Source organism: Kerstersia gyiorum (genome assembly GCF_048595715.1).
In the GTDB taxonomy this organism is placed as follows: domain Bacteria; phylum Pseudomonadota; class Gammaproteobacteria; order Burkholderiales; family Burkholderiaceae_B; genus Kerstersia; species Kerstersia gyiorum.
In genome coordinates this window covers 2411478-2466770 of the sequence record NZ_CP169556.1, presented here as the reverse complement: position 1 = coordinate 2466770, position 55293 = coordinate 2411478, and the positions used below count along the sequence as shown (strand labels likewise).

Annotated in this window: 51 protein-coding genes and 1 CRISPR repeat array (2 of these 52 running past the window's edge); of the genes, 20 read left to right on the top strand and 31 right to left on the bottom strand. The window is 60.0% G+C overall.

The genetic code is table 11. The annotated features are described in order from the left end of the window. Nucleotides 1-309 carry the final stretch of an MFS transporter gene (locus ACEW7X_RS10875; protein WP_238591441.1) on the top strand. Its footprint begins 858 nt before the window's first position, so only the last 309 of its 1167 coding nucleotides appear in the window; its start codon lies beyond the left edge, outside the window; its stop codon occupies nt 307-309. Between the two features lie 85 nt (nt 310-394). On the opposite strand, the gene ACEW7X_RS10870 is transcribed toward ACEW7X_RS10875, so the two are convergent. Both ACEW7X_RS10870 and ubiM read right to left on the bottom strand, forming a co-directional pair. Further along, a complete protein-coding gene (locus tag ACEW7X_RS10870) occupies nt 395-1315 on the bottom strand; it encodes an NUDIX hydrolase (RefSeq protein WP_068374672.1) in 921 nt (306 codons plus the stop codon). A gap of 19 nt (nt 1316-1334) precedes the next feature. Further along, a complete protein-coding gene (gene ubiM, locus ACEW7X_RS10865; protein WP_127774662.1) occupies nt 1335-2510 on the bottom strand; it encodes a 5-demethoxyubiquinol-8 5-hydroxylase UbiM in 1176 nt (391 codons plus the stop codon). 265 nt (nt 2511-2775) lie between these two features. Here ubiM and ACEW7X_RS10860 point away from each other — a divergent pair, with 265 nt between their 5' ends. Together ACEW7X_RS10860 and ACEW7X_RS10855 are read left to right on the top strand one after the other, a co-directional pair. Further along, nucleotides 2776-3858 carry an AI-2E family transporter gene (locus ACEW7X_RS10860; RefSeq protein ID WP_068374678.1) on the top strand — a complete coding sequence of 361 codons (1083 nt, stop codon included), beginning with the start codon at nt 2776-2778 and terminating at the stop codon, nt 3856-3858. 290 nt (nt 3859-4148) lie between these two features. Continuing rightward, nucleotides 4149-4355, top strand: a complete 207-nt coding sequence (locus ACEW7X_RS10855; protein WP_068374683.1) for a cold-shock protein — start codon at nt 4149-4151, stop codon at nt 4353-4355. 201 nt (nt 4356-4556) lie between these two features. Here ACEW7X_RS10855 and ACEW7X_RS10850 read toward each other — a convergent pair whose 3' ends face one another. After that, nucleotides 4557-5447: a LysR family transcriptional regulator ArgP gene (locus ACEW7X_RS10850; RefSeq protein ID WP_068374686.1), complete on the bottom strand. Its 891-nt coding sequence runs from the start codon at nt 5445-5447 to the stop codon at nt 4557-4559. Nucleotides 5448-5575: 128 nt separating this feature from the next. Here ACEW7X_RS10850 and ACEW7X_RS10845 point away from each other — a divergent pair, with 128 nt between their 5' ends. Next, nucleotides 5576-6193 (top strand): LysE/ArgO family amino acid transporter, encoded by a 618-nt coding sequence (locus ACEW7X_RS10845; RefSeq protein ID WP_068374690.1) that lies wholly within the window; start codon nt 5576-5578, stop codon nt 6191-6193. Nucleotides 6194-6239: 46 nt separating this feature from the next. Here ACEW7X_RS10845 and ACEW7X_RS10840 read toward each other — a convergent pair whose 3' ends face one another. Further along, nucleotides 6240-6788, bottom strand: a complete 549-nt coding sequence (locus tag ACEW7X_RS10840) for a dihydrofolate reductase family protein (RefSeq protein WP_068374697.1) — start codon at nt 6786-6788, stop codon at nt 6240-6242. Beyond that, complete coding sequence (locus tag ACEW7X_RS10835; protein ID WP_068374700.1) at nt 6785-7462, bottom strand: TetR/AcrR family transcriptional regulator; 678 nt, start codon at nt 7460-7462, stop codon at nt 6785-6787. The genes ACEW7X_RS10840 and ACEW7X_RS10835 overlap by 4 nt, the downstream gene beginning before the upstream one ends. Before the next feature lie 147 nt (nt 7463-7609). On the opposite strand from ACEW7X_RS10835, the gene ACEW7X_RS10830 reads away from it, so the two are divergent. Next, a complete protein-coding gene (locus ACEW7X_RS10830) occupies nt 7610-8335 on the top strand; it encodes a siderophore-interacting protein (RefSeq protein ID WP_130487849.1) in 726 nt (241 codons plus the stop codon). A gap of 65 nt (nt 8336-8400) precedes the next feature. Here the strand turns inward: ACEW7X_RS10830 and ACEW7X_RS10825 are convergent, their stop codons facing one another. From ACEW7X_RS10825 to csx16, 18 genes are all read right to left on the bottom strand, one after another. Then, nucleotides 8401-9474, bottom strand: coding sequence for an NAD(P)H-dependent flavin oxidoreductase (locus tag ACEW7X_RS10825; RefSeq protein ID WP_068374706.1), 1074 nt, complete (start codon nt 9472-9474; stop codon nt 8401-8403). 188 nt (nt 9475-9662) lie between these two features. Then, on the bottom strand, nt 9663-10565 hold the full coding sequence (locus tag ACEW7X_RS10820; protein WP_068374709.1) for a recombination-associated protein RdgC: 903 nt from the start codon (nt 10563-10565) through the stop codon (nt 9663-9665). Between the two features lie 102 nt (nt 10566-10667). Then, nucleotides 10668-11687, bottom strand: a complete 1020-nt coding sequence (locus ACEW7X_RS10815; protein ID WP_420177197.1) for a zinc-binding alcohol dehydrogenase family protein — start codon at nt 11685-11687, stop codon at nt 10668-10670. A 42-nt stretch (nt 11688-11729) separates the two neighbouring features. After that, nucleotides 11730-14926: a CRISPR direct-repeat array (repeat unit 37 nt; unit sequence GTCTTAATCCCTTTGAAATCAGGGCATCAGTTCGAAC). A gap of 135 nt (nt 14927-15061) precedes the next feature. Further along, the gene (cas2, locus tag ACEW7X_RS10810; RefSeq protein ID WP_420177196.1) at nt 15062-15391 is read right to left on the bottom strand and encodes a CRISPR-associated endonuclease Cas2; all 330 of its coding nucleotides are present in this window, start codon (nt 15389-15391) and stop codon (nt 15062-15064) included. Continuing rightward, nucleotides 15382-16182 carry a CRISPR-associated endonuclease Cas1 gene (locus tag ACEW7X_RS10805; RefSeq protein ID WP_420177195.1) on the bottom strand — a complete coding sequence of 267 codons (801 nt, stop codon included), beginning with the start codon at nt 16180-16182 and terminating at the stop codon, nt 15382-15384. The genes cas2 and ACEW7X_RS10805 overlap by 10 nt, the downstream gene beginning before the upstream one ends. Before the next feature lies 1 nt (nt 16183). Next, a complete protein-coding gene (gene cas1 / locus ACEW7X_RS10800) occupies nt 16184-17167 on the bottom strand; it encodes a CRISPR-associated endonuclease Cas1 (protein ID WP_420177194.1) in 984 nt (327 codons plus the stop codon). Between the two features lie 2 nt (nt 17168-17169). Next, a complete protein-coding gene (locus tag ACEW7X_RS10795) occupies nt 17170-17454 on the bottom strand; it encodes a hypothetical protein (protein ID WP_420177193.1) in 285 nt (94 codons plus the stop codon). 27 nt (nt 17455-17481) lie between these two features. Next, nucleotides 17482-17868, bottom strand: coding sequence for a hypothetical protein (locus ACEW7X_RS10790; RefSeq protein WP_420177192.1), 387 nt, complete (start codon nt 17866-17868; stop codon nt 17482-17484). Further along, on the bottom strand, nt 17865-18983 hold the full coding sequence (gene csm6, locus ACEW7X_RS10785) for a CRISPR-associated ring nuclease Csm6 (protein WP_420177191.1): 1119 nt from the start codon (nt 18981-18983) through the stop codon (nt 17865-17867). Before csm6 ends, ACEW7X_RS10790 begins: the two co-directional genes overlap by 4 nt. Before the next feature lie 4 nt (nt 18984-18987). Next, the gene (locus ACEW7X_RS10780) at nt 18988-20112 is read right to left on the bottom strand and encodes a Card1-like endonuclease domain-containing protein (RefSeq protein ID WP_420177190.1); all 1125 of its coding nucleotides are present in this window, start codon (nt 20110-20112) and stop codon (nt 18988-18990) included. Next, complete coding sequence (gene cas6 / locus ACEW7X_RS10775) at nt 20109-21059, bottom strand: CRISPR system precrRNA processing endoribonuclease RAMP protein Cas6 (protein WP_420177189.1); 951 nt, start codon at nt 21057-21059, stop codon at nt 20109-20111. The genes ACEW7X_RS10780 and cas6 overlap by 4 nt, the downstream gene beginning before the upstream one ends. After that, complete coding sequence (gene cmr6, locus ACEW7X_RS10770) at nt 21056-22333, bottom strand: type III-B CRISPR module RAMP protein Cmr6 (protein WP_420177188.1); 1278 nt, start codon at nt 22331-22333, stop codon at nt 21056-21058. Before cmr6 ends, cas6 begins: the two co-directional genes overlap by 4 nt. A 1-nt stretch (nt 22334) precedes the next feature. Further along, nucleotides 22335-22712, bottom strand: coding sequence for a type III-B CRISPR module-associated protein Cmr5 (locus ACEW7X_RS10765; protein ID WP_420177187.1), 378 nt, complete (start codon nt 22710-22712; stop codon nt 22335-22337). Between the two features lie 3 nt (nt 22713-22715). Continuing rightward, nucleotides 22716-23621, bottom strand: a complete 906-nt coding sequence (gene cmr4 / locus ACEW7X_RS10760) for a type III-B CRISPR module RAMP protein Cmr4 (RefSeq protein WP_420177186.1) — start codon at nt 23619-23621, stop codon at nt 22716-22718. A 24-nt stretch (nt 23622-23645) separates the two neighbouring features. Then, a complete protein-coding gene (locus ACEW7X_RS10755; RefSeq protein ID WP_420177185.1) occupies nt 23646-24794 on the bottom strand; it encodes a type III-B CRISPR module-associated Cmr3 family protein in 1149 nt (382 codons plus the stop codon). Between the two features lie 2 nt (nt 24795-24796). Beyond that, the gene (gene cas10, locus ACEW7X_RS10750) at nt 24797-27892 is read right to left on the bottom strand and encodes a type III-B CRISPR-associated protein Cas10/Cmr2 (protein WP_420177184.1); all 3096 of its coding nucleotides are present in this window, start codon (nt 27890-27892) and stop codon (nt 24797-24799) included. An 8-nt stretch (nt 27893-27900) separates the two neighbouring features. Next, nucleotides 27901-28938: an RAMP superfamily CRISPR-associated protein gene (locus tag ACEW7X_RS10745; RefSeq protein ID WP_420177183.1), complete on the bottom strand. Its 1038-nt coding sequence runs from the start codon at nt 28936-28938 to the stop codon at nt 27901-27903. A gap of 84 nt (nt 28939-29022) precedes the next feature. Further along, nucleotides 29023-29310 carry a CRISPR-associated protein Csx16 gene (csx16, locus tag ACEW7X_RS10740; RefSeq protein ID WP_420177182.1) on the bottom strand — a complete coding sequence of 96 codons (288 nt, stop codon included), beginning with the start codon at nt 29308-29310 and terminating at the stop codon, nt 29023-29025. 242 nt (nt 29311-29552) lie between these two features. Here csx16 and ACEW7X_RS10735 point away from each other — a divergent pair, with 242 nt between their 5' ends. After that, nucleotides 29553-29765: a type II toxin-antitoxin system RelE/ParE family toxin gene (locus ACEW7X_RS10735; RefSeq protein ID WP_420177181.1), complete on the top strand. Its 213-nt coding sequence runs from the start codon at nt 29553-29555 to the stop codon at nt 29763-29765. A 146-nt stretch (nt 29766-29911) separates the two neighbouring features. On the opposite strand, the gene ACEW7X_RS10730 is transcribed toward ACEW7X_RS10735, so the two are convergent. Continuing rightward, nucleotides 29912-30655, bottom strand: a complete 744-nt coding sequence (locus ACEW7X_RS10730; RefSeq protein ID WP_068374746.1) for a transporter substrate-binding domain-containing protein — start codon at nt 30653-30655, stop codon at nt 29912-29914. A gap of 108 nt (nt 30656-30763) precedes the next feature. After that, nucleotides 30764-31510 (bottom strand): IclR family transcriptional regulator, encoded by a 747-nt coding sequence (locus ACEW7X_RS10725; protein WP_068374755.1) that lies wholly within the window; start codon nt 31508-31510, stop codon nt 30764-30766. Nucleotides 31511-32385: 875 nt separating this feature from the next. Here ACEW7X_RS10725 and recA point away from each other — a divergent pair. Both recA and recX read left to right on the top strand, forming a co-directional pair. Further along, nucleotides 32386-33459, top strand: coding sequence for a recombinase RecA (gene recA, locus ACEW7X_RS10720; protein ID WP_068374759.1), 1074 nt, complete (start codon nt 32386-32388; stop codon nt 33457-33459). Between the two features lie 5 nt (nt 33460-33464). Further along, on the top strand, nt 33465-34331 hold the full coding sequence (gene recX / locus ACEW7X_RS10715) for a recombination regulator RecX (protein WP_240733233.1): 867 nt from the start codon (nt 33465-33467) through the stop codon (nt 34329-34331). Nucleotides 34332-34409: 78 nt separating this feature from the next. Here recX and ACEW7X_RS10710 read toward each other — a convergent pair whose 3' ends face one another. Next, entirely contained in the window at nt 34410-35324 is a 915-nt protein-coding gene (locus ACEW7X_RS10710; RefSeq protein WP_068374763.1) for a LysR family transcriptional regulator, read from the bottom strand. Nucleotides 35325-35735: 411 nt separating this feature from the next. Between ACEW7X_RS10710 and metE the strand changes: the two genes are divergently transcribed. Then, a complete protein-coding gene (metE, locus tag ACEW7X_RS10705) occupies nt 35736-38033 on the top strand; it encodes a 5-methyltetrahydropteroyltriglutamate--homocysteine S-methyltransferase (RefSeq protein ID WP_134838612.1) in 2298 nt (765 codons plus the stop codon). A 397-nt stretch (nt 38034-38430) separates the two neighbouring features. Here the strand turns inward: metE and ACEW7X_RS10700 are convergent, their stop codons facing one another. Beyond that, the gene (locus ACEW7X_RS10700) at nt 38431-39303 is read right to left on the bottom strand and encodes an EamA family transporter (protein WP_068374800.1); all 873 of its coding nucleotides are present in this window, start codon (nt 39301-39303) and stop codon (nt 38431-38433) included. A 62-nt stretch (nt 39304-39365) separates the two neighbouring features. On the opposite strand from ACEW7X_RS10700, the gene ACEW7X_RS10695 reads away from it, so the two are divergent. Further along, the gene (locus ACEW7X_RS10695) at nt 39366-39908 is read left to right on the top strand and encodes a MarR family winged helix-turn-helix transcriptional regulator (RefSeq protein ID WP_068374806.1); all 543 of its coding nucleotides are present in this window, start codon (nt 39366-39368) and stop codon (nt 39906-39908) included. 28 nt (nt 39909-39936) lie between these two features. On the opposite strand, the gene ACEW7X_RS10690 is transcribed toward ACEW7X_RS10695, so the two are convergent. Then, nucleotides 39937-41076, bottom strand: a complete 1140-nt coding sequence (locus ACEW7X_RS10690) for a hypothetical protein (protein WP_068374807.1) — start codon at nt 41074-41076, stop codon at nt 39937-39939. Nucleotides 41077-41494: 418 nt separating this feature from the next. Between ACEW7X_RS10690 and ACEW7X_RS10685 the strand changes: the two genes are divergently transcribed. Further along, nucleotides 41495-42877, top strand: coding sequence for a replicative DNA helicase (locus tag ACEW7X_RS10685; protein ID WP_068374865.1), 1383 nt, complete (start codon nt 41495-41497; stop codon nt 42875-42877). Between the two features lie 155 nt (nt 42878-43032). Here the strand turns inward: ACEW7X_RS10685 and pdxA are convergent, their stop codons facing one another. Further along, nucleotides 43033-44037, bottom strand: coding sequence for a 4-hydroxythreonine-4-phosphate dehydrogenase PdxA (gene pdxA, locus ACEW7X_RS10680; RefSeq protein ID WP_068370990.1), 1005 nt, complete (start codon nt 44035-44037; stop codon nt 43033-43035). A gap of 243 nt (nt 44038-44280) precedes the next feature. Here pdxA and ACEW7X_RS10675 point away from each other — a divergent pair, with 243 nt between their 5' ends. Continuing rightward, nucleotides 44281-44691 carry a YbaN family protein gene (locus ACEW7X_RS10675; protein ID WP_068370539.1) on the top strand — a complete coding sequence of 137 codons (411 nt, stop codon included), beginning with the start codon at nt 44281-44283 and terminating at the stop codon, nt 44689-44691. Nucleotides 44692-44956: 265 nt separating this feature from the next. After that, nucleotides 44957-47557 carry an ATP-dependent chaperone ClpB gene (gene clpB, locus ACEW7X_RS10670; RefSeq protein ID WP_068370540.1) on the top strand — a complete coding sequence of 867 codons (2601 nt, stop codon included), beginning with the start codon at nt 44957-44959 and terminating at the stop codon, nt 47555-47557. A gap of 226 nt (nt 47558-47783) precedes the next feature. On the opposite strand, the gene ACEW7X_RS10665 is transcribed toward clpB, so the two are convergent. Further along, nucleotides 47784-48206 carry a helix-turn-helix domain-containing protein gene (locus ACEW7X_RS10665; RefSeq protein ID WP_130487361.1) on the bottom strand — a complete coding sequence of 141 codons (423 nt, stop codon included), beginning with the start codon at nt 48204-48206 and terminating at the stop codon, nt 47784-47786. Nucleotides 48207-48329: 123 nt separating this feature from the next. Between ACEW7X_RS10665 and ACEW7X_RS10660 the strand changes: the two genes are divergently transcribed. From ACEW7X_RS10660 to ACEW7X_RS10640, 5 genes are all read left to right on the top strand, one after another. Then, complete coding sequence (locus ACEW7X_RS10660; protein ID WP_240733232.1) at nt 48330-48845, top strand: DUF2938 domain-containing protein; 516 nt, start codon at nt 48330-48332, stop codon at nt 48843-48845. Nucleotides 48846-49027: 182 nt separating this feature from the next. After that, a complete protein-coding gene (locus tag ACEW7X_RS10655; protein ID WP_134838610.1) occupies nt 49028-50665 on the top strand; it encodes an ABC-F family ATP-binding cassette domain-containing protein in 1638 nt (545 codons plus the stop codon). A gap of 93 nt (nt 50666-50758) precedes the next feature. After that, entirely contained in the window at nt 50759-50890 is a 132-nt protein-coding gene (locus tag ACEW7X_RS10650) for a hypothetical protein (RefSeq protein WP_264623026.1), read from the top strand. A 154-nt stretch (nt 50891-51044) separates the two neighbouring features. Further along, a complete protein-coding gene (locus tag ACEW7X_RS10645) occupies nt 51045-51812 on the top strand; it encodes a GrpB family protein (RefSeq protein WP_238591363.1) in 768 nt (255 codons plus the stop codon). Continuing rightward, a complete protein-coding gene (locus ACEW7X_RS10640) occupies nt 51809-52288 on the top strand; it encodes a GNAT family N-acetyltransferase (protein ID WP_068370546.1) in 480 nt (159 codons plus the stop codon). Before ACEW7X_RS10645 ends, ACEW7X_RS10640 begins: the two co-directional genes overlap by 4 nt. Here the strand turns inward: ACEW7X_RS10640 and mgrA are convergent. Next, on the bottom strand, nt 52257-53330 hold the full coding sequence (gene mgrA / locus ACEW7X_RS10635) for an L-glyceraldehyde 3-phosphate reductase (protein ID WP_068370547.1): 1074 nt from the start codon (nt 53328-53330) through the stop codon (nt 52257-52259). The two genes, ACEW7X_RS10640 and mgrA, sit on opposite strands and share 32 nt — an antisense overlap. Before the next feature lie 319 nt (nt 53331-53649). Here mgrA and ACEW7X_RS10630 point away from each other — a divergent pair, with 319 nt between their 5' ends. Both ACEW7X_RS10630 and ACEW7X_RS10625 read left to right on the top strand, forming a co-directional pair. After that, nucleotides 53650-54945, top strand: a complete 1296-nt coding sequence (locus ACEW7X_RS10630) for an O-acetylhomoserine aminocarboxypropyltransferase/cysteine synthase family protein (RefSeq protein ID WP_068370549.1) — start codon at nt 53650-53652, stop codon at nt 54943-54945. 60 nt (nt 54946-55005) lie between these two features. Continuing rightward, nucleotides 55006-55293, top strand: the 5' end (the start) of a protein-coding gene (locus tag ACEW7X_RS10625) for a MetQ/NlpA family ABC transporter substrate-binding protein (protein WP_068370551.1). 519 nt of this gene lie beyond the right edge of the window; only the first 288 of its 807 coding nucleotides appear in the window; it begins with the start codon at nt 55006-55008; the stop codon falls past the right edge of the window.

The window sequence follows — 55293 nt, the reverse complement described above, 5'->3', positions numbered from 1 at the left end:
CTGTTGTATCTGCCGTTGTCGCTGGCCTGGTTCTGGATGGTGATCCAGGGGCTGGGGCAGGGTGGCCTGATCGCGCTGGCCATGACATTTATCGTGCTGCGCGCGGCAGATTCCGCCGTGGCCTCGCGGCTGTCTGGCATGGCGCAAGGCGGCGGCTATATTCTTGCGGCGCTGGGGCCCCTGCTGGTCGGGTTGCTGCTGGAGTGGACCGGCAGCTACGCCAGTTCCGGTTGGCTGTTTGGCGGACTGGCGCTGGGGGTTGCCATCACGGGCTGGGGCGCTGGCCAGGGCCGGGTAGTGCGGGCCTGACAGGCGGGCAAGGCAGCCTTGCCGCCGCAGGCGAGGGGGCTGGTGTACGGGTATGACGGTCCGGCCCCCTGGGGGGCTGCCTGGCTCAGGATTTCATCAGAGGCAGGCGGCCGCCCGTGGCCAGTGCACGCTCCATCTGCACGCCGCGGCGGAAGCGGTACAGCTTGGCCGGGCGCCCGCCGGTTTGAGTCGATGCGCCGGTTTCCTCCACCAGGTCCTGCTGGGCAATCAGGCGCCGGAAGTTTTGCTTGTGCAGGCGCCGTCCCGCCAGGGCCTCGACGGCCTGCTGCAATTGCAGCAGGCTGAAGCTTGCAGGCATCAATTCATAGATGACCGGCCGGTACTTCAGCTTGGCGCGCAGGCGTGTCATGGCCGTGGCCAGAATGCGGCGGTGATCGTACAGCATGCTGCGCCCGGGCAGCAGGTCGGTGCCAGCAGTCGGGGATTCCGGCACCAGGCTGGCTTCATAGAGCAGTTCGTAGCGCGGCAGCGTGCGTTCTTCATCCCAGATATCGTTTTCCAGGCCGAAAAGCGCGCAGCAGCGCTGCCACTGGCGTTCGCGCAGGCCGCGTGGCTGGCTGCGCGCCCAGGCGCGCAGGCGGGTGGCGATATCGGCGAGCAGCAAGGCATTGCTGTCGTCGCGGCGGTCTTCCCAGGGGAAGTATTCATACCAGCTGCGCCAGCTTGCATCCAGATCCGCCGGCGCGTCGCCTGCCAGGGTGAGGCCGAGATAGCTGATGGATATCGTGCGCATGTCCGGGGCATCCGCATGGCGGCCGCGATCGGCAAAGGTGTAGAGCTGTTCGAGATAGCCCAGCGGGTGGTGGGTTTGCGCCTCTACCCAGCCGCGCAGGCCGGCCTGCAGCGAACGGTGGGCCATGACGAAGGGGCCGGCGGGGAAGGTAAGCCCGCCCTGAATGGTCAGGACGGAGGGCGCCTGGCTGTCGGCGGCGGCCAGGACGGCCACCAGTTCCACAGCCAGCGTATCGGAAGCCAGGGTCTGCATGACGATGATCGGTGTCGGGTCAGGTCAGGCGCGAGGCGACGAAACGCTTGAAGGGGCTGGCCGAACTGGCGAAGCGCAAAGTGGCTTCGCGCAGCAGGCGGCCTGGCGGCGTGTCGTTGGTGAACATGGTGACGACCAGATTGGTGGACAGGAACAAGGGCAGCGTGTGCAGGCGGTGGGCGCGTTCATAGCGCTTGAGCCAGCTGCTGTCGCCGATATCCGCATTGCGCCTTGCCGCGGTCAATACCTGTCGCGACAGACTGGCCACACTGCGCAGGCCCAGGTTGAAACCATGCGCGGTGACCGGGTGCATGCCCACGGCGGCGTCGCCCACCAGCGCGAAGCGCGGGCCGGCGAAACGGTAGGCATAGACCCCGACCAGCGGATACACGTGGCGGGTGCTGGCCGTGCTCATCTTTCCCAGGCGCTGATCAAAGCGCCGCGTCATCTCGTCGGCGAAGCTGGCGTCATCCAGTGCCTGTAGTGCCTGGATCTGGTGGTGCGGCAAGGTCAGCACGGCCGAGGCGCGCAGGCCGTTGAGCGGCAGCAATGCCAGCGTCTGGCCATAGCCGAACCATTCCCAGGCGACGTGGCCATGGTCGATTTCATGATCCAGGCGGCCGACCATCATGGATTTGCCGAAATCGTGCATATAAGCGCCTATGCCCATGGCACGGCGCATCGAGGAAAAGCGGCTGTCGGCGGCGACCAGCAGGCGGGTGTGCAATTGGCGGCCATCGGACAGGCTGACCCGCGTGCTGTGCTCGCCCGGTTCTACCGTGACGGCACTGGTGCCGTCGAGCACCTCGATAGTCGGACGCTGGGACACTGCCTGCCAAGCCGCGCGCCGGATACAGCAATTGGGTACCAGCCAGCCCAGCTGGTCGCTGCCGCCGGCCTGAGCGGTGATCGCCATGGGGTTGCGCGAGCTGCCGTTGAATACGTGTGCGTCGCGCAGCAGGGAAATGTCGTCTTCGGCAATCAGTTGCCAGACGCCCAGTTCTTCAAGCAACTGGCGCGATTCGTGCGATAGCGCAATCTCGCGGCCATCGAAGGCGGGGTCGGCCAGGCTGGAGGCCGGCTGCTGTTCGACGATAGTCACGGACAGGCCGCCCGCCGACAGGGCGCGCGCCAGGCACAGGCCGGCGGGGCCGGCGCCGACGATGACGACATCCTTTTCCGCAGCGTGGGTCATGAGGTACTCCAGAAAGACAGATAGGCGGCAGTTTAGAGCCTGTTTGCAGGCGGCGCCATGCCGGTGGCAGGCGCACTTGATCCAGCACAAGCGGGGCTGGCGACCGCGCCCTGCATAATACCCAATGCGCGCCGCCTGCGCTGTATTCCCGACAGCAGTCTGTTGCATAAATCTGCCCGAATCAGCGGCTTTTCGCTTAGTATTCACCAGCCGTACCCATGTTTTCCCTGTGCGGTCTTCTTCTTCATTCTTTACAGTGGCGACCATGCGCTCTGCACATTTGCACTATCGGGTCTTCGTCCTGTTGCTGACGGTCGTTTCGTTGGCTTTCTTCTGGCTCATGCTGCCGTTTTTCACGGCCATTTTCTGGGGGACTGTTCTGGCGGTGCTGTTTATGCCCCTGAATCAATACATGATGCGTATTCTGCGCGGCCGGAAGAATCTTGCCGCGTTATTGACGCTGTGCGCGGCGTTGTTGTGTGTGATCCTGCCAGTGGCCTTTATCACTGGGGCCTTGGTCAAGGAAATCATCGCGCTCTATGAGCGCATCAGTTCCGGGCAGCTTAACTTTTCCCTGTACTTCCACCAGATCGTCAATGCCCTGCCGCCTTCCTTGCAGGAGTACGTGGTGCGCCTGACAGGTGAGGAATCGGGCGGGCAGGGCAAGGTGGCTTCCACCATCATGCAGGTCAGTCAGTATGTGGCTTCCCACGCGGTCAGCCTGGGCCAGAATACGCTGCAATTCGTGGTGGGCGCGGGCATCATGATGTACCTGCTGTTCTTCCTGTTGCGTGATGGCACCTGGCTGTCGCAGCGCATCCGCCGCGCAGTGCCGCTGAGCGACATGCACAAGCAGAACCTGGCGCGTAACTTCACGACCGTGGTGCGCGCAACCGTCAAGGGCAACATCGCGGTGGCTGCGGCGCAAGGCTTGCTGGGTGGCCTGAGCTTCTGGTTCCTGGGCATCCAGGGCGCCTTGCTGTGGGGGGTCGTCATGGCGTTTCTGTCCTTGCTGCCGGCCGTCGGCGCCAGCCTGATCTGGGGCCCGGTGGCCATCTATTTCCTGGTAACCGGCGCAACCTGGCAGGGGGTGTTCCTGCTGCTGTACGGCATTCTGGTGATTGGTCTCATGGATAACGTCTTGCGTCCGCTGCTGGTGGGTAAGGACCTGCGCATGCCGGACTACCTGGTGCTGATTTCCACGCTGGGCGGGCTGACACTATTCGGCTTGAACGGGTTCGTGATGGGGCCGCTGATTGCCGCGTTGTTCATTGCAGTCTGGAATCTGTTCGTGGATATTCCGACGGCGCCTTCTGATCGTCACGGCCGTAATGCGCATCTGCGTTGATAAGCGGAAACGCCAGTATTGATGCGCTTTTTGCGTGTATCTGGATGGTCTGAAGAGGGTTCCTGGGGCGATTCCGAATGCCCCGGGAAAGACAATTTAAAAAAATTCCGATTTTCCGATTGACTGCGGCTGAAATTCCGGTCATAGTGGAGACGCAGATGGTCAAGCGACGCGGGTTTCAGTACACCAGTCGCCCAGTGTTGGTATCTAGGTTGTGTTCGACGTCCCTTCCTTGATCGTTTCTGGCAATCCCGGGCGTTGCGCCCGTTTATTCAAGGAAGTTTTTAGTTATGGCAACCGGTACCGTTAAATGGTTCAACCCTGAAAAGGGCTTCGGCTTCATCGTTCCTGATGAAGGCGGCAAGGATCTCTTCGCTCACTACTCCGAAATCCGTATCAACGGTTTCAAGTCGTTGGAAGAAAACCAGCGCGTGAGCTATGAAATCGGCGAAGGCCCCAAGGGCCCGAACGCAAAGAACATCGAACTGCTGGCCTAATACCGGCGAGTTCGTTGCCGCATCACCCTTCACCGGGTGATGCGGCAGGAAAAGACCGCAGCCCCTGGCTGCGGTCTTTTTTTATTCTGCCAGGGTTTCCTGACGCTGCGGCGCAATTGGTGGCCTTGTCCATCAAGGCGGGCGGGTCCGGTGTCAGTGCGCACGGGCCGGATGCCTGATTGCTGCGCAGCATGCCAGCGCTCAGCGCAGTGCGCTGGCCGAGGCCTCGCGCAGCGCCAGGGTGATCTGCTGCAGCGTGATGGAGCGTATGGCTGCATGTTGCCAGTAGAGCGGTACATCCAGCCAGCGTTCCGTGTCCAGCAGGCTGAGGGTGCCGTCACGCAGCGCAGGTGCAATCAGGGATTCGGGCGCCAGGCACCAGCCCAGGCCCCTGGCTGCAGCTTCCACGAAACCTTTGGATGTGGGAATGTAGTGCACCGGTGGCATCAGGCGCGCGCGGGTAATGCGGCGCACGAAGCGCCATTGTAGTGCGTCCTTGCGATTGAAGACGATCATGGGGGCGGCGGCGAAGGCTGCTGCATTCAATCCGGCGCCGAAATAGCGTTCGCGGAATGCGGGCGCGGCAATGGCGCGGTAGCGCATCGTGCCCAGCGGCTGGACATTGCAGCCCTGCAAGGGCTGGGGCTCGGCGGTGACCGCACCCAGCACCGAGCCGTCGCGCAGCAGGTCCAGCGTATGGTCCTGGTCATCGACACGGATATCGAAGACATGCCCATGGCGCTGGTGCAGCAGGGCCAGTGCAGCCACGAACCAGGTTTCCAGCGAATCGTCATTGACGGCGATGGCGATAGGGTGGGCCGTTCCCGCCTGGCCAGCCGGCAGGAAGTCGGCGAGCGCTTCGGCCTGCAGCGCCTGCATGGGACGTACACGCCGCAACAGGCGTTCTCCGGCAGGGGTCGGCCGGCATGGGGATTGGCGCACGATCAGCACCTGGCCGAGCCTGTCTTCCAGCGCCTTGATTCGTTGGGAAATAGCCGAAGGCGTGACCGACAGGCGCCGTGCCGCGGCTTCGAAGCTGCCTTCTTCCAGTACGGCGGCAAAAGCGGCGAGTTGTGGGTGTATCAAATCCAAGGCAGCTGTCCAGGCATCGGTATCGAATTAAGAAATTCTTTATATGGTACAGAAAAAATAGCTAGTCTTAATCTGGGCTGTCGGCCAGCATAGGCGCTTTCCCGTCTTGTTGCGCTAGTTTCATCCTTATGTACCTTGCTGCTGCCACCACTGGTTTTTTCTCCGGCGCCGGGCTGATCATCGCCATCGGAGCACAGAATGCGTTCGTCTTGCGGCAGAGCCTGGAACGGCGGCATGTCGGGCTGGTGATCAGCGTGTGCGCGCTGGGTGACATCCTGTTCATCGTCTGCGGGGTAGCAGGTATCGAAGCGCTGGTCCGCACGTGGCCGGGCCTGCTGCAATTACTGCGTTTCGGTGGCGCAGCCTTCCTGGCGGTCTATGGCCTGATGGCGGCCTGGCGGGCCTGGCGCGGTCAGGCCGCCCTGACGCAGACTGCCGCAGGGGCCGTCAGCCGTCGGCGCGTGGTGCTGGCCTGCCTGGCCTTTACGTTCCTCAACCCCCATGTCTATCTGGACACGATGGTCTTGCTGGGTAGCTTGTCGACCCAGTACGGCGGCCTGACACGCTGGGCCTTCGCCGCCGGCGCCTGCCTGGCCAGTGTGACCTGGTTTTTGAGCCTGGGCTATGGCGCGCGATTGCTGCTGCCGGTGTTCAGGCGTCCGGCTGCCTGGCGGGTGCTGGATGCGCTGGTGGCGGCCTTCATGCTGGTGCTGTGCGTGTTGATGCTGTCGCGGCCCCTGCATTGATCCCGGACGCAGCAAACATAATCGTCGCAGGCGTCCAGGGCGCAGATCAGCGTGGCAGGACGCGATAGTGTGATTGCACGAAGCCGAATGGGTAGGCGTGCGAACTGACGAGCGTCAAAGGCTGGTCTTCGGGCAGGCTGCCGAATAGCGGGCGGCCTTGCCCCAGAAGCAGCGGAATCGTGGTCAGGGTGATGTCAGTTACCAGGCCAGCTTGAAGAAAGGACTGGATCAGCCGGCCGCCGTCGAGGTACAGCCGGCCATAGCCGGCCTGCTGCGCGGCTTCGACGAGAGCGGCAGGCGAGGCCGCAGTGAGGCGTACCTTGTCAGGCAGGGCCTGGCCGGCAGCCAGCGGAGAACGCGTGACAACCCAGACCGGCTTGTCGGCATAGGGCCATTGCGGAAATTCCATGACCTTATCGAAGGTGTTGCGGCCCATCACCAGCAGGTCCACGGAGCGCATGAACGTGGCATAGCCGCAATCCTCTCCTGGCGTCACGGCGCCATTGGCGCGTTCCAGCCAGTCAATGGCGCCATCCTGGCGGGCGATGAAGCCGTCCAGGGACGAAGCGATGAAAACCGAGCAGCAGAGGGTCATTGCGGAGCAACCTCAGGAGGGGGGGGAGCCGTGGCGCGGGGGCCGGCACCAGGGCCAGGGCCGCCAGTGTACAGATAACCGCATAGCGTATCCACAATGGCCTGTTGCACGGCTTGCTCTGGGAACTGCGGCCAGGGGGAGAGCACGGCGGCGTGGATCAGGGCTTCCATGGTTTGCAGCAACACCCAGGCCGCCAGGTCCAGGTTCGTGGGCTGGATTTCGTCGCGGTGGCGCTCCAGTATCTGGCGGAATTGCTTGAAGATGGCTTGGTCCGCCGGGCTTTCCTCGGACGGCACGTCATAAAAGGGAAACTCCTTTTCCAGCACGCGATGCAACTCCGGCTCCACCCGATGCACCGCCAGCCATGCACTGACGATGGCCGCCAGGCGATCGCGCAATTGGTTGGGGTAGGGTGCCTGCATGACCGATGCCATGACATCGTATAGCTGCGCGGCATGGCGTTCGTGCAGGGCCGTGATCAGGGAGTCCTTGTTTGGAAAATACTGGTATACGGAACCGATGCTGACCCCGGCTCGTTCAGCGACGAGATTGGTGGTGGTGCCGGCGTAGCCGCGTTCGGACAGAACGCGAGCGGTTGCTTCAAGAATGGCCTCGACCAGGGCTCGGGAACGGGCCTGGCGCGGCGTCTTTCTTGGCTGTTGGAGCGGTTGCATGGCGGTCCGATAAAGCGAGTATCAAATGCGAGTAATAGCTCATATTATTCCACGTAACGAATCAAGGCTGATGTTCTGGAGGATTTATGTCACAAGATTTTCGTTACACGGCTGCCCGGCTGGCGGCCAGCCGGATGGGAGTACAGCATGGGTGAAAGAGAAAGGGCGGCCATGGCACGCGCCGCTGTTGACGTCGTTGCGGTTGCCGAACTGACGCCGCATATGCGGCGCATTACTTTGGGCGGCAGCGAGATGGCGGCCTTCCTGCAGGCCGATGGCATCGAAGACCCGGCAGCCTGGGTGAAGGTATTTCTGCCGACCGGAGAAGGCCGGGCGTACACCATACGCAGCGTCAACCGGCGTGCTGCGACGCTGGATCTGGATTTTGTCATGCATGGCGACGAAGGCCCCGCCTCTGCCTGGGCGGCAGGAGCACAGGTGGGGGACCGCCTGATGATCGCCGGGCCGCGTTCAGGGCGTTTCGAGCTCCCTGATGATGCCCGCTGGGTGTTGCTGGCCGGGGATGCGACGGCGCTGCCCGCGATACAGGTGATCGCCGAAACCTTGCCAGCCGGCATCAAGGTCAAGGTCTATGCCGAGATAGCCGCCCAGGCCGACCGCCAGCGTATAGACACGCTGGCCAGCATGCGCATCGCCTGGTTGCAGGCGCAGGGTGACGCTGGCAGCGTGCTGCGCCAAAGCCTCATGTTCCGGCCGTTCCCGGCGGGGCCTGGCTATATCTGGGTAGCGGGGGAATCCGCCATGGTGAAGGCCTTGCGCAAGCACTACCTGCAGGAGCGTGAAATGCCGGTACACCGTGTCAGCGCCAGCGGCTACTGGAAGGCGGGGGAAGCGGATCACCGGGATGCTTGAGCCTGGTAGCGGCCCGGCTGACGGACATTGGCACGGGATCGTGCCGGCGCGCAGGTAGCGAAGATTCAGGCACTGGCGGATGCTGCCAATTCGGTCAGCAGCGTTTGCAGCAGCTCGCTGGCAGGCATGGCGCGCGCCCTTGCGAATGACTGGCCGGCCCATTGGGCTGCATAGCCGTGGTCGCCTCGGGAGATAGCCAGGGCACTGAGCTGCTTGGCGGCATCATAGGCTAGCGGGTAGTCGGCCGGCCGTGGGCTGCCTGAAGCGGTGCCATGGCGTATCAGGTCGTTGAGAAGGCCGCGGGCCGGTCGGCCGGACAGTACTGTTGTGAGGCGTGTTTCCAGTCCTGCCGGATGAAGCAGCCTGTCGCGGTAAGCTGCGTTGGCCGAGCTCTCTGGGCAGGGAACAAAGGCCGTACCCAATTGGGCAGCAGCAGCCCCGGCGTTCAGGGCGGCGCAGATGTCCGCACCGGTCATGAGGCCTCCCGCAGCAATGACAGGCAGGCCGATATGGCCATGCAGGCGTTGCAGCAGGGCCAGCGTGCCCAGCGCTTCATCCGGGCCTTCCGGATCAAATATGCCACGATGGCCGCCGGCTTCTATGCCTTGCGCGACCACAGCATCCAGGCCGGCCGCTTCGATGCGGCGCGCTTCGTCCAGGCTGGTGGCGCTGGCCATAAGGAAAATGCCGGCTTCGCGCAGGGCGCGGGCCTGCTCCGGGCGTGGCAGGCCGAAATGGAAGCTGACGACCGCCGGGCGTTCTTCCAGCAGCATGTCCAGAATGCTGTCGTCTGCCAGGAAACTGGGATAGATTTCTTCCAGACGGGCGGGGGGCTGTCCGCCGAAACGGGCGAACAGCGGCGCCAGGTGCTGCAGCCAAGCGGCCTCGCGTGTGGCATCCCTGCGCGCGGGGGCATGGGTGAAGACATTGACGTTGAAGGGGTGCTGCGTCTGGCTGGCGGTGGCCCGTATCATGTCGCGCGCCTGCGCCGTCGTGTTCGAGCCTATGCCAAGGGAACCCAGCCCTCCCGCGTTGGAGACGGCTGCCGCCAGAGCCGGCGTGGCAACGCCGGCCATTGGCGCCTGAATAATGGGATGGGAAATAGCCAGCCGTTGGCAAAACGATGAGGCATGATCCATGGCAGCGTGGTCCTTGCTGGTGTGGGCTCGAGCGGGAAAGGAGTAGGGTCCGGGTGCAGGTACAGTGCCGGTATGGCCCAAGTATCCTCCCAAAGCGGCGGCAAGACAAATGAGCGAGCGGAAAGCAAAAGGCCTGGCGAGCGATGGCTGCCAGGCCTTTTGACGTCAGCGCAAAATTGCGTCCGGGATCAGCTGGATTTCTTTTCGCCGCCCAGGGCGTCCACCAGCGCGGTCACCAACTTGGCCAGTTCCCCGGTCATCAGCGTCATGTCGGCATCGAAGCGTTCATCTTCCGCCATGCCGGCAGCTTCGCTGTTTTCGGCCAGGACGTCCAGCGGTGCAACCCGCTTGATGTCCAGCGCGTCGGTGAGGACGAAGGACACGCGGTCTTCCCAGGTCAGGGCCAGGCGCGTGCATTGTTTGCCGCTGGCAATATGGCGGCGCAGTTCCTCGGGCTCGGGGGCGTGCTTGACATAGCGCACGGCCGCCTTGCCGTCGCCGGCGGCGCGCAGCTCGGTGTCCTGGTCAATGGTGAAGCCGGCAGGGGCTTCGTCGTCGGCCAGCCAGCCGGTCATGGCCGCGCCGGGGGATTGCTCAACGTACAGGGGCTCGGCGGGGAAGGGGCTGAGGGTCTTGGCCAGCAGGCCCAGTGCTTCGTCGGCCTTGGCCGAGGCGGCGGCGTCGATCACCAGCCAGCGGTTCTTGCGGTCGATCCAGATCAGCGTATCGCGGCTGATGCTGAAGGCGCGCGGCAGCAGCTCATCGTAAATGCGCTCCTTCAGTTCCTTCATCTGCTTGCGGCCCGGCTTGTAGCCCTGCTGCGCTTCGAAGTCGGCTGCGCGTTCCTTGGCCACCTGATTGACCACGGTGCTGGGCAGCAGCTTCTTTTCGGTGCGCAGCGAGATCAGGATCTGGTCACCGATGGCATGGGCGAAGCGGCCGTTTTCGCGTACCGGCGTCCAGCCCAAAGTCTGGGGCTGGGAGGTGTTGCCGGGCGTGAAAGCCAGTGTGGCAAGCTGTTCGTCCAGCTCGTCCACGCTGGGATTCCAGCTGGCGTTCAGACGATAGAGTTTCAGGTTCTTGAACCACATGGCGCGCTCGCAAAAGTGGGCATTCTAATACAGCCCTGGCAGACAGGGGGATGGCGGCGTGCTTGCTTGGCTACATCTTGTGTCTGCCGCTTGCGTCCGACTTCAGCGGGCGAAGCCCTGCAGCGTGATCTTGCCCACGGTGTGCCCGTCCTCCAGGCGTGCATGGGCCAGGCGCAGGTTGGCGGCATTGATGCTCCCCAGTGATTCCGTTCGGGTGCTCGCGATTTTCCCCTGGTCGGCCAGGGCGGCCACGGCGCGCAGGATGTCCTGCTGGCGTGCCAGGTCTGCGGTTCCCAGCAGGGAGCGGGTGAACATGAATTCCCAATGCACGGACAGGCTCTTGCGCTTGAGGGGCACGATATCCAGGACATCCGGATCGTCTATCAGGACGATGCGGCCCTGCGCCGCGATCAGCGCCTCGATATCGGCCAGGTAGGCCGCGCTATTCGTGGTGGACAGGACGAATGCCGGGGCGCCCAGGCCCAGGGCGGCGACTTGTGGCGCTAGGGGTTCGCGATGGTCGAGCACGTAATGGGCGCCCATTTTTCGCACCCAGTCGATGGATGCTGGGCGGGACGCGGTGGCGATGACGTTCAGGCCGGTCATGGCGCGGGCCAGCTGGATGGTCATGGAGCCCACGCCACCGGCGCCACCGATGATCAAGATGGCATTGGCCGCGCCGGCGACGGGTTGCTCGACCTGCAGGCGGTCGAACAGCGTCTCCCAGGCGGTCAGCGCCGTCAGGGGCAGTGCGGCAGCCGCTGCGTCATCCAGGGTGGCGGGGGCATGGGCGGCAATGCGGGCGTCGACGGCCTGCAGTTCGGCATAGGCGCCAGGCCGGTTGATGGCGCCGGCATAGAACACACGGTCACCGGGCAGAAAGCCGCTGACCCGGCTGCCGACCGCCTGCACAATGCCGACAGCGTCCCAGCCGAGGATGCGCCAGTCGCCAGGGGCGGGGCGTGCCGATGCCCTGACCTTTGTGTCCGCCGGGTTGACGGCAATGGCTCGGACCTCCACCAGCAGGTCGTACTCGTCATAGACGGGCGTTGGGAGGTTCACATCGACCAGGGATTCAGGGGAAGAGATGGGCAGGGGACGATTGAAACCGACGGCTTGCATCAGGCACTCCTTTTTTGCGGGAAACAGGGCAATGGAGCTATTCTGGCAATCCCTTTGAAATCAGGGCATCAGTTCGAACAGACTAGCAACAAGGGAATCACCCTGATGCAGCGTCTTAATCCCTTTGAAATCAGGGCATCAGTTCGAACAGCGTCTTGTGGAATTCTTCCAAGAATTCTCTGGGTCTTAATCCCTTTGAAATCAGGGCATCAGTTCGAACGGAAAGCAAGGAACGAGTCGATCGACTCAAGCAGTCTTAATCCCTTTGAAATCAGGGCATCAGTTCGAACATGCCAATTTCGATAAAACCATTAGCATCATGTCTTAATCCCTTTGAAATCAGGGCATCAGTTCGAACGTTGTCCGTGAGGAACTGCGCACCTTGTCTCGTGATGTTGTCTTAATCCCTTTGAAATCAGGGCATCAGTTCGAACCTAACCTACGAGCCGATGCGCAGCAGCTTGCACCGTCTTAATCCCTTTGAAATCAGGGCATCAGTTCGAACGGCTGACGCAGGAACTGCGTCAGGCGGCGTTGGTCTTAATCCCTTTGAAATCAGGGCATCAGTTCGAACGCTGGTTGGCCGATGCATTGGTGCCGATGACCTGGTCTTAATCCCTTTGAAATCAGGGCATCAGTTCGAACGCGTCGTATCTGCCAAACTCCGTCAAAAGCTTGCGTCTTAATCCCTTTGAAATCAGGGCATCAGTTCGAACGAAATCTTCGCCCATATTCCAGGGACTTAGTCGTCTTAATCCCTTTGAAATCAGGGCATCAGTTCGAACTATAATGCTTTACTGTATTACTTGCTCCTTAGTCTTAATCCCTTTGAAATCAGGGCATCAGTTCGAACGAAAGTGATACCGAGCCTACCTTGGTCGTGAAAGGTCTTAATCCCTTTGAAATCAGGGCATCAGTTCGAACGTATGCGCCGTGACAGCCTCAGCGTGTGGATCATGTCTTAATCCCTTTGAAATCAGGGCATCAGTTCGAACAAACCTCCATTGATGCCTTTAAGGCTTTAGGTCTTAATCCCTTTGAAATCAGGGCATCAGTTCGAACGATCTGGGCCAGCGCTTCATCCAGCTGCGCCTGGGTCTTAATCCCTTTGAAATCAGGGCATCAGTTCGAACGCATTCTTCGGCATCGTATTGCATGATGCTCTCGAGTCTTAATCCCTTTGAAATCAGGGCATCAGTTCGAACGTCTTGGCAGATGCATTCAAACGCGATCAAGTCTTAATCCCTTTGAAATCAGGGCATCAGTTCGAACCGCTGGCCTTCGCCAAGGTCATTGCCAATGCTGAGTCTTAATCCCTTTGAAATCAGGGCATCAGTTCGAACGATGCCGATATTCAACTGGCTGCGCTGTCTTCGTCTTAATCCCTTTGAAATCAGGGCATCAGTTCGAACGTACAGTGGCCGCTGGGTGCCGCGCTGAAGCGTGTCTTAATCCCTTTGAAATCAGGGCATCAGTTCGAACAAATATCTGGATCGCCTTTACGAAGTCTTGCATGTCTTAATCCCTTTGAAATCAGGGCATCAGTTCGAACGAAAAGGACATTCGCTATTACCTGAACGGCGTTTTGTCTTAATCCCTTTGAAATCAGGGCATCAGTTCGAACCTACAAGTGGGATGAACTGCCGGATCGTCTGGGTCTTAATCCCTTTGAAATCAGGGCATCAGTTCGAACGAAATCAGGCCCAAAGCCCGCAGACGAGATGTCTTAATCCCTTTGAAATCAGGGCATCAGTTCGAACTCCGTCAACCACGTCAACAGCCTGGGGATGGGTGGGTCTTAATCCCTTTGAAATCAGGGCATCAGTTCGAACACTTGAATGCCATCATGCTCATGAACATGGGTGTGTCTTAATCCCTTTGAAATCAGGGCATCAGTTCGAACGGATCAAACCTACGCCGATGGTACTGTCCAGGTCTTAATCCCTTTGAAATCAGGGCATCAGTTCGAACAAAATAAGGAAGTGGATGAAACAGTACGCGGCAGGTCTTAATCCCTTTGAAATCAGGGCATCAGTTCGAACGGCCCAAAGCCCGCAGATGTGGTTGGGGAAAATGTCTTAATCCCTTTGAAATCAGGGCATCAGTTCGAACGTTTGGACCCTGGTGCGTCATTCGCGGCGATTTGTCTTAATCCCTTTGAAATCAGGGCATCAGTTCGAACGAATGGTCGGGCCAACATATAAAAACAAACCGGGTCTTAATCCCTTTGAAATCAGGGCATCAGTTCGAACCCAAAAGGAATGCGGAGTTTGCGGGGCTATATTGTCTTAATCCCTTTGAAATCAGGGCATCAGTTCGAACTACGACCTACTGACGAAATCCGGGCATGTTATGTCTTAATCCCTTTGAAATCAGGGCATCAGTTCGAACCCTGAGTATGCAGACAACTGGCATGACATTCAGGGTCTTAATCCCTTTGAAATCAGGGCATCAGTTCGAACCCCGCCAGCTATCGCAAGCGCATCCGCGCCATGGCGTCTTAATCCCTTTGAAATCAGGGCATCAGTTCGAACCACTGGGGCGAGTTCAATCCCGAGTATTTCATGTCTTAATCCCTTTGAAATCAGGGCATCAGTTCGAACAAGACCGCGACTCGCTTTGTCACTGAGCTGTTGGGTCTTAATCCCTTTGAAATCAGGGCATCAGTTCGAACTCATCAAGCGAGTGTGGGTGCTCAGCGAGGCAGGTCTTAATCCCTTTGAAATCAGGGCATCAGTTCGAACACACCTGAATATTTAACTTCGAGGAAACTATTATGTCTTAATCCCTTTGAAATCAGGGCATCAGTTCGAACTTGTAGACCAGGCTCATTAACATGATATGTGGTCTTAATCCCTTTGAAATCAGGGCATCAGTTCGAACAATCATTAATCAAGGAAATCCATCATGATTAATCTCGTCTTAATCCCTTTGAAATCAGGGCATCAGTTCGAACAAAGAACTGAGCGAAAAGAAGTTCGATGAAATGTCTTAATCCCTTTGAAATCAGGGCATCAGTTCGAACAGAACAACGTGGCCTTCACCATCCCGGAGAAGAAGTCTTAATCCCTTTGAAATCAGGGCATCAGTTCGAACGCAAGCTGCGGCGCTTAAGTCCTTCGTCCAGCTGAGTCTTAATCCCTTTGAAATCAGGGCATCAGTTCGAACTGAGCAATTCGAGAAAAGCATCCGCGCTCAAGTGGTCTTAATCCCTTTGAAATCAGGGCATCAGTTCGAACGGCTCCAGCAGAAAAACACATATATATCAGTAGGTTGAAGAGCGGGTTCCCATGGATTGAAAAATTCCAAGAGCGGATTGTCGCGCTTTATTCTGAGTGCTGCTCCATGTGTTGGTAGCAAGAGGTGGCAGCATATCATGACTTGCTCGCCTGTAATAATTTTTGTAGCGTGCTGCCTGCTTCCGATAGCAGCAAGGTATCGTCAGGCAGGCCTTTTCGACCGATGGTGTCAATATTTAGCTGTTCAGGTAGCTGGTAGCCTCGAACATCATCGGATTTTTTATCTATTTTTGTCTCGATGCTTGCCATTAAGTCAGCCATCTGTGCCGCACTGCCTTGAAAATGAAATACTGAATATTGAACTGGTGTTGCAAATTTTACAAGGAATCGGTGCAATTTGGCCAGGCGCTTTGGATTGGTAATATCGTAAGTGATCAACCAACTTCGTTGTGCAGTCATTGCCATTGGTTGACCTCCCTTGCCATGTGCCGCTTGAGATCGCCCAGATGCAATAGCAGGCGATATTCATGTTGATGTAGCCAGGATTCGAATAGGTATGTGCTTAATTTACTGTGGGTTACGCTGCCGGGAAGGGTTCCGCTGTCGAAATTGAGTTCGGCCCACAGTAAATCTGCAAATTCCACAACCAAATCAAGCTGGCTGGCATTGAAACCCCAATAGCGGCTTTGCAAACCATTCTGTTGAAGTCGGTCGGTGACGGCTGCCTGGCACCAGGCCAGACCATCTTTGTTAAAGGTAATTGGATACTTCCCGTGATAAACAAATTCACGTTTTATTATTTGAAAATCATTTGTATTAATTGTTTGTTCTGCCTTGATTGCGCGTTCAGCGCAAGTCGTCAGTATTTCCAGTCTACGGCGGGCACGCCAGTTGATGAATCTATCAGCCCAATCGGGGAGTTCCAGATAGGTATCGATCAGGGTAGATGCTGACTGAAGAACGTCGAAATGGCTTTGTGTGTGTCCCAGTGTTTCTCCACTGCCGTTCGCCCAGGTGATGGGAATGCTGTTGTGCAGGCAGAGCGCCAATGCCTTGCCTGTCCAGGAAAGATTGGAATTGCAAATGACGCGGCGAATGCGGGCAATGGGAAAGCGTTGTGTGCTGGCGGATTCACGATATAGCGCCAGGTGATCCAGGCCTGCTTTCATATGAGCGGGTGTTGGGCACAGAATATACAAAGGTTTACGGTCTGGGGCGACCCCTTTGGAGATTTGACGATATGCATTGCGTGTCATGTCAAAATTCTTCCTCATCATCATACTGAGCCAACCATGGTTCGCCTGTTTGACGCAGTTGCTGCGCCAGAAGATTGCTGCGCTGGCGCAGCCAACGTCTGGGCAATGAGGCGAATTGTTCCCAGCCGGCGTAAAAGTGGGAACGGCCCGCTTTTCCAAGAAGGCAAGCTCCTTTGTCTGTGCTGAAGTGTTCGGGGCGCAGTTGCGCAGTGCTGAATTGTTCCCAGACCCACTTGTCGACGATGGGACGCAGTGGTTCTATCAGATCGCAGGCCAGAGATTCTCGTCCAAAGGCTGGGCGGTGATAAAAGCCCAACAAGGGATCAAGCCCTGCAGTATGGATGGTGCGCACGGCTTCAAAATGAAGCATGGTATAGGCCAATGAAAGGCAGGCATTGACAGGGTCTCGTGGCGGGCGGCGATTGCGGCCCTTGAAGTCGAGAGCGGGGGCGAACAATGCGGTATAGCCGCTGAAATAGGCTCGCGCTCCGCTTCCTTCCAGACCGCGTAGGCGGCTGGTTGAAATTTGTATGTCCTTGGCCTTGATCAATACGTCGGCGATGCAGTTGCGTGCGTCGAACAATGGCTTGCGGATGTCGGGGCGGCGGTTTTCTGCCTGCATAAGCAAATGATGCTGGCGGCGCAGTTTGGCGATAACAAGCTGCTGCGCCCAACTATCGCAGAAGGCGGGATTCATCACTTGCTGCGCCTGTGCGAGACGAATGGCGGCATCGTTATGAGCAGGGCCAAGCACAATGGCGGTTTGGCGGCTTGCACGCGGGCTCATCAATAGTGTTGTCGCACCTGCCTGCGCCAGTTTGATGAGTACGGCACTATCCAATCGTGTGCGTGCTCCTTGAATGATCACACGTTCAATCAGACGCAGCGGAATTGTCTGGCTGCGATTGCCGTTCTCGTACAGCGCCAGGGCACCATCGGAAATACGGACTTCAAGGTCAGCGCGGTCGAGCAGCAGTGTTGCCATTTTTATCCTATGTAAAAATAGTCTGGGTCAGACGGTTGCGTGGCCATACCCAGGGCGTAGGTGCGGGCACGCGGGTCAAGACGCAGCAGAAAGAAGCGATCTTCTGTGTCATCAAGCAGCTGAACCATGCTGTGCAAAAGTTCTCTACGTTCACTGCGACTCAGAAAAATTTCATGCACTGACTTTTGCCCACCCGTGGTGTAGCCGCGTATCAGTGCCAGGGCTGACGCACCGCGGCTGGCGTGGGAAATGTCGTAAGCAGCAAGGTACAGGTTGCGCAGAGCCATGGCTGGGCGTGTGGCAGCAGTGCCTGTTCAGTCCCAGAGGCTTCGAATGAGACCGACTGCTCCCGAGACAACGGCAATTGGCACCACGATGGGGGAGGCAGCAGTGGCCAGGGTTGTCAGGCCTGCAGCAGATGCGGCAACGGAAATTGCTCCGCCAGCGACCCCGCCGAGAAACGCACCGGAGCCTGTGGCGATAACACTGCGGCCTGTACTGACCTGGTTGGTGCCGGTAATGGTGCGAGAGAGTTTTTCGCCAGCAAGACCTGCAATGACTGCGTTCTGGATGCTCATCTGAGTTTCTTTGTGTTGTGAGTTTCGATAGATGAGATTGTGCGTCTCAGGCAGGCAAAATATCTTGCTGGCAAGCTTGCCGGCTCCGACGGAGCAGGTAGGTAGATTTTTGAATGATTTCAAGATCCAACGATATGGATTTGATCGTTGTTCAGATTCAGGCTACGCACAGTTTCCGGCCGTTTCCCGCTGGTGCTTAGTAGATAAGGCAGGGCTGCCTGATCCAGTTGTTCTTTCAGCGCTCGTTCCAGTTTTGAATTGTTTTCCTGGAAAAAATCTTTTTCCATGCCATCTTTCAGACGGTATGCGGTTCTTTCGTAGGCTTCAGTATCCACTCCCACGACGGTTCGGTAAATGTCCAGGAACTCAGTGGCATTTGCGTTGCGCCAATTTTTTTGGCCATTGCCGGCTATTTGCTGTGTTGCCCACCAGGTTAACCAGGCAAAAAGTGCCGGAGGCAACTTGACGGGTTTTCCTCCACACTCCACGAGACGCCTGGGAAGGTCGATAAAAAGATGTGGCGGTTCCAGGCTTTTCTGAATGGCCGTAACGGTATCGTTGAAGCTGGCATTGCCTTCCAGTAGCGCGCGTGGTTGTCCGTGGCGCAGTCTTACGACAGGAATGCGTGCAAGGGTGATTTTTGCATCTGCAGTGTCTATATTACGGTTGTCGCGTGTCGTCAGACGTTTGGGAATGGCAGGTGGAAAATAAAAGGCAGGATGATTCTCAAAGGGGCTGGAAACAAGAATATGTGAGAGTTCGTCCTGTGGTCGGGCAAACAGCGAAAATGCGTAGCCCAGATAAAAACCCATGGTTTTACGCCCGCCAGCAATCGAAACGTGCAGTGCGGCTTGATCATCGCGGGTCAGTTCTGACATCAATGCCGTAATGGTGTTGGCAGCAGCGGCATTCTCGGCGGGTGTGCGGATGTCAGGGAGCGGGTGGCCATCAGCATCGCAAATGACATGGATCTGATCATCGGTAAAAATTGGATGCCCTAGCTCTGGATAATCCTCAAGCAGGGCATGAAATTGTCCGCCATCTGGATGCAGCAGAGCAGTACGCGCTTCCTGTGCACCGGTAGCGGTGGTAAGCAAATGGATTTCCGTGGGTATGAACGCTTCCTTGCCACAGATATTGGCAACACCCAGCGCATACAAGGTTTCGGTGAGAATCTGCGGTGACATGCCGGTGACTGCCAGCAGAATACGGCGTGGAAAAGAGCTGGGAGTGTTCATGCTTTTACTGTAGCCAGTGGCGCAAAATGCCCTTGAGGTTTTTTAATTGTGAGCCCGATACGACTTGAATATGGCTTTGTTCGGCACGTTTTTTGTCGGCATTATTGAGACCGCCCCGATAGTCTATGAGCATGGCGCGGGTTCTTAATCCACCCAGTTTCAGCAGGGATTCCAGCTTGTAGATTGCCTCGGTGGCTTTGCTGTCCTGCTTGCCGGGCAGGGTCAGGTTGGCCGTTTTGGTTTCAATGATGTGCAGTCGATTGCGATGCAAGAAAGCAGCATCCAGCTCATTGCGGGTCTTGCCATCTGGATGCGTAATCAGCATATTGGTGGCAGAGTCAGTAATGCCGGTTTCGGGCCTAAGGTCGGAGAGCACGCGATGTATATGGAATTCCAGCCAGCCACCATTGGCGAATTTTCGTGCTGTTTCGCTGGAAAATCTGATCTGATTTTTTTGTAATGTCAGCAGATTGGAGTCTTCGAAAAGAGTGATAATATCCATTAGGTATGCAGCGCAGAATCTTTGCTCAGGCATGGTGATGCAAAGATCGTTTTTTGCCTGTTCGGCCAGTGAGTTGAATTGGCCAAGCGCCTTTCCTGCGCTCTGTACATAATCAATGACTCTGTCGGCAAGTTGACGCAGGGCTGCAGTAATGCTGGGGTTCTCCGGTTTTTCTGCTGGTGTGTATCCATTGGCTTCCAGGTAGTCACGCAGCTTGATGCGTGCATTCAATTTTCTGGCCTGATCGCGCTGGCGTAGAAAAATAATATCGTCGGTTTCTATGTTGATATAGAAAATAGGTTTCTTTGAACTGTCGAATACCGACTGCGCTGCCATTGCCATCAGCTTTGTTCCGCCGGTAACGTTGAGCGTTACGTCTGTTGTTTCGTTTTCGGAAAGCCAGTTGAGCAGCGTATCTTCAATGCCGGCATAATCGTAGGCATTGGGGATGTCAAGCTGTTTGACGATCAGCCCGCGTCGTTTCATGACGCGGCTTAAATATTCGGTCTGGGCACGCATGTCTGGGCTGGTGACAAGAATGACGCGCTCGGGCTTGAGTGTGTCATCCAGTGTAGGGATCAGGTTGGGTACGGCTTGGGCTGAAACAAGACAGATTTGAGTTCTCATGAAATGCTTTCCTTTTTTTCAATGCGATATCCGCCCAGCCCAAAACTGGTGTTTTTTCCCACATGCAGCCATTGACCTATATGTAATAGTTCGCTGAATGGCTGTAAATTGCCATGTAAGCTGAGGGTTCCCATCAAACCACCAAATTTCATCTCTTTTTGCTGGCGCTGGGAAAATCTTCCCCAATCGAACCAGCGCAGGTTTTCGGCTTCGAGCTGAATGGTCGTTGCCAGAGCTGCCAATGTGGAAAAATCCTGTTGTGGAGCGCTGCTGCCCAGATGTATGTCCAATAGCAATTGCCAGCGCCGTGCCAGGGTGATCAGCAAGGTGCGCGCATCCAGGGTGTGAGAACGAGCGGGCTTTCCATTTTTTTGCAGGCGCAGCGGGCTGGCGAGGTGTAGCGTGGCTTGCTGCTTCAGTGTTTGGGCTGGCGGTAATGGGGTCGTGTTGGCAATGGGCATGATGCGGCGGTCTTGCATCGTCCATAGCACATTGCCGTTTTCGTGTGTCACGGTTAGCAGCTGACATGGCACACGCTGTTTATTCAGGCCTGTGCGCAAGGCACGTTCCCAGGCAACGACGATGGTGGGTAGAAACCCAAGGGCCTTGCCGATCAGTACCAGGCTGAAGCGAAAGGTGTCCCCCGCTTGCAATGATCGTGCTCCTTCAAATGGCGGCTCGATGACATACGCGTGCGGCATCTGGCTGAATTTTTGCAGACTGTGTGCGGGCAGGGGCGGTGTGGCGAATATCTGGCAATAGGGGCAAACGGCCTGTAGTGCGCAGGGTTGATCCTGCATGTGTGGCAAGGAGGAAAGCGCAAGCAAGGCGTGACCAAAAGCGCCGCGCAGCATGGAACCGGTATAAACGGGTAGCTGCAATGGCGCCTCGGCACGCGCAGTGAGGCGCACACGGGCAATAGGCAGTGGCGATGGGCTGTAGTTCATGCGTTTTCGACGCGCAAAAGGATGCCTTCCGCCACATGGGCGTTGACCTTGACGAATTGGCCGGATTTGATTTTCTGCTGCGTGTCGGTGGGCAGGGTTTGCAGTAATTCCTGGCCTTTTGGGGTGATGGCAATGGCCGTCTGCCCGCTTTTTTCGACACTTAGTGCGCCATTGGCGCGATTGAACTTGATACGAGCCCCCAGCCAGGCGATGGCATTTTCCTGCCGCCGTTGTTCTGCTTCGATTGCTTGCCGTGCCTTTTCGGCTTGTTGCTGCTGTAAGGCAGATTCTTTTTCGCGCTGTTGCTGAGCAGCGGAAAGCATGGCGCCATAGCCGACCGATGTTTTTGCACCAAAACCCAGCCACTCGAATGCGTGTTCGAATGCCGCAGTCAACAAGCTGCGCCAGTGGTTGTCGGCAGCCATGTCGGGGGCAAGGCGTTCCAGGTGAGCAGAGTCACATTGCACATGGAAAATGAATTGCGTGCCAGGCGGCAGGGTAAGAAAACTGAGAGGATTGGGCTGGCCGCTGTCGTGTGGGTTGGCGCTGTCGCCTGTTTTACTGTTGGCAGTCTGCTGATAATAGTGCCCCTGGTGCGGAGTCATGATGTCTACCGCCAGACTGTCACCGCTGATTTGCGGAATGACATCCCAGAAGTGCAAGGCGCCACGCACATGCTGCGTGCCGCCATTTCCGGTTTCCAGGCCAAACAGGGCATCCAGCATAGTCAGTTCGATGGCAGCGCGTCCGTGTTGCGTCAGAAGATGAATTTTTTCGTTTGTCCAACCCTGGCAGTCACCCCATTCGCCGCTGGCCAGTTCGCGTGCTGCCTGGCGCAGTACGCCTTTGATGCCACTGCCGGGCAGGTAGGGCAAGCCATAGGGGTTAAGGAAGGCGAAGCCATTTTCCAGCGGATGCTCATTGCCCAGGCCAGTGGTGAAGGGAGCGGTGGCAGTCGCGTCAAGGGTCAGGACATGCTGCGTGTTTGTTGCCATGCAAGCCTGGCGCCCGGCCAGAGCCTGCATGGCAGCTTTGTCATACTTGGTCAGTTTGCAGGCTTGTTGCAGGGCATGGGTTTTGTTTTCTTTTTTTACTTCGCGTTCCTGGTGATTCTGCCCTCGATCATCATAGGCAATGTCGGCAGTTGTCCAAAGCCGTTCACGGGTACGCTGGTTGATTCCCCACAGGGACAAATACATGTTGAATCGCAGTCCGGGCGAGGCCTGGCTGAAATCCTGCGTCTGCAGATAGTTGGGGATGGCGGCGATGGACATGTCAGCAGTCTCCGGTATTGCGCGCTGCCGCCATCTGGCGCAGCCATTTGAGCCAAGCAAAGGCTTCGGCATTGATGGCCTGGTACTGCGCTGGGCTGGCCTGCATCAGCGCCTGCATGAAAGCAGGGAACCCTTTGCCATGGTTGAATGTGTCTGGAAAGCGCCCAGCCAGCCAATCGCGCAGATGGTCTGCCACCAGCGCCTGTGCCTTGCCCTTTTCATGGCAGAAAGCCAGTACCTGCAACAGGCCGCTGTTCATAATGAGAGCGGGTAACGCCTTGGCGGCGTTGACGTGTTCTTTCTGGTACTGGGCGCAGCAATCCCAGGCATGCTGGGCACGCTGCTGTTCCAGTGTGGGTGTATTTTTTTGGGGATTCATGGCTTAGCCCTCTACCTTGGCGATCAGCAGGCCGCGCCCTGTCGTGGCATCGCCACCGACCTGCAACAGCTTGCCGTGCAGCAGGGGTTGAATACGAGTAAAGACTTCTTCAGCCGTCAGATGGTCTTCCGACTTTCCGGTACGGGTCTGGCTGGTCAAAAATGGCGCAATCAGCAGAGATTCTGGCGGCAGGTTTTCGGTATAGAACAGCCCGCCGTCATCTGCTGTACCCGTTTTTTCATTGATGCGCACATGCGGCTCAACCAGCATGGCATGCTTGGCGAAGTAGCCAAAGTCTGTGTCAGACAGCAGAATCAGGTCATGGGCCAGTTTTTCACGGAAGAACTGGTGCGCTGCGCTGTCGGGCAGGGCCCGTTGAGCAAGGTCGGCTGCGATCTGCGCCAGCGGTTCGGATGCGTGGGCACTGTATTCAAAGGTTTCCAGGTGTAGTTTGTTGTTTTTATCGCCTGAAAGCAGGGACGGGTTTGCAAACAGGCAGTTGCCATCATCCACTTGTACGGCGGGCCATTGCAAACCAGGTGTTCCGGTCAATTGCAATAACCGTTGTGCGCGTGCCAGAGCCTGAGGGCAGGTGACGTGAACATAGCCGCCCTTCAGGCTGCGCACAGGCAGTGCCACCAGTTGCGCATCACCAATGCTGACAGCGCCGGCATGCAGCTGATTGCTGCCGGAGTCCGGCCCCAGCAGGCGGGTGATGTCCGCCTGATTGCCTCCCAGTGCCGTGTAGCTATGCCGGATTGCGCCTTTGATGCCTGATCCGGCAAAGCACGGGTGCTGGGTGTGGCGTTCTCGTTGGATGGGGTTGTCGATGACATCGACGGCTTGGCCGGCACCCATATGAACGGGGCTGACAGCGTAAAGAAAGACAGCGGCGGTTTTCTCGAACATGGGGTTCCTTCTTGGTGTCTATAATCAATACAGGGCAAGGCTGAAGCGGTTGAAGCCTTCGGCATGGCGTTGCGCATCTTCGCAGGGATTGCGCCACAAGCCGTTCGCGGCAAGCTTGCGCAGGGCGTCCGGGCTTGCCTGGAGTTCATCCAGCCAATACACGCTGCCGGCTGGCGCGACACGCTGTGCGGGTTTGGGCTGCCCCTTGCCCTGTGTGCCGGCCAGGTTCCAGCCAGAGACAACTTCATTGCGTGTGACGCTGGCTGCTACCAGGCGGCCTTGAACGTCGCCCAGGTCAAAGCGGTAAGTGCTGCCATCCGCAATGAACCCGTTGGGTAGCCAGCCTTGGGTAAAAATTCCAGGGCTGGTAAGCACCAGTCGGCAGCGACTGCTGGCGGTTATGGCGGCATAGTCGGCGTGTGGCCAGTCGATGGTAGCAGGGCGAATCGTGGCGGCTCGACCGTCACCGCCAAATCGCAGCATGCCATGGTCAGGCAAGGTTGCCCCTGCCACGGCAGCGATGAAGCCGACATTATCTTTCAGGGCAATGGCACGGCTGGTGAACAGTTTGCCATCATCAGCGCTACGCGTGGCGTCAGCCAAGCCTACGCCCACGCGCTCGTCCAGGCTCCATAGGTCGCTGGTTCTGACAAAATCCGTGCCGTCAGGTGTGTGTCCGGCCAGATACTTCTGCCAACCTGACTGGCGCAGCCACCAACCGTTGATGGTCTTGCTGCGTGCAGATTGTGCCAGTACCGGCAATAACGGCAACGGGCTGGACGTGCGCAAGGCGGGATGAAGTTTGGTGGGAACCAGGCGTTGTGCCCGCACCATGCCTTTCGTGGCGTGCAGGGCCAGATCTGAAGGGGGGGGCAGCAGGATTTCGATTTTTCCATCTCGAAGTCGAGCCAGGTTGAACGCGCGTAACATAAAGCTGCCAGGACATTCGGGCGTACCCAATTCAGGGTGAGGCAGCTGTCCTTTGCCAAAAGCGACTGGATCAATACCGGCATCTGTCAGAATGCGTGTGCGAATGGCGCCGGCAGCAACCGATGGCCAGGGGGGGATCAGGGCCTCGCCATAGCTGCCGGGGTCGCCGAATAGTTGATTGCCGCGCAGAAACAAGACGTCCAGCGGTTCCAGAAAGCGGGAAATGGTGTCGGATGGAATCATGCTTAAATCTCGTGACGGACTTCGCGGGCAAGGAACTCTGCCACGCTGATGAAGTTGCGCAGCCAGGTGATGGCTTGGCTATTTGTCTCGGGGGGCCGTTCTTGCTGCAAGGCTTGCTCTGCAAGGCGGTGCGCGAGTCGATCCAGTTCGTGTGTTTGTTGCGCCGACTTCTGGGATTGACGCCTGAATTGGAACGCCAACAATGTTTGCAGCATTTCTTTGTTGATGGGCTGGGGCAGTTCGTTGGCATCCAGCCATTGCAGGGTATGGTAGGCGGCGCGGCGCGATACACCCTCTGCGGCCAGGAAGCTGCGCAGATCTTGCAACAGCGAAATAGGTTCGCCCCATTTGGCTGTCAGGCGCAACGCGCCTCCCGATCGTTTGATGATGGTCAGAGAGAAGGCGTCACGACCTCCGTCGTTCTTGGCGCGTTGTTCGGCGGCATGCAGTTCACGGCGTACGGCGGATAATGGCGCCTGATGATGCGCAATGACGGCACCGCAAGAGGCAGTGGCCTGTCGGCCCATCATCCGCATGAGCCGGCCATTCAGATAGGCAAAGCCGTTCTTGCAAACGAGAGTGTCTTTTTTCAGTGATCCCCAGTCCATGTCATTCTCTGCTGGGGAGATACCCGCGTACACCTGGCGCAGCCGCAGCATGGACGACAGCAGGTCGGCCACGGGCAGCATGGCAAAGACATCATCACCGCCGGCATAGATCAGGCGGCCAAGGTGCTCGTGTTCGATGACATGGCGCACGACCGTCAGCGAAAAATCATTGAGCGCACCAGAAATGGCCAGGTGCCGGTTGGGTGACAGCGCACGGTTTTGTTGGCCATACGCTTGAATGCGCGGCTGCCGGGCAGCATGTTCGTCGAATCCGACATGTATTCTGGGGTGAAAGCTACTACGGTAGCTGATGGCGTAATCCTTGCCCTCGGATGTCTCGCCAGCCAGCCAGGCGCCCAAGCGGTCTCCGTCCATCAGCAGCAGGCTGTAATAGGTTTCCAGGGCATCATCCGATTCACTGTCTTTGCTGCCTGCCAGTGTCTGGCGTACTGCACGACGGATTGCGCTGGCTTCGCTTTCATCAAGGCCGCCTTCATTGGCCCAGTCCAGCAGGGCAGGCAACTGGGCAGCGTCCTTGAGAGCCTCGGTGTTTGTTCGGTAATGGCGCTGCAACAACCTGGGCGGCAATGCCGCGCGTTCCAGGCGTGTCTTGTAGCGATCTTGCCACGCGCTCAGGCCAGGCGTGAACAAACCGCCGTGCGCCAGCCATTGGTCGATCTGATGCGCCAGTGCCATGGTATGGGTGGAGATCACGAATCGGCCGATGTCTTTTTTACCGAGCGCATTGGCGACCTCTTCTGCGAATAGTGTGGGCCAAAGACGTTTGACGGCGGGAAGGGCGCCCAGGTGTTCTCCTGGTTTTGCCCAGGCAGGTTTGGCATCGGCAATTCTGGTCCAGAGGGTTTCTTGATGCTGCCCCTCTTTGAAGTTCTTGTCGTGGCAGCTGCGGCGCTGCCCGGCAGGTAGTTGCAACTGCGCCGCGTCGGTGGTCAGCCACTCGGTTTCACCGGTCAGGCTGCATCGCCAGCCCGTCTGTTCATTTTGTTTAAAGGGACGTAACGCTTTGGCGGCAGCCAGGGCACGTTCGGCCAGGTCGTGCACAGCAGGGTAAAGCGCGCCGGGGTTGGGAGCGAAGAAGGTGGTGTTGTCATGCCAGCTTATGTCCTGGCGCAGCACTTGCCACGCAGGGCTGGCAAGAAAACCGGGTTCGCCGTCACCATCGAAGAACGGACGCATGGTTTCGGACAGCAAGGTGGTGTCAAGGTTGCGCTGTTTTTTTTCGTCCTGGCAGTGAATCAGTGAAAACGGTACGGCAGCCCAATGCACTTCGGGAAAACCTGCCAGTTGTTCGCGCATCTGCCGGTGGCAGTATTGTTCGTTATCTTGCGTCAATCCTGCCACTTGCAAGAGACGGTTGATGATCTCATCGCCTTTTGTCTGCAGCCACTCGCGTACGGCGCTTGCCACGGCGTCTGCCAACGCTGCAGCCTGACTGGCAGGAACGATGGCGACGAAGCGGTTGGGCAGCGCAGCGGCAAACAATGGGTTGCTGTCGGTACTGCCCTGATTCCATTCACATGCCTGGAATAACTCGTTGGGCAGGCCGCAAGTGTCGCGCAGCCACAGATCGACTTGCGGGATGCCGCGCAGGCGGGGAAAAAGAATGGCATCTGGCCCCAGGCGTTCACACACCACACGCATGGCTTCCCACGACAGGCGTGCGAGCAGATGCGAACCGGCCCAGAGGTCTTCCATTTTGCGCGCGGCGGCAATGAAGGGCTGCACCGGGCCAATGGACAGGCTGAGCAGTGCCGCATCGTGGTTGGGGTCGGCAGCGAAAGCACCGGCGAAGGCACTGGTCAGGTCAAGGTGATCCCAGATGGAATGATCAGGGATGCGGGTGTCGGCGGGCAGCAGTTTCCATAATTCACCCAGTTTGCCGTTGTCGGCATCCTCGGATAGCTCAGGAGCAAAGCGCCATAGCGTCAGCAATGCCTTGCGCCAGTTCAGATCCTGGTCAGGATGTTGCCGATGCAGTGATTGCAGCAAATGGGCATGATGATCGAAGCTGCGTTGTTTGATGTCCTTGAAGTCAGTATCGGATAGCTGTTGCAGTTCCAGCCTGTCACCCGTCAGGGGGTGAATCAGGGTGGGGGTATTGGTCCAGCGAACCTGGGCCCAGTTGGCGACCTGGAAGGTTTTTGTCTTGCCGTCCTTGGTGGGAACCGTTGTCTGTTCCATCGGCCACTGCGGACGATCGGCCGCAGCGGCCCACCAGTCGGCGCGTTGTACATGGCGATACATACTGGATGGCATGCTCTTCTTGAAAGCAGTCTGTACCAGCGCAGCGTCGTTATCCGGGTCGAGGGTGTCGGTGCCAATTTCATGCAAGCCCAGCAGACGGGCCAGGGCAAGGCTGGTGCCGTTTTCATGGCCAGCAGGGTCGCGCAGCAGAACCATTGCTTTTTCGACAGGGTCGTGCAAGCGAGCGGCAAGTTTGGTTTGCCAGAGGGTATTGTCGGTAGTCATGATGAATCTCAGGCAGAAATACGATCAAGCTCTTGGGCGGGGTCATCCAGAAACGGATGGACGCGTTGCCAGACGCGGATGATGGTGGAGGCTTCGGGCCTGAAGGCGGGTGGCGGCAGGCAGGGCATATGGAAAATCACCCCTACGCATTGACTGGGGTGGGTAGGGCTGGGCCTTATCTTGAAACGCAGGCTATTGGGCAAGCGGGCGTTGCCACCCCATTCCTTCACGCTGTGGTTGGTAATGGGGTAGCTGAGCCAATGCCGATCTTCTGAATGCAGGGCATTCTTGCCTGTTGTGAGCCGAAACTGCGTTCGCAAGCCAATTTTCAGATGGGCCAGCGATTCCATCAGTGATTTCCAATCATTGAAGGGTTGTGTTTGCCAGATGAGCGCGCCTTGCTGGTCTTGTCCGATGGCGTGAGGCCAGTCCAGCATCAATGCCTGCTGCCAGTCGCGCAACGGTATCGTGCCTTGCAGTGGGGCGGTGCCTTCCAGAGGGGCCAGATGCAGCGAACCCCAGCCGTTGCGGCTGCGTCCGCCAACGGCAGCGAATTGGTCGATGCAGTACAACGCCTGTTCGATCAGCGGGGCAGACTCTTCGGGGCAGGCCAGGGATAAGAGGGCGTGGTCTGTCGGTTGAAGCGCCGCATTGGCCTTGAGTGTAGGCCTGTTGCTGCCTTTGGGTAGCATCACAGGGCCGTAGCCAAGATACAAGTCGGCGCTTATCGGGCGATTCACTTCCGGATGTCGCACGGCGGCGAACTGGGGCCACGGTACCTGCGGATTGCCTTCATTCCAATGGCTCAAACGTAGACGAAGTTTGCTTTTGTTGACGAGATCGTCGTTTGCGCTGCCGAACAGCTCAGCCTCTTGTTGCCGCATTGTCTTGATATCGACGTGGTATTGCCTGTTTGCAGCATAGGCGACTCGCCACCATTGCCGCAGCAGGGCCTTGAGCGGAGGAGTGCGCCATTGCGCCTGTTGGCGAGCATTTCCCAGGAAAGCGGGTGTCTGGAAATCAAGGCGGTAACGAAGTATTTTCATAGTGTGCGGTATGTATCCTGTTGGCTGTGTCATATATTATGAACATATATAATTAATATTTTCTAAATAATTAACGCAACCCGCTTACCTGCGCAAGACCAAAAACTCTTCCAGCTGTGCGGCCTTGCAAAAAAGCGTATCTGCCGATAATTCCTGCCCCCTGTCTTCCTGAGAAAGATGCAGGGTCAGATGAAAATAGCGACCGCCACGGGCGCATACCTCGGCTGCCATGTGAACGGGCAAGGAGCCAATCACGATGTCACCCGGCATAAGATGCTCGGGCTCCAGATGCGTTACATGCCGCTCAAAAGCGATGTTCGATTGTTGCGCCCATGCAAGTGCGCCTGCATGACGCGTGACTAGCCAACGCATTACGCTCCGGCTCTTTTGTGGAAAACAGCGATGGCCACAATGGCAAGGATGGCCAATTTTTCGACCGGGAGCTTGGATGCGGCCTCTGCCAGCGTTTTGATTAGGGTTTCGTTCATGGGATTCCAGTGAGGGAAGCTTGATGACGAAATTATGGCTCGCGGTATGGTTGATATGCTGCTTGGCAAGCTTGCCATTACCGGTACATATCATCATGTAACCGCCAATGCGCCAAGGGAAATGGCATGGTAGAGGCCAGAGGGCGTCCAGCCATTGGTTCCGCATTTGTCTTTCGGTCGAAAGTGGCAAGCACGCGATGGCGGAGCCTGCAAGCGACGCAACGGCTCAAGGGGGGATTGCGCGAATATTGGGCCGTAATCGTGCAAGCTAATTGGCGTGTCATTTTCAAGTTCGAGAATGGTGACGCCCATGTTGTGGATTATCTGGACTACCACTGATGGAGATTGATCATGCGTATGCATAACCCGCCCCATCCGGGCGAAACACTCTCTGAAATGTGGCTCTTGCCGCTGGGGCTGACAGTGACACATGCCGCCGCTGAGCAACTCGTTGAAATCAGCGAAAACGGGAGAAAAGTCCAGGTTCATTGTGCGGGTGCCTCGAACCACTTGTTGACGATGGCCTGGTAGCTGCCGTCAGCCTTGAGTTGCTGCAGCGCGGCGTTCAGCGCCTGGGTGAGTTCCGGCTTGCCTTTGCTCACGGCAATGCCGTATTCCTCGGTGGTGATCTGTTCGTCCAGCACCTTCATGTCGGGCGAGCTCTGGGCAAACAGCTTGGCGGCCGGCTTGCCCGTCACGGCAGCGTCGGCACGGCCGATCTGCACCAGGTTGAACATTTCCTGATTTTTCTCGACCTCCACGCGACGGATGGCCGGGTAGTGTTCCTTAAGGTAATTGACCGACTTAGTACCAACCTGCACCGAAACCCTGCGGCCATCCAGGTCCTGCAAGGCATGCACCGGGCCGTCCTTTTTCGTCAGCACGGCAAGGCCGCCGGCATAGTAGGGGTCGGTGAAGTCCACGACCTTGGCGCGCTCAGGCGTGATGTAAATGGCGGAAATGGCGATATCGGCGCGGCCAGCCTGCAGGGCCGGGATCAGGCCCTTGAAGTCTATGTCTATCCACTCCACTTTCTTGCCCATGGCATTGGCCAGTGCTTCAACCAGTTCGATATCGAAACCGGTGCGCTGGCCATCCTTGACGAATTCCATCGGAGGGAAGGTGGCATCAGTGACTGCGCGCAGGGTTTCCTGCGCGTGTGCTGAGCCTGCGCTCCAGGCCAGACTCAGGGTCAGGGCGGCGGTTAGCAATGTGCGACGTGTCGTCATGGTCAATCCTAAGAGAGTGGGTGCGGAGGAAGGAATGCGTATCGGGGCAATAAAAAAGACAGGGAAAATTTTTAGGGCCAGGGGAAAGGATGCGTGCGGGCAAGGGTGTCAGCGTTGTTGCAGGCGGGCGGAAATGCGCCTGGCGGCGGCTAAGGTCATCTCGATCAGGGCCTGGGGGCGTTTGGAGGCACGTGTGGACGGCGCCATCAAGGTGATCGACGCGACGGCCTGTGTCGGCCGCTGGAAAATGGGTACGCCCACACCCCAGACGCCGGAATCGACCTCGCTATCGGTGACCGCATATCCTTGCGCACGGATGGCATTCAGTTCACTGGCCAGGCGTGTAGTGTCGACACCCGGTTCGCGGGCCAGATAGGCCAGTGCCGCCTGCTGGCGCGCTGTCGACATAAAGGCCAGCAGGGATTTGGCAGATGCGCCGCGCGTCAGCGGCAGGCCGCGTCCTTTCGTGAAGGAGCAGCGCAGCGGGTGCTGGCTTTCGACCATATCCAGGCACACGGCCTGGTCCTTCACCGTGACCAGCAGCCCGACGGTCTCGCCTGATGCCGCAGCCAGGGCTTCCATATCGAGCTGCGCTTCTTGGATCAGGTAGGAAGATTGGTCGAATCCCCAGGCGAGCTGCACGCTCAGCGGTCCAGGCCCGTATTCGCCTTCATGTTCTGCGACAAATCCCCAGCGCTTGAGCAGGGCGATTTGCCGGTAAAGCGTACTTTGAGCCAGACCGGTCTGTTCGGCCAGGGCGGCAATACTGAGGGGGGCGTCGTGCCGTGCTAGCGTGGCCAGGACATACAGCACACGATCAGCGCCCGCCCCGACGGATTGATCTGTTGTCACCATCGAGTTCCAAGCTGGTTGATGGCACAAAGATTATCAATTTGTGGCTTTTTTCTTCGAAATTATTCCCATATTTTGAGAATCAAAAGGGAAAACCCCGAATGTTTTCTTGCAACTGCTTGTTGGGTTCTTCACTTTGCAGGCCTTGGGCAGACAGTTTTTCCGTGCCAGGCAAACGGGGGCATGCAGCGTCGTCCCCGCGATTGGTGGCTCGGCGCTGCGCGAAGGGCTGAAACAAGGAATCAGAGAAATAAAAAAGACCCCCACGCTGCGCCTTCGGCTTGCTGCCCCCCAAGGGGGCATTTTTGTCTTGGGGCGGCCCGGCGACAAAAAAACGGCCTGGTCAAGGACCAGGCCGTTGGGGAACGCTCGGCGTCGTGCGAATTGCTCGCGGGGGCACGGCGCCAGCGATGAAGCGGTACCGGACATGAGGTTCAGGGGGGCTGATCCGTTCATGCGGGGGAACCGGTGTCCGCCATCATGGAAGCCAGTCTAGTCGCTCTGGTCTGACAGAGTCCTGAATAATTCACTGCGCTGATTTCACCGGTTTTCAATCACCTGGGACGGGCGACGGCAGTGTAAGGGGATGGCCGGGATGCCGGCCGGGACTGTCAGGAAAGGTCAGCAACCGGCGTGGACATGGCCGGGGAAGCCTTGATCGGTGTGGCGGATTTGTCATGCTGGTTTTTTGTACAGTATAATCTGATGCCATAATGCCGACGGTACCTGGATGCCGGCGGAGCATGAAAGCCACCCGGCTGCCGGGTGGCCGTGTTACCGGAATGCCCCTGACGGGAGTGTTTCCGGGGCCGGCTCCGCAAGGCAATTCAGCAGCTCCGGGCCGCTTCCGGGCATCTATTCAGCTTAAGGATTCATACATGGACGACAAACTCAGCAAGGCCGCCGCATCGGAAAAGGCCAAGGCGCTGTCCGCCGCGCTGTCGCAGATCGAGAAGCAGTTCGGCAAGGGTTCCGTCATGCGTTATGGCGACAACGAAGTCGAACATGACATCCAGGTGGTGTCCACGGGTTCGCTGGGGCTGGATATCGCCCTGGGCGTCGGTGGCCTGCCGCGTGGCCGTGTGGTGGAAATCTACGGCCCGGAATCGTCCGGCAAGACCACGCTGACCTTGCAGGTCATCGCTGAAATGCAGAAGATCGGCGGCACCTGCGCCTTTATCGACGCGGAACACGCGCTGGACGTGCAATATGCCTCCAAACTGGGCGTAAATCTTGCCGACTTGCTGATTTCTCAGCCGGATACCGGTGAGCAGGCGCTGGAAATCACCGATGCACTGGTGCGTTCGGGCTCGGTCGACCTGATCGTCATCGACTCGGTTGCGGCACTGGTGCCCAAGGCTGAAATCGAAGGCGATATGGGCGACTCCCTGCCGGGCCTGCAAGCCCGCCTGATGAGCCAGGCGCTGCGCAAGCTCACCGCCACCATCAAGCGCACCAATTGCATGGTGATCTTCATCAACCAGATCCGCATGAAGATCGGCGTGATGTTCGGCAATCCCGAAACCACCACTGGCGGCAATGCGTTGAAGTTCTATTCGTCCGTGCGCCTGGACATTCGCCGCATCGGTTCGATCAAGCGTGGCGATGAGGTCGTCGGCAATGAAACCCGCGTCAAGGTCGTCAAGAACAAGGTGTCGCCGCCGTTCAAGCAGGCCGAGTTCGACATCATGTATGGTTCGGGTATTTCGCGCGAAGGTGAAATCATCGACCTCGGCGTGCAAGCCGGTATCGTTGAGAAATCCGGCGCCTGGTACAGCTATAGCGGCACACGCATCGGCCAGGGCAAGGACAATGTCCGTGAATACCTGAAAGAACACCCCGAAACAGCCATCGAGATCGAAAACCGGGTGCGTGAAAGCCTGGGTATTTCGCTGCGCGCCCCGAGCACCGCAGGCAGCAACAGCGCACCCGAAGGCGACTTCGCCGGCTGAGCGCCGTGAGTTCGGACTGGCGCAAGGGCGGCAACCGCCTGGGCGGGAGGCCGCCAGGGCAACGTCCGTTTGACGATACGTCCGCGACGGCACGCAAGCCCGCACGGGCCACGCTCGGCGATGCCTACGTGCCGCCGGATGAGGACGAGGATTTCGAGTTCGAATCCGGCGCTGGCGCAAGCACCTGGGGCTCCTCCGATGCGGCTGATGGCGCCGTCGGCACCACCGGTGCAGGGGATGCATCTGAAGCATCTGGTATGGATGACGGCTTCGCGCCGCCATTGTCCAGGACCAGCCGTTCGGCATCTGCCCGCTCCGGCCCGGGGTGTCAGCGCCGTGCCGGCGGCTACCTGTCGTCCGACCCTGAACAGGCGCCCGCCGAACGGCGCGGACCGACACTCAAGGCCAGGGCGGTTGGCCTGCTGTCACGGCGGGAATATAGTCGCAAGGAATTGAGCGGCCGGCTGGCGCCGCATGCGCCAGACCCTGAAACCCTGACCGCCTTGCTGGATGACCTGCAAAGGGAAGGCTGGCTGTCGGATGAACGTTATGCGCGCAGCATGCTGAACCAGCGCAGCGCCCGCCAGGGCGAGCGCCGCATCATCGGCGACTTGCGCCGCCAGGGGGTTGCCGACGAATTGCTGGAAACCTTGTCCGAAGACCTGCGTGCGACCGAACTGGAGCGCGCCGTCCAGGTATGGCGCAAGCGTTTCGAAGGCAAGGCCCTGCCCGACACGCCCCAGGAGTATGCACGTCAGGCACGTTTCCTGGCTGCCCGGGGCTTTGGCGGCAATGTGGTGGGCAAGGTGCTCAAGGCCGCTTTGCGTGGCCATTCGGGGCCTGAGGGCCTTGAGGATTTCCTGCTGGATTGATGCTTCAGGCGAGTGCCCGGCACACAGACAGGGCAGTCGTCATGGCAACTGCTGGGGGGCGCCGCTGCCCGCGCAAGTTCATGCTTCGTGTATGCCCGACAGCGTCTTGAAGCAGACGGTCCGGGCGATTTTCAGGAATTCCTGCATGTAGGGCGCCTGCTCGTCTTCGGTGCGCATGGCGGCATAGAGCGTGCACCAGACGCCTTGGCGGCCCAGCTTGGCGATGTGCAGCCATCCCTGGTTGAGATATTCCGTGAGCGCCCAGTTGGGCAATGCCGCCACGCCCCGGTTGCTGGCCACCAGTTGGGCGATGATGGGGGTCAGCTCGGCCTTGCGGATAGCTGCCGGTTCGATGTCCTGCGGGTCAAGGAAGGCGGTGAATACATCCAGACGCTGGCGTTCCACCGGATAGGTGATCAGGGTCTGGTCGGACAGGTGCGAGGCTTCTATATAGTCAAGTTCCGCCAGCGGGCTGCTTTGCGATACGGCCAGCACCACCTCGTAGCGAAACAGCGGCACATAGGAAATGGCATCCAGCGCTTGCGGGTCGGAGGTCACGACTAGGTCCAGATCGCCGCGCAGCAGGGCGGGCAGCGGTGCAAAGGAAAATGCGGCTGACAGGTCCAGCGCGACTTCCGGCCACTTGGCGCGGAATTCGTCCATGGCGGGCATCAACCACTGGAAGCAGGAATGGCATTCGATGGCCAGGTGCAGCCTGCCAGTGCGCCCTGCCGCCAGCCTGGTCAGTTCCCGTTCTGCGGTACGCACCTTGGGCAGAATGTCATCGGCCAGGGCCAGCAGGCGCAGGCCGGCTGTTGTCAGGCGGGCAGGGCGGGTGCGACGGTTCAGCAACGATACGTCGAGCCGGCTTTCCAGTTCGCGCAGTTGGTGCGATAGCGCGGATTGCGTGACGTGCAGGCGTTCGGCGGCTTCCAGCAGACTGCCGCCATCGCGGATGGCGCACAGGGTTTCCAGGTGTCGGATTTCTATCATGGTGTGTCAGGGGCAGGGGCGATGGCAGGCACAAACCGGTCTAAGGGGGGGCCTAAGAGACGTTTCCCAGGTCGCCTGCCTGGCGGCCAGACCGGCGCCTATCGTTACGTCCGGGGCAGGTTGATCTTGGTCGGGGCTTGGGGCCTACTGGCATTCCAGTGGGGGTGGAAAACGCCGTCGCTGCTGTCTTTTGATAATTTCTGGTAATGAGAATATGGGGTGGAGCCGGGGAAAAATGAACCCCGATGCGCCAAGTTTGAGGCAAGGGCGCATTGTCATGAGATCCGCTCATGTTTGAGGCGTAGTATGAGTTTAACTCATTTTATGCATGCGATATTTGATTTTGTCATTGCGGTAATCCCTAGCAAAATGTTCTTGTCTTGAAAATTATTTGCACAGGGATATTTATATATGACGAAAATTCATAATTTGGGTTTCCCCCGCATCGGTGCTCAACGGGAACTCAAACGTGCAGTGGAAGCCTATTGGGCGGGCAAGCAGGATCAGGCAGCGCTGGCGGCCACGGGGGCGCAACTGCGCGCCGCGCATTGGCGCGTGCAGGCCGATGCAGGCGTCTCGCAGGTGCCGGTGGGGGATTTCGCCTGGTACGACCATATCCTGGAGTGGACCACGCTGCTGGGCGCAGTGCCTGCGCGCTTCGGCCATCCGTCCGGCGCCGATGTCGATCTGGATACCCTGTTCCGCATGGGCCGGGGCCGCGCGCCGAGCGGCACGCCCGCCGCCGCCTGCGAAATGACCAAGTGGTTCGATACCAACTATCACTACATCGTGCCTGAACTGACGCCGGGCCAGACGTTCCGCATTGCCCGCGACTACCTGTTCGCGCAGGTTGCTGAAGCACAGGCGCTGGGCTATCAAGCCAAGCCGGTGATTCCGGGCCCGCTGACCTGGCTGTGGCTGGGCAAGGGCGATGCCTTTGCCGGCGGCGCTGGTGATGAAGGCAAGCTGGCACTGTTGCAGTCGCTGCTGCCGGTGTATGCCGATGTCCTGGCGCGCCTGGCCACGCAAGGCGTGGAGTGGGTGCAGATTGACGAGCCCATCCTGGTGCTGGACCTGCCCCAGGCCTGGCGCGATGCCTTCGTGGCGGTTTACGCCCGCCTGGGTCATGTCGGCCCCAAGGTCTTGCTGGCTACCTATTTCGGCGGATTGCAGGACAACCTCGCCACGGCGGCCGCGCTGCCGGTGGCCGGCCTGCATGTCGATCTGGTGCGTGCGCCGGAACAACTGGGCGCGGTATTGGAGGCGCTGGGCAAGGACAAGATTCTGTCGGCAGGTGTGATCAACGGCCGCAATATCTGGCGTACCGATCTGGATGCGGCGGCGGCGCTGCTGGCGCCTGCCAGGGAACGCCTGGGCGAGCGCCTGTGGCTGGCGCCTTCGTGCTCGCTGCTGCATGTGCCCGTCGACCTGGTCCATGAAACCGAGCTGGATGGAGAACTGAAGAGCTGGCTGTCCTTTGCCGTGCAGAAGCTCGACGAACTGAAGTGGCTGGCCGCAGCGGTGGGCGGCAATGCCGATGCTGCCACGCAGGCGGCGCTGGACGCCCAGCGTCAAGCGCTGGAAGCCCGCCGCAGCTCGCGCCGCATTCACAACCTCGCCGTGGAGAGCCGCCTGGCTGCAGTGGCCGAGGTATCGCGTGAGCGTGCGCCGTTCGACGAACGTATCGCTGCGCAGCAGGCATTGCTCAAGCTGCCGGCCTACCCGACAACGACGATCGGTTCCTTCCCGCAAACCGCAGAAATCCGCGCGCTGCGGCGCGACTGGAAAGCTGGCGTGCTGACCGATGCTGCCTATGAAGCCGCCATCCGCAAGGAAATCGAAGAAGTGGTTCGTTTCCAGGAAGAAATTGGCCTGGACGTGCTGGTGCATGGCGAGCCCGAGCGCAACGACATGGTGGAATACTTCGGCGAATTGCTGGCCGGTTTCGCCTTCACCCGCAATGGCTGGGTGCAGAGCTATGGTTCCCGCTGCGTCAAGCCGCCCATTATCTTCGGTGATGTTGCCCGTCTGGCGCCGATGACCGTTGGTTGGTCGTCCTACGCCCAGTCCCTGACCGATCGCCCCGTCAAGGGCATGCTGACAGGGCCGGTGACCATCCTGCAATGGTCCTTCGTGCGTGATGACCAGCCTCGCGAAGACACCTGCCGCCAGCTGGCGCTGGCGCTGCGCGACGAAGTCGTGGACCTGGAACAGGCTGGCATCCGTGTCATCCAGATCGACGAACCGGCCATACGCGAAGGTCTGCCCCTGCGCCGCGCCGACTGGGCCGCCTACCTGAACTGGGCCGTGGACAGCTTCCGCCTGTCGGTGGCCGGGGTGGGTGATGACACGCAGATCCATACCCATATGTGCTATTCGGAGTTCAATGACATCATCGACTCCATCGCCGCCATGGATGCCGATGTCATTACCATCGAAACCTCGCGCTCGAACATGGAGCTGCTGGAAGCCTTTGAAACCTTCCAGTATCCCAATGACATCGGTCCTGGCGTCTACGACATCCATTCACCCAACGTACCTGAAGTGCAATGGATGGTGGAACTGATGAACAAGGCAGCGGCCCGCCTGCCCAAGGAACGCCTGTGGGTGAACCCGGACTGCGGCCTGAAGACGCGCGCTTGGCCGGAAACCAAGGCGGCATTGGAAGCCATGGTGGAAGCTGCGCGCGAACTGCGCAAGGCAGCCTGAGCCTGGACCCGGCGGCAGCGCGAGCTGCTGCCGGGTGCTTCAGGCTTTCGACCATCCAGCCCACCAGATAGAGCGCAGCCAGGCCAGCGCCGGCCGTTGCGATGTTGCCTTGGCATACCAGAGGCTGGTCCACCGGCTCCAACAACACGGCATCGGCGTGATTGGCGTCGGACAGATTTTTCGCCGGTGAAATTCCATCCCGTCTTGAACAGCGTGCTCTGACGACACCTTGCACGCTTTGACTGCTGTGGCGGTGATCGCTCGTCCGTAAAGCCTGGGGCCTGACCCCCACAGGAAAATCCTGGGGGGTGTTTGCGAAAGGGAGGGCAAAGCCGCAGTCTCGGTTTGCCTGTATTTGACACAGACGCAGGCGTAGCCTGCCGGGTCAGGAGAAGTGTCAGCGTGGGCGGGTGGCAGTCCATTGGACGGCAAAGATGCTGGCCAGGACGATGACCAGGCCCAAGAGGGCCGGGCCGGTCACGGATTGCGAGAGCAAGACCCACCCCAGCACCACGGCGGTCAGGGGGCTGAGCAGGCCCAGGGATGCCACGGCCACGGTAGGCAGCCGGGCGACGCCGCGGAACCAGAGGGCGTAGGCCAGCATTGCGCCCGCCAGGCAGAGATAGGCATAGGCCGACCATTGCGTTAGTGTCAGCGCAGGCAGTGGCGGTTCGAATAGCCAGACGACAGGGGCCAGCATCAGGCCGCCGATCAGCAGTTGCCAGCCGGTCAACGCCAGCACCGGCAGTTGCAGTTTCCAGCGGTGGGTCAGCCAGACGCCGGTGGCCATGGCGGCGGCGCCCAGTAGCGCGGCAGTAATGCCGACGGGCTCGAAGACGGTCTGTGGCGATAGCAACAGGATGGCCATGCCCAGCACGCCGGCAATGGCCGCCCAGAGGGTGCTGCGCAAAGGCGCGCGGCCGTCAATGGACCAGCTCAGCAGCATGATCAGCAAAGGCTGGATGGCGCCCAGCACGGCAGCCAGGCCGCCGGGCAGACGATAGGCCGCAACGAACAGGAAGGCCTGGAATACGCCGATGTTCAGCGCGCTCAGCACGATGAGGCGCCACCAATCCTGGCGTGCCGGCAGGCAGCGTGTGAGCAGCAGCAACAGGATGCCGGCGGGCAGTACGCGGATGAGCGCGGCGGTGAAGGGCAGGCCCGGCGGCAGGATTTCAGACGTCACGATATAGGTCGAACCCCAGATCGTGGGGCCCAATGCAGTCAGCAGGATATCGCGCCACTGACTGGAGGCAGGAGAGATGTGCATGATTTTATCTTCAGTTCAAGATAAAATGATTGTGTACATCAATTAACTTGAAGTCAAGATAAATGGACGATACCAATACTCGCAGGCCTGCAGACTCGGTGGATGCCATTCTTGCGCAATGGCGACGGGAACGTCCGGAGCTGGATGCATGGCCCATGGGGCCGATTGGACGCATCAAGCGCTGCGCGGCGCTACTGGAGCCACCGCTGGAGGCCGCACTGGCCGAGTTCGGGCTGGTGCTATGGGAATTCGACATGCTGGCAACCTTGCGGCGCGCCGGCCATCCCTATCGGCTAAGCCCGACCGAGTTGTTTTCTTCCCTGATGGTGACTTCCGGCACGATGACCCACAGGCTCAAACGCCTGGAGGCCCGGGGTTTCATTGAGCGCTTGCCCAATGCCGAGGACGCTCGCAGCATGTTGGTACAACTGACCCCGCCTGGCGTGGCGCTGATCAATCGTGCCGTGGATGTTTTCGTCGAGCACGAACGGCGGATATTGTCGGTGCTTCCCGAGGAAGTCCTGGTTGATCTCGACGAGAACCTGGCCAGGCTGCTGCTTGCCCTGGAAGGTGGACAGGGCGAGGCTGGCCCGGGCATGGCTTAGGCAGTTCAACCACAGGGTCCGCCATTGTTCAGCGTGGCGGCCGCAAGGACGAGTGCTCGTAGATTGCCGGTGTCGCTCGCCGGGAGATGTCCGAGGGCCGGAGCTGGGCCAGGCGGGCATACTTGCTGAGGAAGTCGGCATCCAGCCCGAGGTCCGGCCGGCCGCTGGTGAGGATCTTCCGGGGCGGGTGGCCGGCTGGCAGCGGCGCCGCGATGGGGGGCGCCAGCAGCTTGCGGGGTTCGCAGGGCGCCAGCGGCGTCTCCGTGCCGGTCTCGGCCGCATTCAGGCTTGCCCTGAATTTCATGGCTTCCGGCATGGGAGCCTGCGGCGGATATTGGTTTTGCAGTATCTGGTTGAAAAGCTGGTACAGGGGCAGCCGGGTGGGCAGGTTGGCCTGCAGGCGGGCCTGCGAAAGAATAGGGTAGAAGGGCGGATGGTTGATGATCAGCCCTTCGCCTTCGGCCTGCGCCTGCCTGACCGCGCGTTGCAAGGGCGAGCCTTCGTACAGCCTGTGGTTGCTGATCCAGGTCTTGATCACCAGCAGGCCGGGCTGGTGGACGTCGCGTGCCAGGACGAATACGCCGCGCGGCGTGGTGATCATCCAGTCGCGCTGCATGGGCGAATGCTGGTAGAGCGTGAGCAGGCCATGCAAGTGGGAAATCAGGTTGCCCAGTTCCGCCAGCACGGTCTGGTGGTCGATGGTGCCCAGGCGGTGATAGAGCCGCATTTGCGCATGTTGGCTGAGGCGCACCAGAATATGGACATGCAACTGGTGCGTGCGGGCAGGGATGGTCAGGACTTCCAGCTGCAAGTGGACGCGGCCGTCGAGTTCGCTGGCCATCCAGTGCATCTGCCGGTAATAGCCTTTGCGGAAGCCCGTTTTTTCAGGGATATGGGTTTCGCTGTAGATCAGCAGGCCGGGAGCAATCATGCTGCGTGCCCAGCGCGTCAGTTGCTTGAAGGACGAGATGCGTTTCCTGCCGCGTTCCGGGCGGGCGTATCGGTTAAGGCTGGACTGCTGCTGCCTGGCGGCCTGGCTCAGCAGGTGTTTGCTCATGCCATAGGCCAGGGTTTCGTTGACGCTCAGGACGGTATGGTCGCGGTGGAGGGAGTCGTCTGATACCGGGCGACAGGATGGCGGTTGGCTGGGAGGGCCTGAGCTGGACATGGCGGGCTTCTGTAGTTGGTATGGGGCAACGAGGATCCGGCGAAGGCAGCCCCGGCCATCAGTGGCATAGAGGCTGCGTCCTGCTTGACGCAACAATGATAATCATTTGTATGTCTTTTTTGGAAAGGGTTCCCCGGATTAGGTATTTTCCTAGCCCTGGCGTGTCAGGCGGGTTTTTTCGCGGGTGCTGCGCTGCGGTGCCGCAGCCTTCGCAGCCTCAATGCCTCGCTGTCATGCGGCCTGAGGGCGGCCTGCGGGCGGGTGTCCAGGCGTTCCAGGAGGATGCAATCGTCGCCGGCGGGTTTAGTGCGACAATATCGGCTTTGTATACGTAGTTTCCGCCGTCTGCTGCTTGCCGGACGGCGGGCGTATGCCTGTCTGACTGGCTGTTTATGGAGTACTGCGCGCCGTGAGTGCCTTGCCTGCCGAATCTCAATTGGATTACCTGCGTGTGCCGCCGCATTCCATCGAAGCCGAACAATCGGTGCTCGGTGGCCTGCTGCTGGATAATGGTGCATGGGATCGCATTGCCGATGTTCTGAATGAAGAAGATTTCTACCGCCATGATCACCGTCTGATCTGGCTGCATATCGTCAGGCTCATCAACCTGGCGCGGCCGGCGGATGTCATTACCGTCAACGAGTCTCTGGCCAGTTCCGGCAAGAGCGAGGAAGCGGGCGGGCTGGCCTATTTGAATGCCCTGGCGCACAACACGCCGTCGGCGGCCAATATCCGCCGTTATGCGGAAATCGTGCGCGAGCGCGCCATGCTGCGCAAACTGGTAACGGTGGCCGACGACATCGCTGCGGCAGCCTTCAATCCGCAAGGCAAGGATGCGCGCCAGTTGCTGGACGAAGCCGAAGCCAAAGTGTTCCAGATCGCCCAGGAAGGCGCGCGTGGCGCCGCTGGTTTCCAGGAAATCCAGCCGCTGCTGCAACAGGTGGTCGAACGTATCGACGAGCTGTATCACCGTGACAGTACGTCCGACGTGACGGGTGTGCCGACGGGCTTTGCCGATCTGGACAAGATGACTTCCGGCTTGCAGCCGGGTGACCTGGTCATCGTGGCGGGTCGTCCCTCCATGGGCAAAACTTCGTTCTCGATGAACATCGGCGAGCATGTGGCCATCAACGAAGGCCTGCCGGTTGCCGTGTTCTCCATGGAAATGGGCGCAGTGCAGCTGGCCATGCGTATGCTGGGTTCGGTGGGGCTGCTGGACCAGCACCGCATGCGTACCGGCAAGTTGCTGGCCGAGGATTGGCCGCGTGTGACCCATGCGGTGAAGACCATGCAGGAAGCCCAGGTCTACATCGACGAAACCCCGGCATTGACGGCCATCGAACTGCGTGCTCGCGCGCGACGCCTGGCGCGCCAGTGCGGGCAGCTGGGCCTGATCATCATCGACTATATTCAGCTGATGTCAGCCAGTTCCGCCGGTGAAAACCGGGCAACCGAAATTTCCGAAATCAGCCGTTCGCTCAAGGGGCTGGCCAAGGAGCTGAATTGCCCGCTGATCGCGCTGTCGCAGCTGAACCGCAGCCTGGAACAGCGCCCCAACAAGCGTCCGGTGATGAGTGACTTGCGCGAATCCGGTGCTATCGAGCAGGACGCCGACGTGATCCTGTTCATCTACCGTGATGAGGTTTACAACCCGGATTCCCCGGACAAGGGCACAGCAGAAATCATCATCGGCAAGCAGCGTAACGGCCCCATCGGTACCGTACGCCTGACCTTCCAGGGCTCCAGCACCCGCTTCCTGAATTACACCCAGGGCAATGCCATGATTGATTCGGGATATTGATTTCCCTGCCCGGGCGCTTGCGCCGGGAAGGTGGCACGCCAGCCTCGCCCGGGCTGGCGTTTTTTTGTCGCCGGGCCGCCCCAAGACAAAAATGCCCCCTTGGGGGGCAGCAAGCCGAAGGCGCAGCGTGGGGGTCTTTTTTTTCGCCGGGCCGCTTACCTGGCTTCGGGTGACATGGCTGCCGCCATGTCACAGGCGACGCGCAGCGAGGCTTCGTCGGCAATGCCTTTGCCGGCGATGTCGAAAGCCGTGCCGTGGTCCACGCTGGTGCGTACGATAGGCAGGCCGGCGGTGATGTTCACGCCCTGGTCCAGTCCCAGGTACTTGACCGGGATCAGGCCCTGGTCGTGGTACTGAGCCACCACGATATCGAATTCCCCTTGCCGGGCACGCATGAATACTGTATCTCCTGGCCAGGGGCCGCTGGCATCATAGCCCTGCGCCCTGGCCCAGGCGACGGCGGGTGCGATGATGTCCCGGTCTTCCAGGCCGAATTTCCCGCCTTCACCGGCGTGCGGATTCAGGCCCGCGACGGCGATGCGCGGATGCGCCACGCCCAGCTGGCGGCAGACTCGGTGCGCCAGCGCCAGTGAGCGCCGCTGGCCTTCCGGCGTGATGCGCGCCGGAACCTCCGACAGGGCGATATGAATGGTGGCCAGCAGTACGCGCAGGCAGTCGTTGACCAGCACCATGGCATAGTCATCGGTGGCGCAGCGCGTTGCCAGGATCTCCGTGTGACCAGGAAAGTCGACACCTGCCGCCTGCAGTGCTTCCTTATGGATGGGAGCCGTTACGACTGCATGCAGATGCCCGGCCAGGGTATCGTCGATGGCATGGCAAATGGCTTCGTAGGCCGATAGTCCTGCCAGTGCGCTGACCCGGCCCAGCGGCAGCCCGGCAGGCAGCGGAGTGGCGCGCGAGATGACGGGAACGAGGCCGGGACGGAAACAGGCGTCACGGGGGTGGTCTATTTCCTGTATCTCCAGGCTTGCGGCTGCTGCGCCACTGTATGCACGAGCGCGCGCCAGGGCGCCGGCGTCGCCATAGACGATGGCAGGGTAGGGCAGCCCCGTGGCATGGAGTTTCAGCACGAGTTCCGGGCCGATGCCGGCGGCATCGCCCAGGGTGATGCCCAATGGGCGCGAGAGGATGTTCGACATGCCGCCATTATCGCGCTGCAGCGGGGCGCTGCAGCGATCCGGCTGGATTTTGCCTGGCATTTTGGCAGGCGCTGTTGCACAATTCAGACCAGAGGCCGTCTGTACAAGGCCTTGCCTGTGCTTCCGGCCGCCTCAGCCTGTCTTTCTTCCGGTTCGTATGCCCCGCTTTCCTCGCCCCGCTACTTTGCTGCCTGCCGCCCCTGCGGCGCCACGAGTGCTGGCCGGCCTGTCCGGGAGGACGGCATGAAGCCTGAGGAACAGGCTCAGCCCGTGAACGTTCCGACCCGCAATCGGGTGGTGCGCTGGGGATATTTCGTACTGGGGCTGGCGCTGGTCGGCCTGGGGATCATCGGGGCGTTGCTGCCGGTGATGCCCACCACCGTTTTCCTGATCGGTGCCGCCTGGTGCTTTGCGCGTTCGTCACCGCGCTGGGAAAGCTGGCTGCTGAATCATCCTTCCTTCGGCCCGGTATTGCGCAACTGGCAGGCCCGTGGCGCGATCGCGCCGCGAGCCAAGGCCTATGCGTGCAGCGGCATTGCGGCCGGCTACGCCATTTTCTTTCTGTCAGCCAAGCCGGGGTTGTGGCTGGCACTGGGCGTGGGCGCATTCATGCTGGCCTCGGCGGCCTATATCCTGACGCGGCCCAGCGCCTGAGTCCGTTGCGGCATGGCGGCGCGGCCGCAAGCGATGCGTCGATCAGCAGTGCCAGGGCGGCCCGGTTTCTGGTCAAGCGTGCTCATTGCAGCACGCCCGGACGCTGTTAATTTCATCCATTCTGAGTATGCTTGTGCTGCTGCACCTGCTTTTCTTGCGCCAGCGCAACGAAAGCCTGTGGACAAGTCTTGAAAATCTGCGATGTTGCCCGCATCTTTAGCGTATCGGGCCAGATGGCCCCCCTGATTTCTGCTCAAGGTAGATTATGCGATTCGACAAGCTCACCACGAAGTTTCAGCAGGCACTGGCCGATGCTCAGAGCCTGGCAGTACGCAATGACAACCCTTATATCGAACCCGCACATGTCCTGGCCGCCATGCTGGCTGACCAGGACAGTGGTGCGGCCGCCTTGCTGGCGCGTGCCGGGGTGGCGGTAAACCGCCTGGCGCCTGCGCTGGATTCCGCCATCAAGGCCTTGCCCCAGGTGCAGGGCGGCGATGGCAATGTGCAGATCGGCCGTGATCTGCAGGCTGTGCTCGCTCGCACCGACAAGGAAGCGGGCAAGCGTGGCGACGCCTATATCGCCGGTGAACTGTTCCTGCTGGCGCTGACCGACGACAAGGGCCCGGCGGGCCGCGCGCTGGCCGAAGCTGGCCTGCAGCGCAAGGCGCTGGAAAGTGCAATCGACGCCGTGCGCGGCGGTGAGGCCGTGAACGACCAGGATGCCGAAGGCCAGCGCGAAGCGCTGGGCAAATACACCCAGGACCTGACCGAGCGCGCTCGCCAGGGCAAGCTGGACCCGGTCATCGGCCGCGACGACGAAATCCGCCGCGCCATCCAGATCCTGCAGCGCCGCACCAAGAACAACCCGGTACTGATTGGTGAGCCCGGCGTTGGCAAGACTGCCATCGTCGAAGGCCTGGCGCAGCGCATCGTCAACGGCGAAGTGCCGGAAAGCCTGCGCGGCAAGCGCGTGCTGTCGCTGGACCTGGCCGCCTTGCTGGCCGGCGCGAAGTTCCGTGGCGAATTCGAGGAGCGCCTGAAGGCCGTCCTGAAGGAACTGTCCCAGGATGAAGGCCGCAGCATCGTCTTCATCGACGAAATTCATACCATGGTCGGCGCCGGCAAGGCAGAAGGCGCCATGGATGCCGGCAACATGCTCAAGCCCGCGCTGTCGCGTGGCGAACTGCATTGCATAGGCGCGACCACGCTGGACGAATACCGCAAGTACATCGAAAAGGATGCCGCGCTGGAGCGCCGCTTCCAGAAGGTGTTGGTTGATGAACCCGACGTGGAATCGACCATTGCCATTCTGCGCGGCCTGCAAGAGCGTTATGAACTGCACCACGGCGTCGAGATTACCGACCCGGCCATCGTCGCAGCGGCAGAGCTGTCGAATCGCTATATTACCGACCGCTTCCTGCCGGACAAGGCCATTGACCTGATCGACGAGGCTGCGGCGCGCATCCGCATGGAAATCGACTCCAAGCCGGAGGTCATGGACAAGCTGGACCGGCGCATCATCCAGCTCAAGATCGAGCGCGAAGCGGTAAAGAAGGAAACCGACGATGCATCGCTGCGCCGCCTGCAGGCCATCGAGGAAGAACTCGATAAGCTGCAGCGCGAGTACAACGACTATGAGGAAATCTGGAAGGCGGAAAAAGCGGCCGTGCAAGGCACGCAGTCCATCAAGGAAGAGATCGACAAGGTGCGCGCCGAAATGGCGGAACTGCAGCGCAAGGGCCAGTTCGACAAACTGGCGGAACTGCAATACGGCAAGCTGCCTGAACTGGAAGCGCGCCTGAAGGCGGCCGAACGTACGGAAGAGTCTGCGGAAGCGGCTGACAGCGGCAAGCCGCGCCTGTTGCGTACCCAGGTCGGGGCGGAGGAAATCGCGGAAGTGGTGTCGCGTGCCACGGGGATTCCCGTCTCCAAGATGATGCAGGGCGAGCGTGCCAAGCTGCTCAACATGGAGGATTACCTGCACCGCCGCGTGATCGGCCAGGACGAAGCCGTGAGCCTGGTGGCCGATGCGATTCGCCGTTCGCGTGCCGGCCTGGCAGATCCGTCGCGCCCCTACGGTTCCTTCCTGTTCCTGGGCCCGACGGGCGTGGGCAAGACCGAACTCACCCGGACGCTGGCAGACTTCCTGTTCGATTCCGATGAGCACTTGATTCGCATCGACATGAGTGAATTCATGGAGAAGCACTCGGTGGCTCGTCTGATCGGTGCACCTCCCGGATATGTGGGCTACGAGGAAGGGGGTTACCTGACCGAAGCCGTGCGCCGCAAGCCCTACAGTGTTGTGCTGCTCGACGAAGTCGAGAAGGCGCACCCGGACGTATTCAACGTGCTGCTGCAAGTGCTCGATGATGGCCGCTTGACCGATGGTCAAGGCCGCACGGTGGACTTCCGCAATACGGTGATCGTCATGACGTCCAACCTCGGGTCGCACCAGATCCAGTTGCTGGCAGGCGAGCCCTATGAAACCGTCAAGAGCGCGGTGTGGGAAGAGCTCAAACAGTCCTTCCGTCCTGAGTTCCTGAACCGGATCGACGAGGTCGTGGTATTCCATGGCCTGGACAGCAAGCACATCCAGGAAATTGCGTCTATCCAGTTGCAACGCCTGGACAAGCGCCTGCAGCAGCAGGACATGCACCTGGACGTGACGGATACCGCGCTGGCGGAAATCGCCAGGGCAGGCTTCGATCCGGTCTTCGGTGCCCGGCCGCTCAAGCGCGCGATCCAGCAGGAAATCGAGAATCCGGTGGCTCGCCTCATCCTGGAGGGCAAATTCGGTCCGGGGGATGTGGTGCCGGTCGATTGGCGCGAAGGCAAGTTCGTCTTCGAACGCACCCTGCAATAAGCGTATGAGCCAGAAAGGAGGCCACGCTGCCGTCAGTTGGCGTTGACCTCCACGTGGATGTACGCCCCGGCCTGCCATTGCGGCAGGCCGTTTTTTTGCGTGGCCCCGGCTTGCCTATGGGGGAACATCATGATTTCTTGGCCCCCCGGTTCCTCGCCGTCCCAGCGGCCGCTGCCGCAGCATGCCCAGGGGCGGCGAATGATGGCTGTTTGCTGTTTGCTGTTTGCTAGGAGTTATAGGCTGGCGCTGGCGTGGCGTTCTTTTTTTCCCGCCGTGCGGCAATTTTCAGCAGGCGTTGGAAGGTCGGGCATTGCATGTGCGAGGCCGCAGGGCATTCGGCGGCGTGCCGCAGGCCCAGGCTGACAGCGTGCAGGCGTTTGATGGTGGCATCTATGTCATCGGCCCTGGCGGCAAGCAGCTGGCGGTCGACGGCAAGGGCGCCGTCGGGGGTGAGCATGGCGGATATTTCGTCCAGCGCAAGACCGCCCGCCTGTCCCAGCGCGATGAAGGCCAGTTGGTCAAGCACAGCCGGTGCAAAGCGGCGGCGCTGGCCGGCTGCACTGATGGCGGTGATCAGGCCCCGGTTGGCATAGAAGCGGATCGTGGAGGCGGGCAGGCCTGTCTGCCGGGAGACTTCCGATATGTCCATTGAGTTGGCTCCTGAGGTGACGGATTCCTGGCGGCCAGGCGGATGTCCGTGCAGGCTTGACTTGAAGTTGACTTCGACTTTTACCATGTCCGACATGAATCGTTTCTTGATCGGGAGCCGGGCATGGCAAGCTTGACTCCGCTGGAGGTGGCCTGGGCCAGCATGGTGACCGGCATAGGTGCCACCTTGGTGATGGATGTATGGACGCTGCTGCAAAAACGGCTGGGTGCGCCGACGCTGGATTATGCGCTGCTGGGGCGATGGGCGGGCTATCTTTGCCGATATGGGGTGTCGCATGCAGGACGGCAGGCAGATGTACGGCAATGGCAGCCGCTGACTGGCGAGCGCAGTCTGGGATGGTTGCTTCATTACGCCATCGGCGTGGTGTTTGCCACGCTCCTGGTTGCGATGGCTGGCCCTGCGTGGTTGCAGCAACCGGAATGGCTGCCGGCCTTGTGGTGGGGGCTGGTGACTGTCGCGGCGCCTTTTCTGGTCCTGCAGCCCGCCATGGGGGCGGGGATCGCATCATCGCGCACGGCAACCCCCTGGAAAAATCGCTGCCGCAGCCTGCTCACGCATGCAGTGTTCGGCACCGGGCTGTATGCCTCGGCGCAGATTCTGGCATGGGTGCAGACATGATTCTCGCTTGTGGCAGGAACTTTATTGCGTTGGAACGTAAAGCTATACTTTGTCTATATGACCCATTCCGGGTTTCACCATTGAGGTATTCGTCATGCGCCATTAATGCCGCCGTCCCTGTGACGGCCAGTCTCCACCTACCCCTATGAGCAGGGGGAGTTCCTGGCATTTCTGGAGTGACCATGACGAGTCCTTGTACCCATTCCTATACGGGTCCCTATCTCGCGCTGGAAGGCGTGTCTTATGTCTTGCCTGATGGCAGGACGCTTTTTTCCGGTCTTAGCGAACATTTCGACAGGCGTGCCACCGGCCTGGTCGGGCGCAATGGCATCGGTAAATCCGTGCTGGCGCGTCTATTGTCCGGACAACTGCAGCCCAGTGCGGGACGCTGCGTGATGTCTGGCAAGGTGCATTACCTGGCCCAGCAACTGCTACCGGCTCCTGAGGCCACGGTAGCCGGCCTGACAGGCGTGCAAGCCAGGCTGGACGCACTGGCGCGCATCGAGGCCGGCAGTAGCGCAACTGCAGATTTCGAGATTTTGGGCGACGCCTGGGATATCCGCCAGCGGCTGCACGATGAACTGGCCCGCAGCGGGTTGGGCTACCTCGACGAGACCGTCGCTGTCAGCCGGCTCAGTGGCGGAGAAGCCATGCGGCTGGCCTTGATCGGCGCCATGCTGTCGGAAGCGGATTTCCTGGTGCTCGACGAACCGACAAACCATTTGGATGGCCATACCCGGCAGGTTTTGTTCGAGCAGTTGCAGCGTTGGCCGCGTGGATTGCTCGTGGTCAGCCATGACCGCCGTTTGCTCGACACCATGGACCGGATCGTGGAGCTGTCTTCATTGGGCTTGCGCAGCTACGGTGGCAATTACACCTTCTATGCGCAATGCAAGGCGCGGGAGCGGGAGAATGCGATCGAGCGCCTGGAACAGCGCAAGCTGGAGCGTCAGCGAGACGAGCAGATGCTGCGTGAGCAACGCGAACGCCAGGAAAAGCGGCAAGCACGTGGAAACCGCCAGGAACGTGAAGCGAATCAGGCCAAGATCCTGTTGGATCGGCAGAAAGAGCGCAGCCAAGGTTCGGCTGGCAAGTTGCGCCGCTGGCAGGCCGAGGCCAGCGAGCTTGCGGCACGGCGGGTGATCGAAGCTGCCCGGCAGGTTGCCGAGGAAGCCGAGATCGTGATGCATGCGCCTGTTGGCGCACCGCATGCGCCCCGTTGCGTCGCCACGCTGGAAGAGGTTGTCTTGCCTTATGTGCAGGGAGCGGCAGGCAGGCTGAGCCTGCTGGTGGCAGGGCAACAGCGGATAGGCGTGGTCGGTCCGAACGGCTGCGGCAAGTCTACCTTGCTCAAGGTATTGGCGGGCCTGCTGGCGCCAGTGGCCGGTCGTTGCCAGGTGTCGGTGCCGGTGGTCTATCTGGACCAGGGGCTGGCAGACCTGGCGCCAGAGCGTTCCGTGCTGGCGCAAATGCGTGAACTCAACCGTAGCCTGCCCGAGGGAGAATTGCGCATGCGCCTGGCGCACCTGGGCCTGGATGCTCAGGTGGTGATCCGGCCCAGCGGCAGGCTCAGTGGCGGAGAACGCTTGAAGGCAGCGTTGGCCCGGGTGATGTATGCCGACGTGCCACCCCAGCTGTTGTTGCTGGACGAACCGAATAACCACCTGGATCTGCCGTCGATTCAGGCGCTGGAAAGCCTGTTGCAGGCCTATGCCGGGGCCTTGGTGGTGGTGTCCCATGACGAGGCTTTTCTGGACCAGCTAGGGCTGACCGACCGTTTGCTGGCAACCGGGCAAGGTTGGCACCTGCAAGCGTGGTAGCTGGCAGGAGGGGCATAGGGCGGGGAGCGCGATCATGGCGTCTTCCTGTGGCCCTTGCATAGCGCGGGCGATAAGCCATGGGAGAGCTTGGGAATGGAACTGATCGACGCAGCTGGTGGCGGCATTGATGGATCCGGCGGGCGGAGGGCGTTGAACGATGAACTAGAACGATGGCACGGGTTGATTGATGAGGCTGAATGGATGGCGCTGAATGGATGGCGCTGAATGGATGGCGCTGAAGTGATGCCACTGACCACGGGCCTAAGCGCAAGCCTCGGCCTTCAGGCCGAGGTCAAGCGAGGCATTATCCATACGGCGCCGCAGGCGCCCCCGTATGGTGGCGGAGAAGCTCCGGCCCTCGGGCCGGAGTTCTTCACTGATGACACTGAAGTCATGGAGCGAAATGATGACGATGAATGATGAGTATGGGGCAAGCGGCCGCAAACCGGACGTTGCTCCGGGCGTCGGCCAGGCGGCTGGAGGGGCCGTGGCTGTGCCTGGCGACGGTCGGGTGAGCCCGGCTGCGTTGATGACCTTCGCAGCCGGGGATCCTGGTGAAAATCCGTGGGTACATGGCAAGCCACGGACCTTGCCGGTGCAGGTCACCGATTACGACACGGCCTGGCCGGCGCGGTTCCTGGCGGTGCGTGGCGATATTGCCGAGGCTTTGGGCGCGGCGGCGCTGGCCATCGAACATGTGGGCTCCACCGCGGTGCCGGGCTTGCGGGCCAAGCCGGTGATAGATGTCGATGTCATCGTCGCAGACCCGGAGCGGGAGGAGGGTTATGTGCCGCAGCTGGAGGCCCTGGGTTACACACTGACGGTCCGAGAGCGCTCCTGGTACGGGCATCGCATGTTGCGGCATGATTCCCCTGAGGTGAACCTGCATGTGTTCGGCCCGGATTGCCCGGAGCATATCCGTCACCTGATGTTTCGGGACTGGCTGCGCGAACATCCCCAGGATCGCCAGCGCTATGCGCAGGCCAAGGACACGGCCAAGGTCGGGGCGGATAACGTGCCTGCGTACAATCAGCGCAAGGAATCCGTCGTGCGGGATGTTTACGCAAAGATTTTTGCGTCGCTGGGCTGGCTCCAGGCGGCACGCGAGTCGCACAGCGGGCAGGGCACGCAGGTGGATGCAGAATGAAGAATGCGCCATGGGCGATTCGCGCCTATCGCCCGGAAGATCAGGCGCGCTTATCTGCAATCTGGTTCGCGGCGTCGTCGCAGGCCCATGCGTTCCTGGGCGTCGATTGCCTGAACCGGCAACGGCAGTTGATAGAGGAAACCTACCTGGCTGCCGCAGAAACCTGGGTCGCCTGCCGGGATGGCCGCCCGCTGGGTTTCATCGGTTTGCTGGACGATTTCATTGGCGGGTTGTTTGTCGATCCCGCTGAACAGGGGCTAGGGGTAGGGCGGGCGCTGGTGGCGCATGCCCTGGCACTCAAGGGCAGCCTGCAACTGGAAGTCTATGCCAGCAATCCCGGGGCGCTGGCTTTCTACCAGCGGCTGGGTTTTCTGGAATACGGCCGGCAGGCCGAAGATGGCGAGGGCCTGCCGTTCGAGGTTGTCCGGATGCGCAGCGCAATGCCTACAGATCGGACGATTGCGCCCACAGGTTGATGCCGCTGTCGCCTTGCACCGCCTGGTCGATCGCTTGCAGTTCCTCGGTACTGAAGGCAGTGTTGGCAAGCGCAGCCAGGTTTTCATCCAGTTGCGCGGTGGAGGACGCTCCGACCAGCACTGAGGAAACCCGGTGGTTGCGCAACAGCCAGGCGATGGCAAGCTGCGCCAGGGTCTGGCCACGTTCGCGGGCGATGGCGGCCAGGTCGCGCAGCCGGCGCAGATTGTCTTCCGACAGATGGGACGCATCGAAGGAAAAACGCTTGGAGGCGTGTGCGGCGTTGCGGTCTTGCAGGAAACGGTCGGTCAGCAGGCCCTGAGCCAGGGGGGTAAAGGCGATCAGGCCCAGGCCGGTTTGCTCCAGGGTATCGAGCAGGCCATCTTCTACCCAGCGGTTCAACAGCGAATAGGCCGGCTGGTGGATGACCAGCGGCGTTCCCAGGCTGCGAGCGACTTCCACGGCGCGCTGCGTGCGTTCGGCAGAATAAGACGAAATGCCTACATAGAGCGCCTTGCCCTGGCGCACGATGGTATCGAGCGCGCCTATGGTTTCTTCGATGGGGGTATCGGGGTCGACACGGTGGGAGTAGAAAATGTCTACGTAGTCGGTGCTGAGGCGGCGCAGGGATTCGTCCAGACTGTTGATCAGGTACTTGCGCGAGCCGAAATTGCCATAGGGGCCGGGCCAGTGCGGCCAGCCTGCCTTGGTGGAGACCACCAGTTCGCTACGGTAGGGCCGGAACTCATTGCGTAGCAGGCGGCCGAAGTTTTCTTCTGCCGAGCCATGTGGCGGGCCGTAATTGTTCGCCAGGTCGAAGTGGGTAATGCCGCGATCAAAGGCATGCGTGAGAATGTCGCGCTGCCGGGAAAAGGGATGCTCGTCGCCGAAGTTCCACCATAGGCCGAGCGAAATTGGCGGCAGCAGCAGGCCGCTGTTGCCGACGCGACGGTAGGCGTGGTGGCTGTAGCGGTCGGGGGCCGCTTGCCACGGGCGGTGGATGTCTGGGACGGTGTTCAGGAATCTGACTTCGCGGCTGGTCATGGACAGGAATAGGTGTTCTAGGGAATGCAGGTGGGAGATGCGCCTGCCGGGCAGGCGGCACCTCGTCGGACGCCGGCCAACAGGCCCGGGCATGGGTGGAAATCATTTTAGGAGTGCAGGATCGGGGCGCGATGGACTAACAAGTCATGAGCAAGTGTGCGCTGGTTATGAAGCCTGGCTCGGGCCGGCACGGCAGGGTGCAGGCGCAGTTGCCATGCCGTCCTGAGTATTAGCATATTGCGAAGTGATTATTCAAAAAATGGGGCGGCCCCCATAACCTTGTCCGGTCAATGATTGTTGCCAGACAAGGAACCGCATCATGCCGCAACAGGAAACACCCGACTGGAAATTCGAGACGGTCGCCGTACATGGCGGCTACTCCCCGGAACCGACTACCCGTGCGGTGGCCGTTCCCATCTACCAGACCGCCGCCTTCTCGTTCGACAATACCCAGCATGGCGCGGATCTCTTCGACCTGAAAGTCGAAGGGAATATCTACACCCGCGTAACCAATCCGACCAACGCCGTGCTGGAAGCGCGCGTGGCGGCGCTGGAGGGCGGTGTCGGTGCGTTGGCGCTGGCGTCGGGCCAGGCTGCGGTGACCTATTCGATCCTGACGCTGGCCGAGGCGGGTGACAACATCATTTCCGCCTCCACGCTCTACGGCGGCACCTACAACCTGTTTGCCCACACCTTGCCGCAGTTCGGCATCCAGACGCGCTTTGCCGATGGCGCCGATCCGGCATCCTTCGACGGGCTGTTCGATGCCCGCACCAAGGCCGTGTTCGTGGAATCCATCGGCAATCCGTTGGGCAACATTACCGATATTGCCGCCATTGCCGAGATCGCGCACCGCCATGGCGTACCGCTCATCGTTGACAACACGGTGGCCACGCCTTATCTATTGCGGCCCATCGAGCATGGCGCGGATATCGTGGTTCATTCGCTTACCAAGTATCTGGGCGGGCATGGCACGACACTGGGCGGCGCCATCGTGGATTCGGGTCGCTTTCCGTGGGCCGAGCATAAGGACCGCTACCCGCGCCTCAATGAACCCGACGTCAGCTATCACGGCGTGATATTTACCGAGGCCCTGGGTGAGGCCGCTTACATCGGGCGGGCGCGGGTCGTGCCGCTGCGCAATACCGGTGCGGCGCTGTCGCCTTTCAATGCTTTCCTGATCCTGCAGGGCATAGAAACCCTGGGCCTGCGCCTGGATCGCATCAACAGCAACAGCCTGGCAGTCGCGCAGTTCCTGCAGGCACATCCCAAGGTGGAATGGGTCAGTTATGCAGCGCTGCCTGGTCATCCCGACCATGCCCTGGCGCTCAAGTACCTGGGCGGGCAGGCGTCTGGCGTGCTGACGTTCGGCGTCAAGGGCGGGCGTGAAGCTGGCGCCCGTTTCCTGGACGCATTGCAGCTGTTTACCCGCCTGGTGAATATCGGCGACGCGAAGTCGCTGGCGACGCACCCGGCCTCCACCACGCATCGTCAGTTGTCGGCAGAAGAGCTGCTCAAGGCTGGCGTGCGCGAGGAAACCGTGCGCCTGTCCATAGGCATTGAACACATCGACGATTTGCGCGCCGATCTCGACCAGGCCCTGGCCCGTATTTGATTCCATGGAAGGCATTGCGCCTTTCCTCCCCCCCATTGCAAAGCAGAGTTGTTTGCCGTTATGTTGAAAATCAAGAAAACCTTGTGGGCCGGCGTGATCCTTGCGCTGTCGTTCGGTGCAGCCGCCGAAGCCCAGACCACGATACGCCTGGGCATCAGTGGTGGCGTTATGGAAGATGTGGCTGAAGCTGCCAGCCAGGCAGCCGCCCGGGAGGGAGAAATCCGGATCAAGCCGGTGGTGTTCACCGGGCATCTCAATGCCAATGGCCCGCTCAATGACGGCGATCTGGATGCCAATGCTTTCCAGCATGAACCCTACCTGCGCGGACAGGTGCGAGCGCATGGCTAC

Excerpts from the sequence above, each read along its gene's own strand:
- cas1 (WP_420177194.1), bottom strand. The coding sequence starts at position 17,167 with ATGGCAACACTGCTGCTCGACCGCGCTGACCTTGAAGTCCGTATTTCC.
- ACEW7X_RS10735 (WP_420177181.1), top strand. The coding sequence starts at position 29,553 with ATGGTAGAGGCCAGAGGGCGTCCAGCCATTGGTTCCGCATTTGTCTTT.
- ACEW7X_RS10805 (WP_420177195.1), bottom strand. The coding sequence starts at position 16,182 with ATGACACGCAATGCATATCGTCAAATCTCCAAAGGGGTCGCCCCAGAC.
- ACEW7X_RS10675 (WP_068370539.1), top strand. The coding sequence starts at position 44,281 with ATGAAGCCTGAGGAACAGGCTCAGCCCGTGAACGTTCCGACCCGCAAT.
- ACEW7X_RS10765 (WP_420177187.1), bottom strand. The coding sequence starts at position 22,712 with ATGAATCCCCAAAAAAATACACCCACACTGGAACAGCAGCGTGCCCAG.
- mgrA (WP_068370547.1), bottom strand. The coding sequence starts at position 53,330 with ATGACCAGCCGCGAAGTCAGATTCCTGAACACCGTCCCAGACATCCAC.
- ACEW7X_RS10845 (WP_068374690.1), top strand. The coding sequence starts at position 5,576 with ATGTACCTTGCTGCTGCCACCACTGGTTTTTTCTCCGGCGCCGGGCTG.
- ACEW7X_RS10700 (WP_068374800.1), bottom strand. The coding sequence starts at position 39,303 with ATGCACATCTCTCCTGCCTCCAGTCAGTGGCGCGATATCCTGCTGACT.
- ACEW7X_RS10795 (WP_420177193.1), bottom strand. The coding sequence starts at position 17,454 with ATGGCTCTGCGCAACCTGTACCTTGCTGCTTACGACATTTCCCACGCC.
- ACEW7X_RS10835 (WP_068374700.1), bottom strand. The coding sequence starts at position 7,462 with ATGCAACCGCTCCAACAGCCAAGAAAGACGCCGCGCCAGGCCCGTTCC.
- clpB (WP_068370540.1), top strand. The coding sequence starts at position 44,957 with ATGCGATTCGACAAGCTCACCACGAAGTTTCAGCAGGCACTGGCCGAT.
- ACEW7X_RS10840 (WP_068374697.1), bottom strand. The coding sequence starts at position 6,788 with ATGACCCTCTGCTGCTCGGTTTTCATCGCTTCGTCCCTGGACGGCTTC.
- ACEW7X_RS10640 (WP_068370546.1), top strand. The coding sequence starts at position 51,809 with ATGAAGAATGCGCCATGGGCGATTCGCGCCTATCGCCCGGAAGATCAG.
- cas10 (WP_420177184.1), bottom strand. The coding sequence starts at position 27,892 with ATGACTACCGACAATACCCTCTGGCAAACCAAACTTGCCGCTCGCTTG.
- ACEW7X_RS10690 (WP_068374807.1), bottom strand. The coding sequence starts at position 41,076 with ATGTCCAGCTCAGGCCCTCCCAGCCAACCGCCATCCTGTCGCCCGGTA.
- ACEW7X_RS10755 (WP_420177185.1), bottom strand. The coding sequence starts at position 24,794 with ATGATTCCATCCGACACCATTTCCCGCTTTCTGGAACCGCTGGACGTC.
- metE (WP_134838612.1), top strand. The coding sequence starts at position 35,736 with ATGACGAAAATTCATAATTTGGGTTTCCCCCGCATCGGTGCTCAACGG.
- ACEW7X_RS10660 (WP_240733232.1), top strand. The coding sequence starts at position 48,330 with ATGGCAAGCTTGACTCCGCTGGAGGTGGCCTGGGCCAGCATGGTGACC.
- recA (WP_068374759.1), top strand. The coding sequence starts at position 32,386 with ATGGACGACAAACTCAGCAAGGCCGCCGCATCGGAAAAGGCCAAGGCG.
- ACEW7X_RS10650 (WP_264623026.1), top strand. The coding sequence starts at position 50,759 with ATGGAACTGATCGACGCAGCTGGTGGCGGCATTGATGGATCCGGCGGG.
- ACEW7X_RS10745 (WP_420177183.1), bottom strand. The coding sequence starts at position 28,938 with ATGAAAATACTTCGTTACCGCCTTGATTTCCAGACACCCGCTTTCCTG.
- ACEW7X_RS10780 (WP_420177190.1), bottom strand. The coding sequence starts at position 20,112 with ATGAGAACTCAAATCTGTCTTGTTTCAGCCCAAGCCGTACCCAACCTG.
- ACEW7X_RS10730 (WP_068374746.1), bottom strand. The coding sequence starts at position 30,655 with ATGACGACACGTCGCACATTGCTAACCGCCGCCCTGACCCTGAGTCTG.
- ACEW7X_RS10815 (WP_420177197.1), bottom strand. The coding sequence starts at position 11,687 with ATGCAAGCCGTCGGTTTCAATCGTCCCCTGCCCATCTCTTCCCCTGAA.
- ACEW7X_RS10665 (WP_130487361.1), bottom strand. The coding sequence starts at position 48,206 with ATGGACATATCGGAAGTCTCCCGGCAGACAGGCCTGCCCGCCTCCACG.
- cas2 (WP_420177196.1), bottom strand. The coding sequence starts at position 15,391 with ATGGCAATGACTGCACAACGAAGTTGGTTGATCACTTACGATATTACC.
- ACEW7X_RS10630 (WP_068370549.1), top strand. The coding sequence starts at position 53,650 with ATGCCGCAACAGGAAACACCCGACTGGAAATTCGAGACGGTCGCCGTA.
- ACEW7X_RS10860 (WP_068374678.1), top strand. The coding sequence starts at position 2,776 with ATGCGCTCTGCACATTTGCACTATCGGGTCTTCGTCCTGTTGCTGACG.
- ACEW7X_RS10825 (WP_068374706.1), bottom strand. The coding sequence starts at position 9,474 with ATGGATCATGCCTCATCGTTTTGCCAACGGCTGGCTATTTCCCATCCC.
- ubiM (WP_127774662.1), bottom strand. The coding sequence starts at position 2,510 with ATGACCCACGCTGCGGAAAAGGATGTCGTCATCGTCGGCGCCGGCCCC.
- ACEW7X_RS10855 (WP_068374683.1), top strand. The coding sequence starts at position 4,149 with ATGGCAACCGGTACCGTTAAATGGTTCAACCCTGAAAAGGGCTTCGGC.
- ACEW7X_RS10870 (WP_068374672.1), bottom strand. The coding sequence starts at position 1,315 with ATGCAGACCCTGGCTTCCGATACGCTGGCTGTGGAACTGGTGGCCGTC.
- cas6 (WP_420177189.1), bottom strand. The coding sequence starts at position 21,059 with ATGAACTACAGCCCATCGCCACTGCCTATTGCCCGTGTGCGCCTCACT.
- csm6 (WP_420177191.1), bottom strand. The coding sequence starts at position 18,983 with ATGAACACTCCCAGCTCTTTTCCACGCCGTATTCTGCTGGCAGTCACC.
- ACEW7X_RS10645 (WP_238591363.1), top strand. The coding sequence starts at position 51,045 with ATGACACTGAAGTCATGGAGCGAAATGATGACGATGAATGATGAGTAT.
- ACEW7X_RS10820 (WP_068374709.1), bottom strand. The coding sequence starts at position 10,565 with ATGTGGTTCAAGAACCTGAAACTCTATCGTCTGAACGCCAGCTGGAAT.
- ACEW7X_RS10710 (WP_068374763.1), bottom strand. The coding sequence starts at position 35,324 with ATGATAGAAATCCGACACCTGGAAACCCTGTGCGCCATCCGCGATGGC.
- cmr6 (WP_420177188.1), bottom strand. The coding sequence starts at position 22,333 with ATGTCCATCGCCGCCATCCCCAACTATCTGCAGACGCAGGATTTCAGC.
- pdxA (WP_068370990.1), bottom strand. The coding sequence starts at position 44,037 with ATGTCGAACATCCTCTCGCGCCCATTGGGCATCACCCTGGGCGATGCC.
- cmr4 (WP_420177186.1), bottom strand. The coding sequence starts at position 23,621 with ATGTTCGAGAAAACCGCCGCTGTCTTTCTTTACGCTGTCAGCCCCGTT.
- ACEW7X_RS10655 (WP_134838610.1), top strand. The coding sequence starts at position 49,028 with ATGACGAGTCCTTGTACCCATTCCTATACGGGTCCCTATCTCGCGCTG.
- ACEW7X_RS10695 (WP_068374806.1), top strand. The coding sequence starts at position 39,366 with ATGGACGATACCAATACTCGCAGGCCTGCAGACTCGGTGGATGCCATT.
- csx16 (WP_420177182.1), bottom strand. The coding sequence starts at position 29,310 with ATGCGTTGGCTAGTCACGCGTCATGCAGGCGCACTTGCATGGGCGCAA.
- ACEW7X_RS10725 (WP_068374755.1), bottom strand. The coding sequence starts at position 31,510 with ATGGTGACAACAGATCAATCCGTCGGGGCGGGCGCTGATCGTGTGCTG.
- ACEW7X_RS10830 (WP_130487849.1), top strand. The coding sequence starts at position 7,610 with ATGGGTGAAAGAGAAAGGGCGGCCATGGCACGCGCCGCTGTTGACGTC.